Source organism: Reichenbachiella ulvae (assembly GCF_025833875.1).
Classification (GTDB): Bacteria; Bacteroidota; Bacteroidia; order Cytophagales; family Cyclobacteriaceae; genus Reichenbachiella; species Reichenbachiella ulvae.
The window spans coordinates 2,133,846-2,191,516 of sequence record NZ_JAOYOD010000001.1 but is presented as its reverse complement, the minus strand read 5'-3'; the positions used below and the strand labels follow the sequence as shown (position 1 = coordinate 2,191,516).

Genomic DNA, 57,671 nt, shown 5'->3' with positions numbered 1-57,671 from the left:
GCGTACCCACTGGGCTGAAAATTACAATCAGCCCAATTTCAAATCAGAGTTACCCCGTTTGAGCGAAGCTTTTTGTCGATGGTGTGTGCAAAAGAAAATCAACATGCTGGGCGTAGAGCCACTCTCTGTAGCCAATGTAGCCGACCTAAAGGAGGTGACAGAGATACATAAAATCCTGTTAGGAGGAGGGGTCACGATTATCGAGGGGCTTATGGGGTTGGATCAGATTCAATCACCATCGGTTTTCTTGATTGCCTTGCCATTGAAAATACAGAACGGGGACGGTGCGCCTGCCAGGGTCGTGGCATTGGAAGAGAAATAATAAGTACCTCGCGCAGATCGAAGGGTCTATTCTGATGAGAAATGGATCCGCGCTATGATGGTGCAAGTTTTGTTTAGGCGTACATTAACCGTAGCAAAGTACGCCTGTTGTATTACTTTTTTGCCAAAATCAGGGCTTTCCACCTACCTCTGGAATAAGCGGTAATATCGCCCTCAGGTATTTTTTCATTGGTGTGAGAATTGAACGCAATGGCTATTTTGTCCGAAGTTTTCAATTTGACCCGACCAAAGTCTAGTTGAGCATCCTCAAAGCTTTTCGTCGTTGTGGGGTTTTGAGCAGTGGCGATTACTTTGTCGTTGACCAACAGTTTGTAAGTAGATTCCCCGTCATTTTCTGCCATGGTCAAAATAGAAACCAAATACTTGCCGGACTCTCCTTCAAAACGACTCACCGCTAGCGCAAATTGGTTTTTGTATTGTGCGGCATTGATGGCCAAAGCTTCACGCTGGGTGTCTTGGTAGTAGGGGATATAGTTGCTGTCAGTAGTACTGTTAAAATCTTCGATGGCTGATAATTTGATCGTCTCATTCGTCTGAGCATGACAGAATATTATACTCAGTAGCATTGGGATGAATAGTATCGTTCTTTTCATGATATAAGTTTTTTTAATCTGTGCTACGCTATTAACTGATTGAATATCTATTGGTTCTAGTTCTACATTTTTCAATAGGGGTTGTAAATGTAATTAATTTGATTAATTTTGAATTCAAAATACAAAATACATTGATCAATAAGTTTGATGAATGTAAAACTGGAGTAGTCAATCCAATGTTGAAAAATGGGAGAGTCCTATGAATCAGTCTACTCAAATCACAATTGAAATCTTAATCAAAACAAACAATAAGATAAAATGACAAAGTATAAGATAGCCGTAGTGCCAGGAGATGGGATTGGGAAAGAAATTGTTCCTGCAGCGATGGAAGTGCTGCTTGCTGCGGGAGAGAAATTTGGGTTTTCGTTTGATATGGAAAACTTCGACTATGGTGCGGGCTACTACCTAGAGCATGGCAAATTCATGCCTGAAGATGCGTTGGAGAAGCTAAAGGCTTTTGATGCTGTATATTTTGGAGCGGTAGGGTTGCCAGGTGTGGATGATACACTACCAGCCAAGGACTACACATTCAAAGTGCGTACACAGTTTCAGCAATATGTAAACTATAGGCCAGTACGGGTGTATCCTGGGGTCACTAGACCGCTTAGGTCTGAAAAACCTTTTGATTTTGTAGTGGTAAGGGAAAATACTGAAGGCGAGTTTGTGCAGGTCGGCAATCAGTACCTGCCAGACGAAGAAAATGGTATGGGGGTAGATACCAGTATTTTTACCCGAAAGGGGATAGAAAGAGTCGCTCACTATGCATTCCAACTGGCCAGAACAAGAAGAAATAAGGTGACGCATGTGACCAAGTCCAATACGCTGATCAATAGTTTGTCTTACTGGGATAGAGTGATCAAAGAAGTGGCGACTCAGTATCCAGATGTGACGCATGATCAGATGTATATCGATAATGCAAGTGCCTCTTTCGTACTGAAGCCAGAGGTTTTTGATGTGGTTTTGACGACCAATTTGTTTGGGGATATTCTCAGTGATTTGGGAGGAGCGATCATGGGTAGTCTGGGACTTGGTGGTGCAGGTAACATCAATCCAGAGAAAGACTTTCCATCTATGTTTGAGCCTATTCACGGATCAGCACCAGATATCGCAGGCAAAAACATAGCGAACCCCATAGGTCAAATTTGGTCTGGCGTGATGATGCTAGAACATTTGGGTGAAAATGAAGCGGCTAATGCCATACTGGCTGCAGTAGACAAAACAACAGAATCTGGTGTGTTGCCTGTAGATCTAGGTGGATCATCTTCTACGCAGGAAATCTCCAAGGCAGTTATTAGCAATTTGTAGTTGCCGTTCGTAGCATACGAATGAATCAACGTTGAGTGGTGATCTGTCCTAAAATCAGATCGCCGCTTATTTTTCTATTGATTCATTCTTTTGCGGCAGTTTCGAAGCATGAACCTTACCTTGTATAAATTACCATAAAGTGAACCTGATCTCAGCTAATAATATTCCAGAAGAGGATCTTTCTATAAGCCTGGACCAAATCAACCCCTACCGAGGCAATCGTGTGGTAGTTGTTTTGGATGATGATCCTACGGGCACGCAGACCGTACACGGTGTATATATTTTGACTAGCTGGTCTAAGGACGAGCTTCGTTGGGCTTTTTCACAAGGCATATTTTATATCCTGACCAATTCCAGAAGCCTCGGGGAAAAAGAGGCCTTTGATTTGGTTTTTGAGATCTGTCAAAATGTAAAAAGCGTGAGTCAGGAGCTGGACCGACCCTACTTGATCGTGACCAGAGGTGACAGTACACTCCGTGGGCATTTTGAACCAGAAACCTCGGCTGCAAAGCAGGCGATTGGGCAGCAGGATGCACTGACCGTTTTTGCTCCAGCATTTTTCGAGGGCAATCGAATCACGCTCAATAATCAACATTACATCAGTGACGGAGACGAATTGACCCCAGTATCCGGAACTCCTTTTGCCGAGGACAAAACTTTCGGGTTTGCATCCAGTTATCTCTACGAATATGTACAGGAGAAAAGCTCTTATACGTCGCAAGATATTTTTGATCTGAGTCTGGAAGATATACGCTTGCTCTCAGTGGCGCTGCTGGCCGATCGTATCTTTAATGAGCGATCAAAAAAAGTGCTGATTGTCAATGCTTTGGTGCAAGCTGACCTCAATAAGGTAGCTGCTGCCCTGTATATCGCACAGCAGCAAGGGTTGAATGTTTTGGTTCGGTCAGGAGCGAGTATGGTATCGGCATTGGGCGGCATTGGTCCCAATCTGCTGGAATCAAAAGATTTTAAAGTGAGTGCTGCGGGAGGTCTAATAGTGGTAGGGTCCTACGTGCCAAAAACTACCTCTCAGTTCAATGAATTGCGTAAAAACCATACACTCACAGAAATAGAAATAGAGGTAAGTCGGCTGATCGAAAAGGGACAGGAGGTCATCACTGAATCTGCAGAACAGATGAATACCGCCGTAAATTCGGGAAAAGACAGTGTGCTTTTTACGAGTCGTGCGCTAGTCTCGGGAGATAGTCCGGATAGTAGTTTGGCCATTGTCAATCAGGTCTCCAATGGAGTCATTTCTATAATGAACCAACTACAAGAGCCGCCTGCCTTTGTGATCGCCAAAGGGGGGATTACCTCTAGCGATGTGGCTACCAAAGTTTTGGGCATCAAGCGTGGCAAGGTACTGGGGCAGATCCTGCCTGGTGTGCCTGTGTGGGAGCTAGGTGCTGAGACCCAATTTCCAGGGATACCTTTTATCGTTTTTCCTGGAAATGTAGGGAGTGAAACGGCACTCTCAGAAGCTTATGAAAAACTAAAAAGAACAACAAATGAGTAATTTTCCTGTCAGATATAAACTGGTTTTATCCACGTTTTCGCTGACGCTACTATTGTATATAGATCGTGTAGGTATATCAGCGGCCAAAGGCGTGGTGTCTGATGATTTAGGTTTGTCCGATACGCAGATGGGCTGGGTGATGTCTGCCTTTGCTTTGGGCTATGCACTTTTTCAGGTGCCATCAGGGTTGCTCTCCGATAGGTTTGGTCCTAGAAAAGTAATCACCGGTATCGTGTCTATCTGGTCGGTTTTTACGATGGCTACTGGTTTTGCCTGGAACTACTTGTCTATGCTGGTTGTCCGGTTTTTGTTCGGAGCGGGTGAGGCGGGGGCTTTCCCCGGGATCGCCAGGGCCAATTTGACCTGGATTCCGCTTCGTGAACGCGGAGTTGTCACGGGTATCAATTTTTCTGGATCGAGGTTAGGTGCTGCTTTTGCTTTTCCTCTGGTCACCTTTATCATCACCAGTATTGGGTGGCGCTGGAGTTTTTACCTGATGGGAGCTGTGGGGCTGGTTTGGGCTGTTTTTTGGTACAAGTGGTTTCGTGATATGCCCGAGGACCACTCCGGCATGGGCGAGGACGAAAAGCAGATGATCAAGTCCGAAAGGCAGACCATCGCTGCGGTCAAAGCAAAGCCTCTTTCTACCCAAACATTATTAGGGTCTGCCAATATATGGTTGGCTATGCTCCAGTATTTCAGTAGCAATTTTATTTTCTTCTTTTGCCTTACGTGGATGCTGCCGTACCTCGCAGAGCGCTTCGAGGTGAGTGCGATGGAAGCCAGTGTGTATGCCATGTTTCCATTGATTTTCGGAGCAGTGGGCAATTGGTTTTCGGGTGGCCTGATCGATTGGATTTACAAGAGGGCCAGTTGGAAAATGTCCCGATCCCTTCCAGCACTCATCGGTTTTGCGCTAGTAGGTGTTGGTGTGTTGGGGGTCTTGCTTTCGGCTGATATCATGTGGGCCGTGGGGGCACTGTGCGTAGCGGTATTTGGAGCAGACATGACATTGAGTCCCTCTTGGTCGTTTTGTATGGATATCGGCAAGGCCAATTCAGGTGCAGTATCGGGAGCTATGAACATGGCCGGAAACGTGGGCTCATTTATCACAGCAATTCTTTTTCCATATATCGTACAGTGGACGGGGACAGCAGATACCTTCTTTATTATTTCAGAAATTTTTGTTGCCATTGCTATTATAGCCTGGCTTTTTATGAACCCTTCAAAATCCATAGTGCCAGATGAAAAAGTTTAGAGGTGTGGCGGTAGGAGCTGGCTATTTTAGCCAGTTTCAATATGAGGCATGGAATCGAATCCCGGAAGTGGAGATCGTTGCGCTGTGCAATAGAAATGTAGACAGTGGCAAGTCCATTCAGCAGACCTATGGCATAGCACGGCATTATACGGATTATAAGGAAATGATAGATGCCGAGCAGCCCGATTTTATTGACATTATTACACCTCCGGAAACACACCTGGATATCTGTAGCTACGCCGCAGAGAGAGGCATACACATTATATGTCAAAAGCCATTGGCACCTAGCATGGACGAGGCGATAAAGTTGGTAGAGGAAATGAAGGCGAGCGGGGTAAGGTTCATGGTACATGAGAACTGGCGCTTCCAGCCCTGGTACCGACAGATCAAACAACTGCTGGATGAGCAGCTCATCGGGCAAGTCCACACCGTATATTTCAGAAGCAGAATGGGTGATGGATGGGGGGAGAATGCCTACATACCCCGTCAGCCTTATTTTAGAGATTACCCGCGATTATTGATTTATGAAAATGGCATACATTTCATAGACACATTTCGCTACTTGTTCGGGAAGGTTGAACGTGTCAATGCGCACTTGAGAAAACTCAATCAGGTGATCAAAGGAGAAGACTGGGCGCAGGTTCAGTTCGAATTTGACAATGGAATCTTCGCCACCTGGGATGCCAGTCGCTACAATGAGCCAAACTACCCCAACAGTCGATATACCTTCGGAGAGATGCTCATCGACGGTATGAATGGAAGCATTCGCCTGTACCCAGACGGTATGGTCACGGTGCAACAGTTGGGACAGGATGAAGAGACACAAGATTATACTCATCAGAATGTCAATTTTGCGGGTGATTGTGTCTTTATCACACAGCGACACTTTGTCGACGGATTGCTGAGCGGACAGGAGTTCGAAACCAATGGAGTGGACTACCTCAAATCACTGGAGGTACAAGAGGCCATTTATGATTCGGCCCAACGGAAAATCCCAGTGAAGATCAATCAAGATTTAGGACAAATCGATAATTGATGTCAGAACTAAATCTAAATACAAGGACATTATCATAATTCAGTCTGTTGTACTGGATACATGACTTTTTTGGACTTTTATACCAGTTTTCAAGACTATTCTTCTATTGACTATATGCTTATTTGCTATTGCAGGAGGGACAACCTTTGGATGCAATTGAGCTAATGCTCATTACAAACAGTAGAATATTATTTTTTGAAAAGCATGAAGAATTTGGTTTGCTATCTACCAGTATTTGCTTTAATGGTAGGCTGTAGTATGAAGTCAGTAGAAGGAGAAAGTATGTCAGTAATTGATAAGAAGGTGAGTCAATTGATGAGTCAAATGACACTGGAAGACAAGATTGCTGAATTGACTCAGGATGCCCCACCTAACGAAAGATTAGGCATACCAATGATGCAGTATAGTGAATGTCTTCATGGGCTTTGGCTACCTGGTTCAACTGTTTATCCACAGGCAATCGCTCTTGGTTCGACCTGGGATCCAGAGGCAATCCGTGAAATGACAGAGGCAATCGCTAAGGAGGCAAGAGCAGCTAATCTAACACACTGCTATTCTCCTAATCTAGATGTAATATCAGGTGATGCTAGATATGGTAGAGTCGAGGAGTCCTATGGAGAAGATCCATATTTGGTTTCTCGTATGGGCGTTGCCTTTATCGAAGGACTTCAGGGAACGGGTGAGGAGCAGTTCGATGAAAACCACATCCTAGCTACAGCGAAACATTATGTGGCATATCCGGAAAATAGAAGAGGGATCAATGGCGGATTTACGGACATTTCTGAGCGTAGATTATTCGAAGTATTCTTGCCGCCTTTCGAAGCGGCTGTCAAAGAAGCAAAAGTGGGATGTATTATGCCGGGTCATCAGGACCTTAATGGAATCCCTTGTCATATGAATACTTGGTTGTTGCAGGATATTCTCAGAGACGATTGGGGCTTTGATGGTTTTATCGTATCTGACAACAATGATGTTTCAAGATTGAATTTGATGCACTTTATTGCAAAAAACAGAACTGAAGCAGCAGTTATGGGCTTGCAGGCAGGCGTAGATATGGATTTGGTGATTGGCAAAGACCCGGCCAACTCGGCCTACATCATGAAGGTGCTGGGAGATACCCTGAAAAGTAATCCAGAACTGGTGCAATATGTCGACGAAAGTGTGAGTCGTATTTTGAAGATGAAATACAAGTTGGGGTTATTTGATCAGAAAGATACTAACGTGGTAAAGGAAGTAATAAGTACTACGGAGAGTCAGGAGTTGGCCTTAGAGCTTGCTAAAAAATCGGTAGTATTATTGAAAAATGAAGGGGAGTTGCTTCCGCTGAATAAGGACAAAATTAATTCTATTGCCTTAATTGGCCCAAATGCTCACGAAGAAGTACCTGAAGGCGGCCGTTATACATTGATGGGTGGCTATTCTGGAATACCTCCGTACTATACTTCCTTGCTAGAAGGGCTGACAGATAAGGTAGATGGCCAAATCAAAATCAACTATGCTGAGGGTTGTAAACTCAATAGTGATTCGAAGGCTGGTTTTGCGGCAGCCATAGCAGCGGCTAAGAAATCTGATGTAGTAATACTTGCAGTAGGGGGATCGACTCGTACCTGTGGCGAAGGAACCGATCGCGACGATTTAGATTTAGTTGGTGTGCAAAACGAGCTGGTGGAGGAGATACATAAATTGGGCAAACCAGTGATTGTGGTTTTAATAAACGGTCGTCCTTTGACAATCAACTATATCGCAGAAAACATCCCCGCAGTAATCGAGAGTTGGTATTTAGGTATGCGCTCGGGAGATGCATTGGCAGATGTGATATTTGGCGATTACAACCCAGGTGGCAAACTGACAGTGTCTTTTCCAAGGTCTGTTGGTCAAATTCCGGTGACTTATCTTGAGCGACCTGATTTCGTTGGTTCTGGCAAAGGGCTTTACAAGTTTAGCGACAAGTCGCCTCTATTTTCTTTTGGATATGGCTTGAGTTATACCTCGTTTGAATACAGCGAACCTCGATTGAATAAGGGCAAGATAAGAGCCAACGAAGCTGCTGTGGTATCTGTCGATATTACCAATACGGGCAATAGAGTAGGTGATGAAGTGGTTCAGATGTACATACGAGATGAGTTTGCCTCTGTAGGTAGATACAACATGATGCTTAAAGGTTTTGAGAGAGTTTCTCTGGCACCTGGTGAAACCAAGACTGTCGAATTTGAACTCAATGCCGGAAACCTTTTTATCTACGACAAGGACATGAAAAAAGTGGTAGAGCCAGGAGATTTCACCGTTTCGATAGGCGCTTCTAGTCGTATAGAAGATTTGAAGAAGACCAACTTAAGAGTTTACTAATTCAAAGAAGGAATTACTTATTTCTATGGTTTTGATTATGAATGTGATAACTGAATTTATTCGAGATCGATTGTTGAGTGTTCTCGTTTTTTTACTCACATTTTTCCAAATAAATACAGGTTTAGCATCGTCTGGCATTCAAGTATATGATCTCAAAACGGAGTACCGTGAAAATCCAATCGGGATAGATGTAACTACCCCAAGATTGAGTTGGAAAGTGAAAGGGAAGGGATGCGATGTAATGCAATCGGCCTATGAAATCAGAGCGGCTCATTCTATCAAAGGCCTACAAACCGGGCAGCCGATCTGGACGAGCAAGAAAACGGAAAGTGATGAGTCCGTTCATATAGAGTACCAAGGGCCGAAGTTGCAATCAGAGCAAAGGATATATTGGCAAGTGCGAGTGTGGGACGCCAATAAGCAAGTGTCTCAATGGAGTGAGCCTGCCTTCTGGGAAATGGGTCTACTGGAAGTCGACGACTGGGTAGCACAATGGATATCCAAGGATGAGGCGATTCCAGATTCGCCCACACCGAGTCACTTTTATAGAACTGAATTCAAGACTACTAAGCCTGTTGCAAAAGCTAGGGTCTTTGTTACTTCCCTAGGTATTTACGAACTACAGATCAACGGTGAAAAAGTAGGTGATCAGTTGTTTACTCCTGGATTTACCAGCTATAAAAACCGAATTCAATACCAGGTCTATGATGTGACCGGCAAGCTCAAAAAAGACAATGCAATGGGTGCCATTGTCGGGGATGGATGGTACAGAGGCTACCTCGGATGGAGTGGAAATCGTAATTATTATGGAGACCGATTGGGTCTTTTAGCTCAGTTGCATATTACCTACGAGGATGGGAGCAAGGAGATTATCAGTACTGATAAAGATTGGCGTACTAGTTATGGTCCTATCATCGAATCGGATATCTACAATGGCGAAAAATATGATGCCAGAAAAGAATTCGAAAATTGGTCTTCTTACGGTTTTGAGGATGGGCAATGGCTGGATGTTCAGCTTCTAGATCATTCGAAAGATATTCTGGTGGCCTCCAACAGCATTCCCGTAAAGATTGTAAAGGAAATCACTCCAATAAAAAAGCTGACCACTCCCAAGGGAGAAGTTGTATATGATTTGGGGCAGAATATTGTGGGATGGGCGAGGATCAAAGTCTCAGGAAAGAAGGGGGATAAAGTCACACTGCAGTTTGCCGAGGTATTGGATAAAGAAGGGAATTTCTTTACTAAAAACCTGCGTGCAGCAGAGGCCACCGATATTTATACGTTGAAGGGAGGACTGGAGGAAGTGTTTGAGCCACATTTTACTTTTCATGGATTCAGGTTCATAAAGGTTCAAGTAGAGGGTAGTAACCCGGAAATCAAAGAAATTTCAGGTCAGGTGATTCATTCGCAGATGCAGCCCACAGGTCAGTTTTCTTGTTCAGATCCGCTGATTAATCAGTTGCAAAGCAACATTCAATGGGGGCAGAAAGATAACTTTTTGGATATCCCGACAGATTGTCCTCAACGTGATGAACGGGTAGGTTGGACTGGTGACGCGCAGGTGTTTAGTATGACTGCAGCATTCAACTTCGATGTGGCGGCATTTTATACCAAGTGGCTCAAGGATCTCGCCTTGGATCAGCAGCCAAACGGAGAGGTACCAAACATCATTCCAGATATGTGGGACAACAAGCTAGGCGGCACAACCGCTTGGGGCGATGCTGCTGTCATCGTGCCTTGGACCGTATATCGGGCTTATGGTGATAAGCGTGTGCTGGAGCAGCAGTATGAAAGCATGAAGGCCTGGGTTGATTATATGAGACTAAAATCTGGTGATGATTTGTTGTGGAATGAAAAAGGTAAGCACCACTGGGGCGATTGGTTGGCCTTTCATTCTGATAGTCCTGCGTATGCTGGATCCGTGACCGAAAATGACCTGATTGCAACGGCCTATTTCAAGTACAGCACGGAACTGTTGGGAAAGACAGCTCGCATATTAGGAAAGGAGAAGGATGCACAGACCTATTCACGACTATCAGAAGACATCAAAGAGGCATTCATTAATGAATTTGTAACTGCAAATGGTAGGTTGGTGTCGCATACACAAACAGCTTATGCCTTGGCCATCTCATTTGATTTGGTACCGGAGCATTTGAAAGAAAATGCGGCCCAGTATTTTGCTGACAATGTGAAGCGATTCAAACATCTGACCACAGGTTTTGTCGGGACGCCCTTACTATGCTCGACCCTGTCTTCGATCGGTAGAGATGATTTGGCTTTTATGCTTTTGAATCGAAAAGAATATCCTAGCTGGCTGTATCCAGTTACTCAAGGAGCCACTACGATCTGGGAGAGATGGGATACACAAAAACCAGATGGAACGATCATCGATGGGATGAATAGTTTTAATCACTACGCCTATGGCGCTATTGGAGAATGGCTTTACTCTCATGTGGCAGGCCTGAAAATTGATGTTGAAAAACCTGGCTATAAGCACAGTATTTTTTCACCACATCCAGGAGGTGGGCTTACCTCAGCAATGGCGTCTATTGAATCTATATATGGCACGGTTGTGTCGGACTGGAAGATTGAAGAAGGGAAGATGATCTATAGAGTAGTGATTCCGGCTAACACCACCGGGACGGTAAAACTACCTAAAAGTGCAGGTGAAAAAATTCAGGTGACCAGGCCAAGTGGAAAATCTCTTAAATTGGATGAGGATGACTTAAATAAACTAGGTTCTGGTGAGTATTTGATTTCGTATAAGTATGATGACTAGTCTAATTTCAAGTTTTCACATAGGCCTTTTGTTGGCGATGCTTTCATCGCCTTATTTCACTCCGGTTCAATATTCTTCATCGGAGTCTGAGGACTCAGCATCCAGATTAGAATATGAATATGCTAAAAAGCCAAAGTGGCAAAATCTATTGGATGAGGATTATACCAACTACTGGGAAGTTTTTGTAGGCGTTCCTCACGGAACTGTCGAAGGCTTGGAGGGAGTAAATTCAGAGAGTGATGGAAAAAAGGGCATTCCGCTAGGATTGAATAGTGATCCTAAATCGGTTTTTCAGGTGAAAAATGAAGGTGGTCGTAAAGTTCTGCATATATCTGGAGAAATATATGGAGCCTGGAGTAGCAAGGCAGAGTACGAAAATTACCACCTTCAGCTTCAGTTTAAATGGGGAGAGAAGAAGTGGGAACCACGTCTCAATAGACCAAAAGATAGTGGCATTTTGTATCATTGCCAGGGAGCGCATGGCGCTTTTTGGAATGTATGGATGTCCTCCTTAGAATTTCAAGTACAGGAGGGGGATTTAGGTGATTTTTACGCCCTGGTTCAAACAGAAGCAGCTATTGCCACCAAGAAACCTCTGGGAGAAAAGGAATATAGCTTTGATGATCAAGGTGAAAAGCACATATTTTCTGCTTATCAAAACGAACGGCCGTTACACTGCAATAAAGGTGCGAATCATGAAAACGAAATTGGTGAATGGAATACACTTGATCTGATCTGTATTGGAGACCGAGCTTTGTATTTGGTCAACGGAAAGGTTGCCATGGAATTATCAGATTTTAAAATGAAGACAGAAGATGGTGTATTGCCATTGACTAAGGGCAAAATTCAAATTCAATCAGAGGGGGCAGAGGTGTTTTATAGAGGGATCAAAATCAAAGAACTGGGTCAAGGTTCGTCTTTCATGCAATACACAGACAGTCTTGATACAGGAGTTGAGTGAACATGTATGAATGATTGAATATGAAACACTGCTATTTAACAATTTTGTTGTTTACTAGTCTTTTTGCCCAAGCACAAAATCCGATTATTCCTAACCAAGGGATAAATGATCCACATATTCGTGTTTTCAATAATAAGGCCTATTTATCCGCCTCGCATGATACGTCTATAGATAACGATAAGTTTATCATGGAAGATTGGACGCTTTGGTCATCAGATGATTTGAGATCGTGGAAGCTTGAGTCTGTGCTAAAACCTGAAGATACCTATATCGGAAAACCGTTTTCTTCATGCTGGGCTACAGATATCGCGTATCGAAATGGCAAATATTACTGGTATTTTTCGGAAGGAAATCAAAGAGCTGGAGTAGTAGTGGCTGATTCTCCAACTGGTCCTTGGACTGATCCACTGGGCATGCCGTTGCTAATTTCCGAACTAACCCCAACACACGAATATGACATGGGTATCATTGAGACTGGCGGAGAGTACTATTTGGTATTTGGCGTTTGGGATTACTACATCGCAAGATTAAATGAGGATATGATCTCATTAGCTGAAGCCCCTCGAAAAATTGTGGTGAAAGATCCACAAGGCCCTTATGGAATAGGCAAATTGGATGACAAACCCTTCATTCATCAGCGTAATGGATTGTTTTATCTCTCTTGGGGTTGTTTTTATGCCATGTCCAACGATCTCTACGGTCCTTATGAATACAAAGGGACTGTCATTGACAGTACCAGTTTTGTAGGCGGGTTGGAGAGTCCTACCTGGCCACATGGCCCTTTGCAAGGCAGGCATGGTTCTTTCTTCGACTGGCACAATCAAAGCTACTTTGCTTATTGTGATATCAGTCAAACCGGCAACCGGTATTTTAGAGACACCTTTATCAGCTACGTACATTACAAGGAGAACGGCGAGATGGCCGTCATTAGAGTCGATCTTGATGGAGTGGGTCAATACGATGGTAGCAAAGTCATTCAGGCAGAAGACTATTTCGAATCTTATGGCACAACCAAGCAAGAAAACAACCAAGGAGGATTTAGTGTAGGGGCTATTGACAATGGTGATTACCTCATTTATCCTAACATCAAAGGACTCAACGATAAAGTTGAGATTCTAATTGAGTATGAAGCTTTGGAAGATTGTGTTATTGAGGTAAGAGAAAGTCATCCTTCCGGAACCCTATTGGCTGAAATAGCGGTAAAGGCAGATGAATCATTGGCTAAGGCTACTCTTCGAGGGGAAATTGAAGGTGTTTGTTTGAAATTCAGTGATGTGAAAGAAAAAGTAAACATAACAATTGATAGTTTTGCCTTTAGCTCTCATCATTTTAAATGATTCCTTGGTTCGACTCATTTTTCTTGACCTGACAAGAGGCCTATCAGTCATCTTAATCTATATTTTGTAAAGAAACTCCTAATTCTTAGGATCAATTGTCCTCAAGTTTATTCACAGCTTATGGGGCAAGAGGATTGTTAATTATATTTATTATATTCTATATGGAAACTATTGCATTCAAAATGAAGTTGAAAAGTGGTTGTAAGGAGGAATACAAACAGAGGCACAATAATATCTGGCCTGAATTGAAAGAATTGTTGAAAGATTCGGGCGTGGTAGATTATGTTATATTTTTTGATGAGGAGACTGATACACTTTTTGCTTGTCAAAAGGTCAGGGATGGGCAGAACTCTCAGCAATTGGGTGGTGAAAAGATTGTGCAGACTTGGTGGGCCTACATGGCTGATATTATGGAAACCCATGAGGATAATTCTCCCATCTCAATTCAACTAGAAGAGGTGTTTAAATTGAGATGATCTAGGAATTATCTTCTTAGAAGATAACATAAGTATTTGAAGAAAGATTGATTGATGAAAATGAGAATTGCTGTAATATCCAAGTTGAGTTTTTTCATTTATAGCCTAACATTAATTTTTGCTTGCATAGACCTATATGGACAAAGTAAATTTTATGGATTCAAGCACATTTCAACGTCCGATGGATTTTCACTCAACTCAGTAAATGATATAGTCCAAGATAATCACGGGATTTTATGGCTAGGTACTCGAAATGGTCTGATGAAATATGATGGAACGGACCTTAGAGTAGTCTACAGGGCCAAGTCGGGCAATGAACAACAATGGCGGAATGATATTTATAACATTTATTTGGACCGAGGGTTTGTTTGGGTGTGCTCTAAAAATGGTTTGTTGCGCTATGATCCTAAATTGGATTCGATAATAGATTATTCCACTAAGATACCATCTCAATTGTCAACTTCGTCAAGTAGGATATATGATTTGATTAGATATGATGAAGATCATGTATGGGTGGCAACCAGAGGTGGTGTAGATGTGATAAATGAGAATAAAGATATTGTAATATCCAACGCACATGACCCTGAAGATGATCAGAGTTTAAGTTCGAGCATTGTGACTGTTTTTTTTCGATCTAGAGATGGTCAATTTTGGGTAGGAACTAAATCAGGTTTGAATCTACTCATAGCTAGTGAGGGAGGGAAATTGAAATTTAAGAGGTTCTTGCCTGATAAAGCACCTGGGGCTAAGGCCAGCTCGAATAGTATTTTAAGTATTCAAGAAGATCAGTTTGGTAATTTATGGGTTGGTACAGAGAAGGGACTTTATTTATTGGATGTATCTACTGATACTTTTGAGACTTATGGGGCTGATGGTGATCAGATACTCTCCAATCAGGTAATTCAGGATTTAGAATATGACCATAAAAAAAGACTCTGGGTGGGTACATATGATGGCCTTAATGTCATTGATAGCGCTAATCAATTAATTGCAAAAATTAGGCATGACCCAAAAAGAGACAATAGTCTTTCAGGCAATAGTATTAGAGATATTTTTTGTGATCGAGAAGGTGGGATTTGGGTGGCATCTTACTTTGGTGGTATCAACTATTGGGATGATGAGCTTATCAATTTTGAGAAAATTGGTGAGAGAAGTGGTACTCAATTAAGCTATAGCGTAGTTAGTGCTATTGTCGAAGATGATCATGGGAAGATATATTTTGGAACTGAAGGAACAGGGCTAAATATATATGAACCAAATACTGATACCTATATTAAGATTGATGAGTTAGCCTATGGGAATTCGATTGGTACTGTAAAAGCATTGCTATATGAAGGGGATGATAAATTATGGATTGGAACTTTTCATAGAGGACTTATTCATTTGGATTTGAAATCCAAGAAATTCAAAGAGTACAGAAACGAAGGTAGAAGAGGACACTCATTAACCTCGGATCAGGTATTATCAATTGCTAAGGCTAGTGATGGTAAAATTTGGGCCGGTACTTTGAACAAGGGATTGAATTTGTTAGATCCGAAAACGGATGATTTTATGAGTTTTCACCCTAATATGGTTGGTTCGTCTATTTCAAGTTCAAATGTGAGGGCTTTACTACTTGACAAAAGCGGAGCGTTATATGTCGGTACAGGCAGAGGGTTGAATCGTTTGTCTGCGGATGATTACAGGACTGGAACTTATCGTTTTGATTTGATGGAGGTCAATGGAGTGGAAGACGATAATCTTTTCATTCATGATCTTTTTGAGGATAATAATGGGCGCGTTTGGCTAGGAGCACACGGTAGAGGGTTATACTATGTCGATAATGATAGAATTGAAAAAGTGGACATAGAAGGCCTGACATCTGTATTTGGTATCACTCAAGAAAAAGATGGAGATTTATGGATGAGTAGTGAAGAAGGAGTGGTTTCATACAACACTGCCACAGGAGAGTACCAATTCTATAACAAGAAGGATGGTGTGAATCCTAATGAGTTCAATCGGGCTACAAAACTGGCAGCATCCAATGGGATGGTTTACTTTGGGGGGGCTTCTGGAGTTACCGCTTTTTATCCAAATGCATTGGGGGGGGCGGAAGATGATTATGCTCCCAATGTAGTTCTAACCTCCTTTTCTTTATTTGGTAAGCGTATTCATGTCAATGATGGAAGTGAAATTCTCAATCAATCCATTGAATACGTTAAGGAAGTTGAGTTGGATTACGATCAAAATCTTTTTACAATAGATTTCAATATGCCAGTATTTCTCAATCCGGACAAAACAACCTATAGATACCGTTTGATTGGGCTTGATGACAATTGGGTGACCACTGCTAACCCTTCAGTCTCCTTTACGATTCAAAGAGGGGGGACTTATACATTCGAGGTAATTGGTGTTAATGGAGATGGCATACAAACCGAGAAACCTACAACCCTTACAATTATAGTTCACCCGGCACCTTGGTTAACCACCTGGGCTTATTTGTTATATGCAATTATTGTTTTGGTAGCATTATTTGCTTTTATATACTTTTTCAAATCCAGATTGAGACTTCAGCATCAGTTAGAAATGGAAAGTAGAGAGTTCTTACACCAACAAGAAGTTAATAAGCAGAAACTACAATTTTTTACTAATATTTCTCATGAGTTCAGGACACCATTGACCCTGATATCTGGTCCTTTAGAAAGATTGATTGATGACTATAAGGGACCAAGTTATATTTATCGACAGCTTTTGGTGATAAAAAAGAATACAGACCAGCTCTTTAAGCTAATCAACGAATTGATGGATTTTAGAAAACTCGAAAATCAGCAAATGAAGTTACAAGCTGCTGAAGGTAATATTGTGTCTTTTGCCAAAGAGATTTTTCTGTCCTTCGACCAACAGGCCAAGATCAATAAACTTTCTTATTCATTTCATTCTGAAAATGATTCATTATTGGTCTATTTCGATCGCGACAAGTTAGAAAAAGTTCTTTATAATCTTATTTCTAATGCTTTCAAGTTTACTCCGGCTAAAGGTAAGATTAGCGTTTCTGTTATAAATCACGATTCAGCCGTTTCGATCAAAGTCAAAGATAGTGGTGAAGGTATTTCTGCTGACCATTTAGAGAAAATATTCGATCGATTTTATGAAGTGCCAAAGCAAGGCAATAAGGTGAAGTTCAAACAAGGGTCAGGTATAGGTCTTGCCATAGCAAAAAGTGTAATGGATCTGCATCAAGGGGAGTTGAAGGTAGAGAGTACGGAAGGAAAAGGAAGCTCCTTTATTATGGGGTTAAGAGTTGGTAGGGGACATTTAAGTGAGGAAGATATCATCACCTCATTTAAGAATAGTGAGGACATTTCTCAATATATCAGTAGACAGTCCATCGATGAGGATCGTCCAGTTCAAAAAGAAATTGAGCCCGTCGAAAATGAAGAAAAAAGTGACTATAAAATTTTGGTTGTCGAGGACAATGAAGATATCAGCAAGTTTATCTATGGTGTCTTGAACGAATATTATCATGTTACTTTGGCCAATAATGGTGCGAATGGCTACCAAGAAGCTTTGGCATTACAGCCTAACTTGATCATTAGCGATGTAATGATGCCTATTATGGATGGTATTGAATTTTGTGCTAAAATTAAATCTGAAATTAGAACCAGTCATATTCCTTTTATTTTACTCACTGCCAGGACTTCACTGATTTACAAATACGATGGTTTGGAATCGGGAGCTGATGAGTATTTGAGCAAGCCTTTTGATGTGAGAGAGTTGCTACTCAAGAGTAAGAATATGATTGCTGCACAAGAAAGGTTGAAGAGTAAATTCAGTGAGAATGGGGAATTTACTAAACCAGATGCCACTGTATCTTCCATGGATGAAGTTATGATGGGTAAAGCAGTTAAGATCATCAAAGAAAACATTGGTAATGAGTTCTTTAGTATTCAGCTCTTGTGTGATAAATTAGGTATCAGCCGATCACTTTTATTTACCAAATTCAAGGCGTGGACCAACCAAACACCCAACGATTATGTACTAACTGTCAGAATGCAAGAGGCAGCGTCTCTGATAGAGCAGGGGAAAGTGAATATTTCTGAAGTCGGCTATAAGGTGGGCTTTAAAAGTGCAAATTACTTTTCTAAAACTTTCAAGAAATTCTACTCTATGAGCCCAAAAGCTTACTCCCAGAAGTTTAAGGACAGTTTAGGAGTGAAATAATGCCTCTAGTTGGTTAAAAAGGACTTTATCACCATTTATTTGGACAATTTTTCATCAAATCTACTCCTAATTAGCGATTAAACTCAATTGGTTTCGATTGGTTGAAGACTAAATTCAAATAGGTAGGAGTGAAAATTGATCTCTATCATTTGCAACCAATTCTCTGTGTCAATCGGGACATGATGAGTACCAATTATTCTAATTATTAAATAAAGTTGATTATGAAGAAAATTTACAAATTACTAAGGCCTCTGGTAGTGGTTTTGGCAGTGTTTGCTGCTACAGACACCTATGCACAGGGGAACACGATCACAGGTAAGGTGGTCTCCGGAGATGATTTTCAGGGATTACCTGGAGTTACTATTCTCATCAAAGGGACGACCAATGGTACAGTTACCGATTTTGATGGGAATTACAGAATTGCAGCATCTGATAGTGATGTATTGACTTTCAGTTTCCTGGGGTACAAATCTCAAGAAACTACAGTAAATGGAAGAAGTGCGATAGACATTACTCTGGAAGTAGATGCCACTAACCTCGAAGAGGTGGTCGTAGTTGGATATGGCGAGCAGAATCGTCGTGATTTGACTGGAGCTGTATCTTCGGTTAAGGCGGATGAAATCGCTCAGTCCACTCCTGTTTCGCCACTTGACGGTATGAGGGGTAGATTGTCAGGTGTATCCATTACCTCGAACGGCGGGCCTGGAGAAGCTTCTGACATTCAGATTAGAGGTACATCTACCTTGAATGCTGGTACAGGGCCTCTTTATGTAGTAGATGGACAGCAGCTAGATAATATTGATAATATTAATCCCAATGATATTGCCTCAGTCGAGGTGCTAAAGGATGGAGCCTCTGCTGCTATCTATGGTTCTAAATCTGCCAATGGCGTCATCATCATTACTACCAAAAAAGGAAAGTCAGGTGAGACCAAAATAGAGGCGAACTATGTGCGTAGTTACAGTGATTTAGCTACTAAAATTCCAGTTTCGAATACTCGTCAAGCTAGGATTTATGAAATTGGAAGAAGGGGAAATAACATTGCAGAAGCACAAGCTCCAGCCGACTCGCTTTCAACTCTGTTCAATCAGGATTTTGATTACCAAGAAATGATCACTCGAGTAGGAGTTAGAGATCAGGTAGGACTTTCTCTTAGCGGAGGACAGGATGAAGCCAATTTTTACTGGAATACAGGGTTTCTAAATCAAGAAGGTGTTGTTAAAAACTCAGACTATCAAAGACTGAATACCACTCTGAATATTAACTTCAAAGCAGCAGAATGGCTCAAGGCAGGTACAAGAATAATAGGGTCTTACTCAGAGAGAAATGGTCTAGTAGAAGGAAAGGTTTTTGGGCAACTTTCCACTCACTTTCCATATTTGCCCACACAGGATGCAGATGGAACGTATGTGCCACAAACCTCAAGTCAGGAAAATGTAGTAGCGGAGACACTTTTTGCTGTGAGAAGAAGAAGAGACTATGATGGACAGGTATTCAGCTATGCAGAATTGCAGCTACTTCCATCTTTGAAGTTTAAGTCTACTGTTGGTATTCTACTCGAGCTACAAAGGGATAACGATTTTGACCCTACAGTAGTTCAACGATTAAATAGCGCACCCTCAGGTTCTGAAATTACCAGACTTAATTTTAGTCTTCAGCAAGAAAATTACTTCAGTTACAAAAAGAGCTTTGGTAAGCATAATGTGTCCGCGATGGTGGGTATCCAAATCCAAAAGTGGAAAAATGAGTATGCTAGATTCCGCTCCACGGAGTTTAATAATGATATTGTTAGGACTTTTAATAACGTGGTAGAACTGGATGCAGCAAATACTAGAACAACAGCAACATCTCATGCTTTGTCTTCGCAGTTTGGTAGATTCACTTATGATTACAAAGGAAAGTACCTATTGGGCGTTACAGTTAGAAGAGATGGTTCTTCCCGATTTGGTTCAGAAAATCAATTTGGCGTATTCCCCGGTGTATCTGCTGGCTGGAGAGTCAGTGACGAGGCATTCTGGGCCCCTCTTTCTACAGTAGTTTCTGATTTTAAAATAAGAGCAGGTATCTCTCAGAATGGTAACGAACGCATCGGGAACTTTGATAGTAGAACACTCTATTCACCTGGAAATCTATACGATGGACAAAATGGTATAGCTCCGAATCAGTTAGGTAATCCAAACTTGGCGTGGGAAACGACTCAGCAGTCATATATTGGTGTTGATTTAGGTTTCTTCGGTGGCAGATTGAACGCCAATGTAGATTACTACGAAAAGTTAACTTCTGATCTGTTATACAATACGCCTATCCCAGAAGAAACTGGATTTGGATCCATCCGAAACAATATAGGGGAAATTAAGAATAGTGGTATTGAAGTGACTATCAATGGTGAAATCATAAGTCGTCCAGAGTTTCAATGGTATTCTAGTTTTAATATAGCCACTAATGCTAATGAGATTTTGAAATTGGCAGAAGAAGACGGTCAGATCATTCAAGGTCAATATATCATTAAGGAAGGTGGGTCTATTGGAGACTTTTATGGATATACAGCTCAGGGAGTTTTTCCTTATGATGAGTCCAATGCTTTTGATGACAATGGCAACCAGTTGACTCCAGTTTTTGACGAGAATGGTGGTTTCTTGAGACACGAACTCAACGGCCAGGAATATACCGGTACGATTAACCAACTAACCATGAATGGACAGACTATTTTGGGAGGTGAAGTTTTCTGGAAGGATTGGAATGGTGATTTTCAAATAGATGCTGAGATGGATCGTACTGTGATTGGAAATGGTTTGCCGAAACTCTTTGGTGGATTCTACAATGAATTCAAATATAAAGGAGTTAAACTTTCCATCATGTTTGATTACAATTTCGGAAATGATTTGTACAGGCAATATGATCAGACAAGAAATCAGCGAATGGCAAGAACTGTACTACCAGGTCCTGACCGGATTGATGAAGCATGGTATCAGCCAGGAGATGAGGCTACTTATCCTACATTGTCTTCTAGATCTGGGTCTAGAAATAACATCGGGCCTAACACTTTTTGGATTAGTGACGCAGATTTTATCAAATTGAGATCTATAAGAATTGACTATTCACTTCCAAGAAAAGTGATGGAGAAGGTTAGCTTCTTATCAGATGTGTCTCTTTATGCTTCAGGAAACAACTTGTTCACCTGGACCAACTATGAGGGATATAATCCAGAGTTAGGATCTCGAGGCAATGCTCTGCAACCAGGTTTGGACAATTTGAGATACCCGAACTTCCGAGAGTATATACTTGGTATTAATATCAAGTTTTAAGAGAAGATTGTGAAGAATAATTAATGATTGAATTATGAAGATTTTAAATAATATACGATGGGTGTTGTTTTTTTCAGCAGCTATGATGATTTCTCAGGGGTGCGAAAGTATCCTTGATGTAGAGCCAGAAAGCGAAATTGGAGATTCTCAATTTTGGCAAACTGAGGCCGATGCTTATGCAGGTGTTGCGTCAATTTATGATGCCATGCAAAGTGCATACAGTAGGAAATATTTTCTCTGGGGTGAAATGAGGTCAGATAATTTTGATGCATTCGCTAATACGTCAAGTCAAGAAGCTATTGAGTTGACGACTAACAATCTGACAGACCAAACCAGCAGCTATGGTAGCTGGGGAGCGATGTACAATATGATTCTTAGAGCTAATTTGGCGATCAACAACATTCCCAATATCACAGGAGCAAACACCGACGGGGTATTAGGACAAGCTCATGCTTTAAGAGCTTTTGCTTACTTTGATTTGGTGAGAGTTTTTGGAGAGGTGCCATTGTATCTGGATATGGTATCTGGTCTAGACGATGATCTTTTTAGAGAAAAAACTTCAGGTTCGGAGATTATGAATAATATAGTTATTCCTGATATGCTCAAAGCAGAGGATTTGATCAATGCTCCATCGGATCGGTTTAATTTCTCCTTGTCTAGTGTTTATTGTTTGCAAGCAGAGGTATATATGCACTTAGGAGAGCATACCTTGGCTAAAGAAGCTTTAGATAAGCTAGAGGCTTTGGGTGAATTTAGCTTGGTAGACAATCCTAGTGATTATCATGCTTTGTTTAGAAAAGAACCTGAGTCAGCAGGACTGTCTTCTAACGAGCAAGAAACAGGTCCTGAGTTGATTTTCTCTATAGTCTTCAACCAGGAAGAGGAACCAGGAGCTGGTAGTATCTATTCCTTATTTTGGTCAGGTGTACCAGCTTATGTGGTTTCTGATGAATTAGAAAACAAATGGCTCGATGTTTTTCCAACCGATTCGGCTAGTTGGATGGCAAAATATCCAGGTTTTGTACCTCCATATATCAATGCTGCAACTGGCGAACGAATTTATGGAGACATCCATAGATACTTGCAGTTCATAGAAGGTGATAAGGATATCGGGTCAAGAAGGTATGGAAAGTATAACACGACCAACTATCCAGGATCGTTGGACGATGTAGATGTGGTAGTTTACAGATATGCTGGTATGCTGCTATTAAAAGCAGAAGTTGAGGCGAAATTGGGTAACCTTCAGGAAGCCGTAGATCTAGTCAATCGAATTAGAAATGCACGTCAGCTTCCAGAGATTTTGTTAGCCGATTATCCTACAACTGACGATCTATTGGATGCTATACTGGATGAACGTCAGTTCGAACTCTTAGCTGAAGGAAAAAGATGGTGGGACTTGGTTAGAAATGACAAGGTAGTAGAGGTAATGGGTCCAATCAATGGTCAGACTGCCAATAATATCTTTTTTCCAATATGGTTTCAGCATATGGTGGACAATCCAAATCTGACACAAACACCAGGGTACGGCAATTAATTGAGAATAAAAAATCAGAATAAGATGAAAGATATAAATAATAGATTCAGAGAAATATTGACGGTTATCGTCTTTGTTATTCTGGCAACCGGTTGCGATTTGACATTGCAAGAGGAGTGGGAGTATGTAAGAGAGCCATTTGGTAATCGTCCTACTGGTATGACTGCTTACGATTGGATGGTGATGATTAATCAAGATACTACTTACAATGACGATGATGGTGTGCCACAGTTTCAGTACCTGTTGGATGCCATAGAACAAACTGATTTGATTGACTTATACAATGATCCTAATGCAAGTCAAACTTACTTTCTGTTAAGAAACAGTGCTTTCAATGCCAGTGGCCAGTTATTAGCGCACACAACAGGTAGTGCTGATAATCCATTAGATTCACTTAGCAATGATAGGCTTGAACATGTATTGAGATATCATATTCTTGAGGAGGCATTGAGTCAGGAGACTATTCCGAAAAATGATTTTCATCTTTACTATCAGACTTTAGTGCCAGGTGATTCAGGTGTGATGGAAATCAATAAAAGGTTGTTTAACCAACAAATTAGAATCAATACTAGTGTAGCTAGAGTGGGGGGATCAAATATTCCTACCACTATGCCTGATGGGTCTAGAGGACGAGGTGTTGATTTGCACAATTTCATTTTTACCAATGGTATTGGGCATCAAATAAATGGTTATGTGAGATACCAACCATTTTGATTTAGTAGTAATATATAACTCTCTTGGGCTGCCCTTTACTTTTGTTGGGGCAGCCTTTATTCTTATACTTTGCGCGCTTCGCTTCTTGCTGATTGTTTAAGGTTGAATAGCACTGAATCTTCGTCAGACCATAACCTTGTCTTCAAATTTGAATAGTAGTCTGGAGTCCGATGAGCGTCAAAGCATTAGTTCTATTCGCTAACCAGTTTCATGTGACTAAGCAAAACAAGACAGAATGCAACGTTATGCTTAGAATTGGATTCATATTAGAGTCTAACGGGTGTAATACAGATGATTCCGATATGATAAAGCCGGAGTATAAGTGAGTGTTTGATCTCCTTAAGTTCAAACCTGGAATGAGCATAAGAATGTATGTTATACAAGAGGATAGGATTTTGAAATTTGGTTCTTTTTAGAGGACTTATAAAGACATCCGATCCAAAATGGAAGTAAAATAAGTAGTGGGAGTGATCATGGTGGCTAATCCAGATTGGAAGTTCTAGATGATGCTTGAACCTATTGGTCATTGCCAATAAAAATTGGAGATGATAGTACTGAGAATTTGGTTGATTTTAGTGTTGTTTGTTTTGTCACGGTCGGTTTTCGCTCAGATTACCGACTTTGACAAAACTCTTGTTTCGAAAGATTGTTGGTCAGAAAACCCTGTAATAGCCACCGCTACTCAACAAAATGCTATTGCTGTTTATGAGAACTTTGTTTTCATTATCTATTATAATACTTCCCGCAAGCTATGCGTAGCACGCAACAGCAACTTTGGAAAAGAGGGTAACTGGAAAATAATAGAATTGCCCCATATATATGAAAAGAGAAAGGGTAAATACGACAATCACAATACCCCCAATATCGCAATATCACCTGTAGATCAAAGGATTCATCTGTCGTTTGATATGCATGCCAGGACATTCCGTTATATCGTCTCAGAGCCATTGGCAGCTATCGCAGATGATGCTGACTTTGATGCAAGATTGTTTTCTCCCACTCGCAACTATCTCGAAAACACAAAGGTGCCGATAGAGCGAGTCACATATCCAAGGTTTTTCAATGATCAGGAGGGACAACTGTTTTTTATGTATCGTGTAGGAGGAAGCGGGAACGGAGATACGTTTCTAAGTCGCTATAATCAAGATGGATTATGGGACACTCCTCTCAAAATAGTGGATGGAAAAAAAGGTGTCTATGAAGGAGATGAAAACAGATGTGCATATTACAACGACATCTTCTTTGCTGATGGTAGAATGTACCTCAGCTGGGTATGGAGAGAATCGCCTAATGCTGCTACAAACCATGATTTAATGTTTGCATACTCTGAAGATCAAGGCAAAACCTGGATCAACAGCGAAGGACGCCAATTGAATGGCCCTCTACATCTAAACAGCTCAGGGGTCAAAATAGCAGATATCCCCATGTCGAGTGGGTTGTCCAATCACAATGGAGCCACTTTAGATGGAAATGGTAATTTTCATATCGTATTGAAACGGGGAAACACTTATCAGCACTACATTGGTTTTAGCCATGAAGATTCATTTCAGTGGGAGTCTAAAGTTATTTCTATTTCAGGCGATCGTCCAAAAGTGTACTGTGACCCGATTAGTAACGACTTGTACCTGATGGTCAGGCAGGGTAGCAGGCTCAAGATTTACGGCTCTTCTGCTCATGGAGGCGATTGGGATCAATGGAATGAGATATACACCTTGGACGGAGATTTCACCACCTCTACCAATAGCATAGTCAGTCCATCCAAGGACCATCTGATGGGTGTAGCAGTGACGAAGGAAGATCAACTACATCTGTATAGGTGGCCATTAGCTAATCTCGCTAATAGAATAGAAAAATAAGAGAAGCCTACGAAAGCATGCTTGTCCATAGCTTTTGTTTTTATATCGGTATTGATGATCCATGGACAATCAATCACCCTAATATTTGGGTATGCGAATCTGACAGGCAGATCATTTTGGACAAAATAGAGCAGTTTGATTGGGCTAGGAGCCAGATTGATCAATTTGTAGAGCTCCTTCATAGACTATTTTACCCCGAATTTAGATTTATATTAGATCGGTAATTTTCACTTTTGAGATGGGTAAAGACTAAGCTGAATTAATGATAATTTTCTCGGCTAGCAATTGATCTTATTGCTTTAGAAAAATGTTAGCGCCCTCATACTAATATCAGCTGTGAAAATTGAAGGATAATATGACTAGAAAGCTATTTTTTATTTTTTTATTGTGCTATTCAACCGTCGTGGTGGGGCAGTCTATGAAGCATCCGGTAATCTGGGTGACACAGGAGGAGAGAGTGCATATACTCCAATTGATTGAAGAAAACACCTGGGTACAGGAAATTGTAAACAAAGTACATCTTCAAATAGATGAAAAGGTCAAACTACACCAGTCCAATCCTTCTGCCATTCTAGAGGATATCCCTAAGTTAGCTCCTGACGATAACCAATCCGAGTTTGATGCTGTGACCGTGGATCAGCATGCAGACGTACTACGTCTCGCGGCTAATTCTAGTATGCTGTACTACTTGACGCAGTCCGAAGAGTATGCTCAATTTGCGGCAGATATACTATACCATTATGCTCTTGAACTTGCCCCCAGAACACCAGAAACGACTTCCATTTGTGGCAATGCATTTTATGATCCCAGAACATCTTATGCTCAATTTGCACTGGCCTATGATTTTGCGCATCCATATCTGAAAAAACCGAAGAGAAAGGTCTACCAGCTGGATAGCAGAAAAAACGTACGTTATGATGATGCCATCGTACAAAAGGCGATTAAAAACATGGTGGGTAATACTTTGCAAGAATATGGCAAGCCAGATGTACATGGACAGTTTATCTCCAATCATCCTATACTCACTGCACCTGGCGCTTTATTTGGGATACTTTGTGTAGAAGATGATACAGAGCGGGAAAGACTTTTCGATGTGTTTTGGAACAAAGGCACCAATCATCAGAATTCATTCAAAAACACAATACTTCCGATGTTCGGGAATCAAGGTATTTGGCCAGAATCTACCAGCTACAGTTTTATGTCGGCGATTACTCTCGTCTTGAATATTGTGGATAGGGTATATCCTGATATGGACGTCACAGCCGACCATGAGCAAATCCTAAAGGGCAATTTCTTGTTTGACAATCTAAAAATGCCTAATGGCATCTTTGTAAGATATGGAGACTCTAAGAGATTTCATGATGGAACCACAGCCCTGTACCGATATACCTTGAATCTAGCAAACCGCAGAGGGTATGACAGTCTGAAAGCCCAAGCAATTGTTGCGTTGAAGCAATCTTATCAGCAAGATGAAAAAAAGCAAACATCACTTAGTCAAGGCACTTTTGGTAATTATGATATGCTCAAATTGTTTTGGGCAGTGCCTCTACCAGAGGTAGTAGAAGGAAGTATTGATTTCAGAAAACCTACTGTAGTGATTGAACATGCAGGTGTGGTTTTGAAGCGTAATGAAACTGACATTGACAATGAACTATTTGGACTCTGTGGTATCATTGGCGGAGCTCATTATGTGCATTCGCACGTCACAGGGATATCGATGGAGCTGTATGGAGCAGGCTATGCGATGGCGCCCAATGCCGGGTTGCCCCCTACAGTACAGGAGCGCAGAATACCACTGCACGAAAAATATTTTAGACTTTATGCCGGAAATAATACGGTCATAGTCAATGGCACATCGCATGGTAGAGATCAGGGCTCGTGGAAAGGAAAAGCCAATGTTTGGCAAAATACCACTATCAACATAGCCGCCGAACCAGCGCACCTAGAAGATCCATTGAGTGAATCCTTCAGCTTTGCAACCCAACATCTGGATGATGAGGTCAATGATTGTGTGCAGGAAAGAACGCTGGCGACCATTCGTACCAGCCCTACCACAGCCTACTACTTCGATTTGTTTCGTTCAAAATCAAATGGTGAAAACAAATTTCACGACTATATCTATCACAACATAGGTGATCGATCTCACCTCCAAAACTCATCAGGAGAAAGTCTGGAGCTTTCAGCGACAGATCGCTATCAAAATGACATAGGAGATGTAGTGCAATCTCCAGGTTGGAGGTTTTTTGAGGACACAAAGGTAACAAAGCCGATTTCAGAGTCTGTGTATGTTCGATTTGATGTGGATTATGACCAACGTTATATGCATATGTTTTTGCCAGGAGGAGGAGAAAGAGAATATACAAAGGCTCTTGCGCCACCTACACGTGAGGCCATCAATGGATACGTGGCAAAGAAGACGCAAGTGCTAGCTGTGAGGCAAAATGGGGAAGCTTGGGAAAGGCCATTTTTATCAGTATTCGAGCCTGGTACATCTAGTGAATCCAGTCTACAAAGCATCGAAGAAATAAGAGATGGCAATCGTGTAATAGGCGCTAAGGTGGTTTCAAAAATAGCAAATGCGGAAGTTATCGATTATATCCTGTGTATGGATCGTCCGGATGCAATAGGAGATATCAAGACACTGGATTTGAAGTTTGTTGGGCGATTCGGAATGGTTAGAAAAATTCAATTTGAAAACGGAAAAAGCGAAACGACCCTATACATAGGCGAGGGACAAAATTTGCAATTTGGAAATCTCGTCTTGGACGCAGGTCAGTCTAAAAAGGGTATAAGATCAATTACGCAGGAATAAATTATTAAAGAAATAGGTCATTTGATATTTAAACAAAATAGTATGAATGTATTAAAAACAAAAGGGTTGCTTTTGTTGCTTTGCGGAGCAATAGCGTATGGATGTCAATCCACAGAAAAGCAAAATGAAAAGGTAAATGCTGAAGAAGCAGTACTCCCTAATATCGTTTTCATCTTGTCTGATGATCAGGCCTATAATGACTACAGTTTTATGGGGCATGAGCACATCCAGACACCAAATATAGATCAGATGGCGGATCAGGCGATGACCTTCACGAGAGGCTATGTCCCAACCTCTCTTTGTAGTCCTTCTTTGGCCTCTATCATCACCGGAAGGTATCCGAGACATCACAATATACTGGGTAATGATCGTGTCTTTGAGCGCAATAAAGGTGATCGGGCAGCCGATCGCAAAAGTAGAAGTGAGGCCTACGCACCGGTAATCGAGGAGTTCAAGAAACAAGTGACCTTGCCCGAGATGCTGAAGGAAAAAGGGTATCTATCCTTTCAGTCTGGCAAGTGGTGGCATGGTAGCTACGAAGTAGGCGGCTTTGACTATGGCATGACCCATGGCGACCCTAAAAGAGGAGGTAGACACGGAGATTACGGCTTGCAAATTGGACGAAATGGAATGGATACGCTCAATACATTCATAGACTATGCCGTGGAGCAAGAAAAGCCATTTTTTGTATGGTATGCGCCATTTTTGCCGCATCAGCCGCATACTGCACCAGACAGTTTGGTGCAGAAATATATGGATAAAGCACCGTCAGAATTAGTGGCTAAATATTGGGCTATGTGCGAGTGGTTTGATATCACCATCGGTCAGCTCAATGACAAAATAGAGGAGAAAGGCTTGATGGACAACACGCTGTTTGTCTATGTCTGTGACAATGGATGGGTGCAAAATGAGGATAAACCTACCTATGAGAAATTTTCAAAGAGGTCGCCATTCGACTATGGCATGAGAACGCCTATTTTCTACAAGTGGAATGGAAAGATTACACCTAAAATGGATACTATCACACTCTCTAGTTCTATTGATATGGTACCGACGGTATTGAGTCTCTTGGAGATGGATCAACCAGACAATTTACCAGGCATCAGTGTGTTGGATCAAAAGGCTATGGCGGAGCGAGAGGCTATTTTTGGTGAAATATATGCGCATGATTTTACAACTATAGATTCTAGCTTGTTTTATCAAATTGTCTATACCAACCCTTACAAATTGATAGTGCCGAATAAGGTCCGTAAAGCCGATGAGGTCGTTCAGCTGTACAATATTTATGAAGATTCGGAAGAAAAACGGAATTTGGCGGAAGCCAAACCAGAGGTTGTGGCTGACTTGATGCAGAAGCTTGAAGAACATTGGAAAAACTAGCAGGTTTTAAATTTAACATGATTTTCAGGTCAAGTATATTAATACAGATTGCACTTTTATCACTCTTTGGCTGTAATCAGCCAGTGAGTAGAACCGAGCCTGTGGAATCGAACCAGCCAAACGTACTTTTCATCGCTGTAGATGATTTGAATACTTGGCTAGGTTGTATGGGGGGCTATTCCAATACCAAGACCCCCAACATTGACCGCTTGGCTGCAGGTGGAGTACTTTTTACAAATGCCCATTGTCAGGCACCGCTGTGTGGCCCCTCTCGTGCATCGATCATGACAGGGTTGAGGCCTTCTACGACCGGCATTTATGGCATGACACCAGATGATAAGGTCAGGTGGGATGGCAATGAGCAGACGAAGGATATTACCTTCTTGCCAGAGTATTTTAGTCAAAACGGCTACCATACCATGGGCATAGGCAAGCTCTTTCATATTCATTCGCCAGGCGGTGTTTTTGACGAGTCCGGTGGTCGGATAAAGGGATTTGGACCTCTACCAGAAAAGCGAATCGTATGGGAGGGATTCAGTGCCACACGTCGTAAAGACTACGGCCGTACCAGTACGGATTGGGGAGCATTTCCTGCCTATGATTCTCTGATGCCAGATCATCAATCGGTAGATTGGGTCAATGAGCGCTTGGGTCGTATATACGATAAACCATTTTTTATGGCCTTGGGTTTTTTACGACCTCATGTACCGCTCTATGTGCCTCAAAAATGGTTTGATCTGCATCCATTAGATAGTATACAGGTAGCGCCCTACAGGAGCGATGATTTGGATGATTTACCACCTATAGCATTAAAAATCAATGATTTGCCCATGATGCCATCTACCGAATGGGCCAAGGAAAACGGAGAATGGAAAAAGATTATTCAGGCATATTTGGCATGTGTGAGCTTTGTAGATTATGAGATTGGAAGGGTACTGGATGCATTAGAAAATAGTGAATATGCAGACAATACAGTGATTGTCCTTTGGTCGGATCATGGTTATCGATTGGGAGAGAAGGGCACGTTTGCAAAACACGCTTTGTGGGAAGCTGCCACAAAAGCACCCTTGATATTTTCTGCACCCAACCTTTCCAAGGGAAAGGTAGTGTCATCGCCAGCAGAGATGCTGTCATTGTATCCGACCTTGCTGGAGCTTTGTGGACTACCAGCATACGACCGAAATGAAGGAAAGAGCTTGGTGCCGGTTATGCAAGGGGCAGTAGATTCAGAAGCCTTTGCAATTTCCACTTTTGGGTATCAAAACCATACGGTAAAATCAAAAGGTTTTAGATACATAAGATATGAGGATGGTGGCGAGGAGTTTTACAACCATGCCACCGATCCGAATGAGTTTGACAATTTGGCTGGTGGGAATAGATTCCAAACAGAAATGAGCCAGCTAAAATCCCATTTGCCCAATGTGAATGCCAAGTGGGATGAACATTCATTATACAAATTTCAACCATACTTTGTGGAGCAGAAGGCACGAGTGAATGGTAGCAGTGAATAATGACCTTTGGTGCAGATACAAGTAACATAACAAGAAAAAACTTAAAACATTACAATATGATCAAGTGGGGAATAATAGGCGTGGGAGATGTTTGCGAAAAGAAAAGCGCTCCAGCGATGAACCTGATCGAAGGGAGTAAGATACAGGCGGTCATGCGAAGAAATGCCGAAAAAGCGGCCGATTATGCACAGAGACATGGCATTGATATCTGGTACGACGATGCAGATGCCTTGATTGCCGATCCTGAGGTTAATGCCATCTACATTGCCACACCTCCCTATGCGCATAGGGAGTACACGATCAAGGCGGCAGAGGCTGGAAAACCAGTATATGTAGAGAAACCAATGGCCAAGACTTATTCAGAATGTAGGGATATGGTAGAAGCATGTCAAAAACATGGTGTGCCCCTTTTTACAGCCTACTATCGACGTGCTCTACCTAACTACCTGAAGGTCAAAGAACTGGTAGATAGCGGTGCAATTGGCGATGTGAGGATGGTTGAGATTAGAATGGCAAAGCCACTGGTTCCGGATATTGTGACCCTCCAAGAGCAACACTGGCGTGTAAACCCTGAGGTGGCAGGAGGAGGATACTTCCACGATTTGGCCAGTCATCAGCTCGACTTTCTTGATTTTCTGTTGGGACCAGTGACTAAGGCCAAAGGTTATGCACAAAATCAAGCAGGACTATACAAGGCAGAGGATATCGTGGTAGGCAGTTTTGAATTTGAGTCTGGTGTAATGGGCACAGGTAGCTGGTGTTTTTCGACGGGCCAGCAAAGTGATAAAGACATTACAACCATTATTGGTTCCAAGGGGGAGATTTCATACGCCACCTTTGGAGGAAGTGAAGTGACCCTACGTACAGATGAAAATAATGAAGAGATATTCACATTTGAGATACCAGACCATATCCAATACCCGTTGATCCAGCAGATCGTCGATGAGCTTCTGGGCAAAGGAAAATGTGTAAGTACTGGAGAATCTGGAGCTCGAACTAATAAAGTGATGGAATGGCTCACGCAAGGGTAGTCTAATCGGATACTTGCCCCAGAGTTATTCTTTTGCATGGATTAAAAACAACAAGGCTTTAGGTTTATACCTGAAGCCTTGTTGTTTTAAACCTGAATTATGAGCCAAAGGCTTCCCTTCCCCAAAGGAACTCCAACGGAGCGGGGCAATTCAGGGGATATTAGTAATTGGGAAATAAGTTAATAGGCGGATTATCAGGTGTTTATAAAAATAAAAATCAATACTGACAAGTAACTATTGGGGTGACTCAATAAATCGCGGTATTAGCACCCATATGGCTTCCTATTAACTCAATAACTATTTCCCATTAACTTCCGGAAAATGCAATAGCTTTTTCCTGGTTAAACTTCAGGGGTAATCCTCACATGGTTTTGATCATTGATATGCAGTTAGTCAATCTATTTCTTTCACGACATATGGGTATATGATCCAGGTATAAATGATATTACCTTTAATGTAGATTTTATTACATATTTATGGAGCATGTGGATGTTAACCTTGTGTATTCACCACAAAATATAAATATGGAATTTATAAGATTACTAAAAAACAAAAGTTGGATAGTGTTATTGCTGATCCTGATTTGTAATGCATGTTCGAATGAGGACGACTCAGCACCAGGGGAAGCTGCGATTGAAGATCCCGTATTATCCACCCCTATTCCCTTGGTTAATGAAATTAATCTAGACTGGACTGACTACCAGGGGGCAGTGGCCTATGAGGTAGATGTAGCTAGCGATATCGACTTTGATCAGATGCTCGACGATTATAATTCGTTAAGAGTAAGCCAGTCCATTTTGCAAATTGAAAATTTGGAACCTGCTACGACCTATTTTATTCGAATTCGAGCGGTTTTGTCTGAAGAAATCATATCAGCAAATTCCAATGTGCAGTCTGTAACTACATTGCCAGATGGCGCCTGCTCAGACCCAGTACAATACCTTTTTGTAGAAAAGGATGGTATTGTGAAAGTAGAGTTTGAAAACGCTGAATTTGGAAATAGCTGGAAATTGGTGGCTGATAGCGAAAGTTCAGGACGAGGCTACATGCTTTGGACAGGAACCGACAATTTTTCAAAGCCGAGCGCTGATTTGACCTCTTTCGATATTCTGATTAGTACGCCAGGTACGTATCACTTCGTATGGAGGAGTGCCTACACCATAGGAGACAAAGGTACCGAGCACAACGATACCTGGCTAAGGTTTCCTGATGCAAGCGACTACTATGCGCAAAAGTCAGGAGGGCCAAAGGTATATCCTAAAGGGGTAGGCAAAACGCCAAACCCAGAGGGTGCATCGTCCGATGGCTGGTTTAAAAATTATCGAAGTGGAAATGATAAGGGGTTTAAATGGCAGTCTAGAACTAACGACTTTGATCCGTATCAAATCTATGTCGCTTTCAATGAAGCCAAGTCTTATACCATGGAGGTTTCTGGTAGATCAAATGGTCATGCAGTTGATCAGTTTGTATTACATCTGGAATCCGTTGAAGAATCTAATGCTATTAGCGCAGAGTTTAGCGAGATTATATGCCAATAAAGGCAACTAGCAATTTGCACTTATCAATACCACCGGATTATCTCTGGTGGTTTTTTTCTTTCATGATCGGTCATTTGATCTTGTTCAAGGTTGCTTCTCTATCTAATAAATTTTGATGTTTAGGTATTTTGAGATTGGACTATTCTACCCTTTTTTAAGAATATAATTTATTGATAAAGTGGCAATTTGGTTTTTATGAAACTAAGAAATGCGCCAATGAAAAAAGACTAAGGATGAATCTAACTGGTTCTAAAGTTTGTACTAGGTGCAGCTGAATAGAACTCATTTAACTAAACTGAATTACTTAATTATATTAATACTTATGAAAGACTATTTACAAACTAGATTAGTTTATCTATCTAAATTACTTATGTCAGGACTTTTTGTTCTGGTGAGCTTTCTGGCAAATGCTAGTGAAGGCAATTTGTATCAAGCAGAAGTTTCTGTTTCGGGATTGGTTACATCAGGAGAAGACGGGTCTGAATTACCAGGAGTGACCGTCCTTGAGAAAGGAACTACTAACGGTACCATCACAGATATGAATGGTAAGTATACTTTGCAAGTATCCGAAGGGGCAACTCTTGTATTTACATCTATTGGATTTTTGGAACAAGAACAGACTGTGGGTAGCCAATCAGTAATCGATGTACAAATGCAGACTGATGTGAAGGAACTCGAAACGGTAGTGGTAATTGGGTATGGTACTTCCAAGAAATCCGACCTAACCGGGTCTGTCGCTTCTATAGACAATGAAGCCTTACAAAAAATCCCTAGTTCTCGTGTAGATCAGGTGTTACAAGGTAGAGCGGCGGGGGTACAAATCACGTCAGTAAGTGGTGCACCCGGGGCAGGAACTGTGATTCGTGTGAGAGGCGGAAACTCTATCGAAGGAAGTAATCAACCGTTATGGGTAATAGATGGTATCATAGTGGGCCAAGATTTCAACCTTAATAATTTGAATACGAATGATATCCGCTCAATTGAGGTGTTAAAAGATGCATCATCGATTGCCATCTATGGTTCGAGAGGCGCAAATGGTGTCGTACTCGTCACTACCAAAAGCGGAATGGCTACTGGTGGTAAACCTCAAGTGAGTGTGGGACTTTATACCAGTACCCAATTGGTACCTGAAAGACCGGCGTTTTTGAATAAAGAAGAACAGATCGAATACACGAATGAAGATGCTGCATATAGAGGGGTGGCTCTACCTTTTCCTGACGATCCTTCTACCTACGAAGACAATGATTATTTCAATATGCTTTTGGACCCATCACCGATCTATAATGCAGATGTATCTATTAGTGGATCTTCAGAGAATGGTAATGTGAATTACTATAATTCATTAAATTATTTCAATCAAGATGGTTTGATCAAGAATTCTGGAATTGAAAAATTCATTTTTCGATCTAATCTTGACATCAAATTGACAGATAGATGGAAGACTGGTTTTAGGATGAACTTTTCCAGAATCAAACAAGATAATGGAACAGTTGGGTATGGTGGTTTGTTGAACATCCTTCCTACTCAGCCTGTTTACAACGACGATGGAACTTACAATGGTTGGAATGAAGTGATTGGAGCCCCTTTCTCCAATCCAGTTGCAAATGCAGAGCTGAATACAAATGAAACACAAATCAACAATGTATTGGCCACTGCTTATTTGGAGTTTAAACCTACACCCAAATGGATGATCAGATCTACTTTCAGTCCAGAAATAGATAATACTAAGAGAAACAGATTCAATTCGAGTCAAAGTCCAGATCGATTGGTCGTAAATCAGGGCGGAGATGCTGAAGTAAGAGCTACTACTAGTATTGGATGGAATAATGAAAACACTATACAATACTCAACAGAGTTTGGTGATCATAGTATCACTGGCTTGGTTGGAGCATCTTTCCAACATTTTCAGGCAGAAAGTGTGAGTGCAGAAGCATATGGTTTTACTTCTGATGCAGTTGGATATAACAGCTTAGGGTTAGGCAGTGATCCCACTCGCAATATTGTAAATAGTTCATTTGATGAATTTTCAATTGTTTCCTTTTTTGGAAGACTGAATTACTCTTTTAGAGATAAGTATCTGTTGACCTTGGTGGCAAGAACCGATGGGTCTTCTCGTTTTGCTGAAGGAAACAAATATGAGTTGTATCCATCTGTGGCGGGTGCATGGAAAGTATCCAATGAGCCCTTTATGCAGGATGTTACTTTTATCAACAATTTGAAATTGAGAGCCAGTTATGGTAGATCGGGTAGTCAGGGTATTGAATCTTACAGAACCTTGGCACTCTTGACCGAGGCTAGTACTACCTATGGAGGTGTGCAGAACCCTGGTCTTACACTAGGTCGTCCAGCTAATCCTGCTTTGCAGTGGGAAACTACTGATCAACTGGATTTGGCGGTTGAAACTTCCATGTTCAACAACCGTGTTTTTGCTGAATTCGGATTTTATCGTAAAGAAACGAACGATCTTCTTTTAGAAGTAGTAGTACCACGCCAAACGGGTTTCTCTAGTCAATTGCAAAACATTGGGTCCCTAGAAAACAAAGGATGGGAGTTTTTGCTCAAGACTACAAATGTTTCTCATGGAGATTTTGATTGGGGGTCAACTTTGACTTTGTCTTCAAACAAAAACAAAGTCCTGGATTTGGGTGGTCAGGAGTTTATTGATGTTGTGATAGATGAGATTTTAGGATCGGGCAATACACGAATCATCGTCGGGGAGCCAGTACCTGTGTTTACCGGAGTAAAATATCTTGGTACATACAAGACTCAAGAGGAAATTGATAACTCAGGTATGAATGTAATTCCTGAATTAGGCTCCTCCAAATTTCAAGACTTGAATGGTGATGGCAATATTACCAATGAAGATAACATCGTGTTGGGAAGTCCTCAGCCTGATTTGGTTTTTGGATTGGAGAATTCGATCACGTATAAGAATTTCAATTTGTCTTTCTTTTTTCAAGGAACTTATGGCAATGAGGTTTATAATCTGAGAATGAGGCCTAATTATTTCACAAGAGGGGAGAATCCTAAATTCGCTGAGATTGCAGATCGATGGACACCTCAAAATCCAACATCAGATATTCCACGTGCAGGAGCCGCATCTGAATCCACTAATAGCAATTCAGAAATGGTTGAAGACGGTTCACATATCAGGCTAAAGACGTTGAGACTTACTTACAATCTACCAACTAATCAATGGGGCTGGAATAATATTGATAGAATGTCTGTTTACTTCTCAGGGACAAACCTTTGGTTGCTATCTGATTTCAGATTGATAGATCCCGAAACCAGTAATTTCGGAAACAGTGGATTAGGAAACATTGCACAGGGTTATTCAAGTGGTGAATATCCAAATGCAAAAGTCTTGACATTAGGTTTAAACCTTACATTCTAAAATCTAAATCGCGAACAAATGAAAAAAATTAATATAATAATCATAGCGTTGGTACTTTCTGTAACTTTCAGTTGTCAAGAGTTTTTGCAGGAAAATCCAAGAGATATTATCGCGCCAGAGAATTTCTTTTCGTCAGAGTCCGATGCGAGACAGGCTGTGACAGGCTTATATGCCATACTCAAAAACAATTCCATCTATGGTCAGGTTGGACTTGATCATTTTTATGACAATGGGGCTGATATCATAGAGCCTAATCGGAATGCGAATTTTGTAGAGCCCATTGGGAACTATACTCTTGACGAAGGATTGGCTGATGTGTCGGTTCAGAAGATGAGCGTATCAGATACATGGAAGGATTTTTACAAAATCATTTTGAATTCTAACATTATTTTGGATAGAGTAGAAGGGAACAATGCTATTCCAGATGCTGCTCAGGTCGATATTATCGCAGACGTCACCTTTATCCGTTCATTAGCCTATTGGCACATAACCAATTTATGGGGAGATGCCCCTTATTATAGAGAAGCTTTGGATTTAGATCAGATTAAGGTTTTGGGCAGGACTGATAAGGATATCATTATTCAAGATATTCTCGAAGATTTGCAGTTTGCTCAGGACAATTTGCCACGAGCTGATGAAATTCCTGATAATCAGCTAGGACGTGCTTCCAAGTGGTGTGCGGCGTTGATTATGGCCAAAATATATATGGCTGAACAAGATTGGCAAAATGGGTTGAATAAATGTTTGGAGATTATTAATCAATCCTCCCACGAACTTCAGCCGACCTATGCAGAAGTTTTTGATCCTAGCAATGAGTACAATGCAGAGATTATTTGGTCTCTTGACTTTGCTAAAGATATCAGAGGTCAATTCGAAGAAGGTGTGGTCAGACCAGATGGTTCATTACCGGCAGTTTTTGGTAATGGTAATTGGAGACCAAGTATGTTTAATCCGAGATTGAGAGATGAACCTGCCAATACTGATGAGAGAGGTGCTTTGGCGGATGCTTTGGCAGCTAGGGGGGAACAGTTTAATGGCACAGGCCTTCAAATAGCTACTATAGGATTTGCAAATAGTTTTCCAACCAATGATCTGAGAAGAGAGTTGAATATTATGGATAGCTATTTGGGTTTTGATTTGGCATTTACCTACATCCCCAAATTTATGAATCTCAATGTAGACACATCTCCAAGGTTCAATCATGAGGACAACCGAATGGTTTTCCGTTTAGCGGATATTTATCTGATGGCCGCAGAGTGTGAAAATGAATTGAATGGACCGGCCAATGCTTATCAGTACATTCATGCTGTACGCGAACGAGCCTATGCGACTCAGGCTGAATGGGAGTTAGTTGGTTTAACACAGCAGCAATTCAGGGAGGCGATTTATGATGAGCGTAAATGGGAGCTCGCTGGCGAAGCATGGAGAAGATATGATTTGATCAGATGGGGCATTTTGTTCGATGTAGTGCAGTCTGAAGAATACAGAACCTACACACCTGGAGCAAATATAAAACCTTATCATGTACTCTTGCCAATTCCCTTGCAGGAGCTACAAACCAATCCGAAACTTTTGGAGTCAGATCCAACCAATAATGGTTATAGGTAATACAATTAGTCTTAAACCAGCAGATTTTTCTGCTGGTTTTTTTCGGTTCTGATTTCTTCATAATTCTCACTTGTATATACAGAAAAGTGTTGGCAATAATCTGAACATCACACTAATATAGTGTCTTCTGTTATTGATTAAACAAGAGTACCCTTATGTTGGATTATTTGACTCTGTTCGAAAAGCTCGTCATACTAATTTTAAGCTTTATGATATGAAAGAATGAAAGTAAGATTATTGAAACGTTTAAAAGTTTTAGTCACTTCAGTAAGTACTATAATATGGTTCCTGTCTTGTACAGGAGAAGGGAACTTAGGAAAGGAAATTCTTCAGGAAGATAAAGAGGATGAAATTCCGGCTGATCAATTGATCTCCATCAATACAAAGGATAAAGTTGGACTTATGTACAACTTTTGGTCTACACGACCGATGATTAATCAAACTCAATTTGAGAGTGCAAGTTTTCGAAGCAGCCTCGAAGAATCAAAGTCTTACGTGAAAAGCTATAATCTAGTAAGGATGCTAGGTGGTAGAATCGATAATAAGAATATCTACTACAAAGGGGTGGATGAAAATGGAAATATCATTGTAGATTTTTCGGGCCTGTTGACTAGCATGAGAGGATTTATGCAGACTGGTTTCAAACCCAGAATAGTATTGGACAATGTCCCCTGGGAAATGAGTTTACCAAGAATAGAAGACACTTATGGTAATACAAAAGCACCAACTGATTATGAGATTTGGAGACAATATATTCGTGCCTTTCTACAAACACTCATCGATGAATTTGGGAAGGAAGAAGTGAGCACTTGGCGTTTCAGAGTTTCTACGGAACCAAACTATACTCCAGATCATTGGAGAGGTAGTATGGAGGCGTATTTCAAACACTACGATATCACCGTAGATGAGGTGGGAAAAATCTTGCCAGAAGCCCAGATTGGACCAGGCAACATGCTCACCGAAGGAGTGGCCACCTTTACCACGGAGCTGATCGACCACTGCGCCGTTGGTACCAATTATGCCACAGGCGAAATAGGTACGCGGATGGATTTCTTTAGCCTTTCCTATTATGAGAAAATTGATCAGAATACTGTCAGATTTGAGGAAAAAGTAGTCCCCTATCGAGATAAATTAGATAGCTATTCTCAATTCCAGGGTATTCCATTAGATATTCAAGAGTTTGGAATATTGAGAGATGAATTTGGAAACAGAGGCCTCAGTTTGAGTGATGCTACTGAGTTTGGAGCTAGCTGGTATGCTACCATTGCTGATCTCTCTTACCATTATCGTGTGAATGAAATATATGATTGGGGTCAATATACCACAGGTGGATTGGCTAGCGGGCGAAGAAATGTAACCTCTATGTTGTTGAAAATGGAAGGAGGAAGTAGACTTTCAGCTTCTAGGGGGAGCAGTGGTTTTTCAGGTATAATCCCTGTTGTTAAAGAGGGTAGAGTTTTTTTGCTTTTGTATAACCATAATACCACCCTCACCAGTATGAATCGTCAAATTTTGTACCCGGAAATTAAGGGGGAGCTAGTAAAAGCTAGTAGTTCCTTTTACATGAACGAGTGGACAATAGATAGAAATCATGGCATATTTATGCATGAACTCTATAAAGATGTCAAATCTGCTGGTATAGCTATCAAATCTGGTAAAAGTGCAAGAATCTATGGCAATAGACCGGGTGACTATTTTCAAGAAGGTTGGAAAGCCGTCTATGATGCCAATTTGAATAAATATGAAAAGCTGGCTCAATTGCCACAGACTGTGACAGATTCCACCATATTCAAAACCAAAGATGGGAGTATCATACTTAAAATGGAAATGGAACCCCACAGTGTAAAACTGATAGAATTGATTCCAAAATAAGCTAATCTGATAGAGTTGGATTTAAGGATTAAACAAAAAAATATGAACAAGTTATCGATACGTGTGTTGTTATTCTCTATGATGATTTTTCTGGTTATGGCATGCATACCGATAGAGAACAAGCCGGATACGCTGCTAAAAGTAGTGAAGCTTAAGACTGACATGATAAATAACCCAATAGGGATAGATGGATCCAAACCAAAGCTGTCATGGCAAACTCAGTCTGATGAAAAGTCGAAATCACAGTCTGCCTATCAAGTTTTGGTGGCATCATCACCGGATATTTTGAATGAGTTGGACGCAGATATGTGGGATTCCGAGAAAGTAAACTCTGATCAATCTTCACAAGTCTCGTATTCTGGTAAGGGATTGCAATCCTCTCATATTTACTACTGGAAAGTTAGGATTTGGGACGAGAATGGAGTTGTCTCAGAATGGTCCGATATCAATACGTTTGAAGTAGGTCTTTTGATTCAAGAAGACTGGGGTGCGGCCCAATGGATTGGTGTGAAGACCGATACGCGTACTTCAGCGCATCGATTCAAAGAATATAAGACCGGAAAAATGAAGTCGCCGGCGAAGGTAACTAGTCTCCCTGTGGGTTACTTCAGAAGTGAACTGGATGCAAAGGGCGCGATCGAAAGTGCGAGAGCTTACATCTGTGGACTGGGTTACTATGAGTTATATATCAATGGATCTAAAACAGGGGATCATGTATTGGATCCAGCACCATCGAATTACGATAAACAGGCCTATTATGTGACTTACGATGTTACTGAACAACTGAATGAAGGCAATAATGCATTGGGTATCATTTTGGGGAATGGGTTTTATGGACAAAATATTTCATGGAAAAATGACCCTGAATCCGAGAGGGATTTGTCTTATGGTACCCCAGCTGTAAAACTTTTGTTAAAGGTGAACTATCAGGATGGTTCAAGTCAAGAATTAATTACTAATGAAGATTGGAAGGTTAATACTGGACCAACAGTCTTCGATAATATTTATGGAGGCGATGTTTACGACGCTCGCTTCGAATTGGGGGAATGGAATACCACAGGATTCGATGATTCAGACTGGTCGGAGGTAGCCCTCTTGAGCCCTAAAATTGATAAGGTCAATGCCCAAATGATTCCTCCTATCAGAGAGCTAAAAGAGCTCAAGGCACAATCGGTTTTTAAGGTATCTACTGGCGAATGGATAGTAGATTTTGGTCAAAATATCGCAGGTTGGGTAGAAATTAGTGTGCAAGAAAAAGAAGGTCAGTTGATAGATATGATCATGACCGAAGCGCTCACCAAGGATAGTTTGGATGTATTCCTGGGATCAACTGGTGGAGGGGCTAATGGTCTCAAACAAAATCTGAAATACATCTGCAAAGGTGAAGGAATAGAAACATGGGCTCCAAAATTCTGTTATCACGGATTCAGATACGCAAAAATCAGTGGACTATCTAGGAAACCGGACGCTTCTACAATTAAGGCAGTTTTGGTAGCTACAGATATTGACGAGCTAGGGAGTTTTGAAAGCTCTGAGCCTTTGTTCAACAAGATGCATAATATTAGCAAGTGGACGATAGTTGATAATATTCATGGCATTCCTGAAGATTGCCCACATAGAGAAAAATGTGGCTGGCTCGGAGATGCGCATGCCTTTTGTGAATATGCCCTATATAACTATGAGATGGGTAATTTCTATCAAAAGTACATGGAGGATATTCGTACCCAGATGAGATTGGTAAAGGGTAACGACCAAAATGAGACAAAATATAGAGTCCCTACAATGATTGCACCTGGCAAGAGGACTTCATCCATTGCTAAATTAGATTGGGGCATTGCTACCATGTATTTGCCCTGGTACAACTTCAGGTACTATGGTGACAGTTCTATAGTCAAGGAATACTATGAAGATATGAAGGAACTGACACGCTATTACCTCTCTTTCAAAAATGAGGAAGGAATAATCGACAATGGTATGGGAGACTGGTGTCCACCTCGCTGGGACCGAAGATTGAATCCTTCGGCTATGGAGTGTCATCCAGTAGTGTCTGCCAATGCTTATTTTTATGATGTTCTCAATGTGATGGAGTATTTTGCTCGATTAAAAGGTGATGCAATTTTTGAATCCGAATTGGCTAATGAGAAAGTGGAATTGGTAGCTGCTTTTAACAAAGCCTATTTGATACCTATCAAAGGAACTGACTTTGCTTGGTATGGTAGTCAAACAGCAACCGTGATGGCGTTGCAATTTGGAATGGTGTCAGAAGATAAAATTGAACAAGTGCTGAATGGTTTGGAATATGATATCGTGGAAATAAAAGGAGGACATCATTCCACCGGTATTCATGGCAATCGATACATATACACCGTACTGAGTAAAAATGGTAAAGCCGATTTGGCTTATGAAATACTCACCGTTCCTACGTTTCCGAGCCAGACCTATGTTATGAATTACGGATTCACTACCTGGCCCGAAAGACAGTTTGAATGGGGAACAATGGAAGGTTTGACCAACTCATTGAATCACCCTATGCATAGTGGTTTTGCCGCTTATTTTTATGAATGTATAGGGGGGGTCAAATCAAGTATCGAACAGCCTGGGTATAAGCTGTTCACCGTTGATCCCACATTCCCTAGCCAATTGACCCATGCATCGGTGACCATTCCGACTCGCGAAGGACAAATTAAGAATAGCTGGGAAATGAGAGATGGCCTTCTGACCATGAAGTTGGATATTCCGTTTAACACTAATGCGAAGTTGATTTTGAGCCAAAGTGAAAGAGCTACTCTAAAAATTGATGGTCAAATAGAGGCCAACGATGAGAAAATATCTAGTGATGTGAAGTTAGGGTCCGGGATATATGAGGTCAGTTATATTAAGGAAAAAGATTAGTTGGTTAATAGTTTGTGTTTTTATTGGGTCATGATTTTTGGTTTTGACCCTTTTTTTTGCATTTGGCGAGTTATGCATCAATCTCCTTGAAAACTAATTTGGGTTATTTCACCCTTTGTTTGGACTTTTTTTGTGTGTGAATATTAAATATTTGATTGTTAGAAAGTTTTGTGATTTACTAATCCTTTTTTAATGAAGCGCTAAATAGTAGTGATTTCTGAAAAAACCACCCGTCCATGTTCGTAACCAGCCGATTACTATTAATGAATCAACTATGATTATGAAAAAGATGATGAAGACGGTAGAAATTGTATTGGGTCCTGCGCCTTGGTATGACTGTAGAAACAGCATCATGATCAATTATCATTTCGATTAATTTCATCTAGTTTTTATCATTTTATTCCAAAAACCCAGTATGATTACGATAAAATTATGCGAGGGATTAGTATATCTAGTCCTCATACAAATACTATTCTTAGACAATGCTGAGGCTAGCCCAGAGCATGATGTGTTTCAAAGACTGGGTACTGAACATGGTCTGTCACAGAGCTCAGTTATTTGCTCCTTGCAGGATAGCCACGGTTTCATGTGGTTTGGTACCAGAACCGGTGGGCTCAACCGCTACGATGGTCATGAATTCAAACGATATGTTCATGACGATTCTGACCCTTATTCGCTTAGCGGAAATGGCATATCTTGCCTACTGGAAGATAGGAGTGGTAATATTTGGATCGGGACAAGCAATGACGGTTTGAGTCGCTTTGATTATCAGAAAGGCAGGTTTGATCAATACTATGAAAATCAATCGGATAGCTCGGCTCTAAACAGCAATGTGATTCTTGATTTGTACGAAGATTCGGATGGTCGAATTTGGGTTGTGACCGATCAGTCGCTTATAATTTATGATCCAAAACTTGATACCTTTTCAGTTCCTGTCTTCGAAGAATTTAGAAATGGGATAAGAAACTCTAGAGTAATTTGCCAGGGCAGAGAAAATCAAATCTTCATCACATCTGGCAGAGAAGTATTATCAATAGATACCAAATCCATGGCCATAGTTTCTAAGGAAGAAGTCTGGAATGAGAAATCTTCACCGGGGTTGTTGGCTTCCATGGCTTATGATGGTCAATCTCACTTGTGGATAGGATTCTCTAGGGTTGGTTTGGTTCGAGTAGCTCTTTCTGGTAGCAATACAGGTAAATTGACTGTGATGCAGTCCATGAGCACACAGATTAGAGATTTATCTTTTGACTCAGAGGGTGATTTGTGGGTAGCCTCCAGAGATGGTGTCTATGTCATAGATCGAGAAGAGCAATTAAAAACTAATCCCAAGTATACACATTTTGAAAACGTAGAAAATGACAAAACTACCTTGAGTGTCAATTCTACTTTTTCGGTTTATCACGACAGAAATGGAGATGCCTGGATAGGTACTTATAGTTCTGGTGTCAATTACTATTACAGTGGGGATATGAAATTCAAATCTTACCGACAAATCGATGGGTTAGATCATTCGTTGACGGACAATCGTGTCAATTCATTTGCTGAAACCAAGGAAGGGATATGGGTTGGAACTGTAGACGGACTTAATCTTTTTGATGTCTCAACAGGTCGTTTTCAAAATTTTCAACATGACGAAAACGATCCCTCATCTATAGTCAGGAGTCATATGAAGGCTCTATACACAGATTCTGATGAAACATTATGGGTAGGGACTTTTAGGGAATTATTGGTATATGATGCTGATTCTAGAAAATTTAAAGTTCATCGACCCGAAATAGGAATTGTCAATGATATATTGGAAGTCGATCAATCTACATTGTGGGTCGGGACGAGTAATGGAGTGAGGGTCATTGATAAAGCAGATAGTAGCAAATTCAAATCTTATAAAGCAGGACAAGGTGGAATCAGTCACCGATTCGCTAGCTGTATAATGAAACGTAAAGATGGTAGTATCTGGGTAGGTACTGCCAATGGCCTCAATAAGTTTAACCCGAGTAAAGGAGAGTTTGTAACATACTATCATGATAGAAAGGATAATTTGACGCTTAGCAATTCATACATTACCACCATGTTAGAAGATGCAATGGGGGATTTTTGGATTGGTACAAGAGATGGTTTGAACCGAATGAATCCTGATGATACTACTTTTACTCGATTTGGTAGACTGTCTGGACTGCCTGATAACAACATCACCAACATTGTCATGGCTCCATCTGGTATATTGTGGATTACTTCCAATGCTGGTCTGTCAAAGGCCAAGTATGATAAAGAGAATAATCAACTTCAGGTAATAGAGAATTTTGATTCTGGAGATGGCTTACAAAATAACGAATTTTTTGAAAACGCACATCTTCTCAGCAATTCTGGAAAGCTGTATTTGGGGGGAGTCAATGGATTCAATGTTTTTGACCCAGAATACATGCCTAGAAATCAAGTGATTCCTGACGTAGTTATCACAGGCCTCAAATTGTTCAATGAGTCCGTAACCGTAGAAGACGGATCAGGAATTTTGGGTCAACAGATGTCGGCTACCAATTCCATTACTCTCAACCATAATCAGTCTGTCATCGCTTTTCGTTTTAATGCGATAAGCTATTATGGAGCAGAGCACAATCAACATGCTTATATCATGCAAGGTTTCGATGATGAATGGAACTACGTCGGGTCTTCAAGAGAAGCGCACTATACCAACTTGCCAGCCGGTGAATATATTTTTAGAGTAAAAGGATCAAATAATGACGGACTATGGAACGAAGAAGGTAGCCAAATCAAAGTCACTATCCTGCCAGCTTGGTGGCATACATGGTGGTTTAGAGGAGTTGTAGTGTTATTGATTTTTAGCGTAGGCTTCGTGTTCATTCGCCAAAAAGCAAATCGGGTTAAAGCGCAGAAATTACTCCTTAGTAATAAAGTAAAGGAAGCTACAGATAGGATGGAATTGCAAAAGAAAGAACTCGAAGAACAAAATTCAAGTCTTACGCTTGTGGTTGACGAGATTGGACAGATGGTCAATCATGCTGTTAACTCTGGCAATTTTAATGCAAAATTAAACTTGGAAGGAAAGTCGGGAAAATGGCTTGATTTGGCCAATGCCATGAATCACTTATTCGAGTCGGTTCTCAGACCATTCAATGAAATTAATAGAATAGTAGACCACATGGCTCAAGGTGATCTGACCCAAAGATATGAACATGAAGCAAAAGGAGACATCTACCGACTATCACAAAATCTAAATGCTGCTTTAAATAATTTGAGCCAATTGCTCAGCCAAATAAGAGGCAAGGTGACAATCATTGGAGAATCTTCGGATTACATGCTAAGTAACTCAAAGGAGATCAATACTAGTACTTCCGAAATTGCCACAACTGTATCTCAAATGAGTGAAGGAGCCCAAAAACAAGTACTGAAAGTTGAAGACTCATCCAATCTATTGGAAGGAATTAGTAGTTCTTCCGAAACGATCAATGTTCAGGCAAAGGATATTAAAGAGACTGCCACCCAAGGCGTTAGTAAATGTCAATCTAGCTTGTCTCAATTTAATGTGCTACGTAACAAAATGGAAGAAATTGTAACTTATTCAGATCAGACAAATGGATCAATTGAATCTTTATCTAAACGATCTCAGGAGATTTTTGGAATTCTTAAAATCATAAAGGATATAGCTGCTCAAACGAACTTGTTAGCCTTGAATGCGGCAATAGAAGCAGCTCAGGCTGGAGATGCAGGTAGGGGGTTTGCCGTAGTTGCTGACGAGATTAGAAAATTGGCCGAAGGATCGAAAAAATCAGTAGCTGATATTGAATCTCTGGTTGAAGGGGTACGCTCTGAGACTTATGCAACTGCTGGTCTCGTGAGTCAGTTGACTTCAACAATTCAAGAAGGTGGAGAGGCTACAAAGGATTCCTTGCAATTATTTGAAACGATTCTGCAGAGTTTCGAAGATACTTTCAAACAGTCATCAGATATCGTTGGAGCCACATCAAATCAAAGAGACGATATATCTCATGTAGTTAAGCTAATGGGGGATATTGTAGTAATTGCCGAACAAACCGCTGCAGGTACTGAGGAGGCAGCTACTTCCTCATCCGAACTGGCTACAGGGATGAATGAATACACCAACAAAAGTCAAGAGGTTTTGCAAATCACTCAGAATTTGGTAGAAGAAGTCAACAGATTCAAGCTGAACCATACTGATAATATGACTGATCATTTATTAGTGGACGAGAATGTTGAATGTGCATAGTTAGGTTCTGAAAATGCACGAACTAGATTTAAGGCCTACTATATTTAAAATGGTAAGTAGGGAGGAGGGTAATACTCTAAATTACTATTAATCTGGATTAATTTACCAGTCAGAATCAGACTGTAGGTCTATTTTTGAATCGGTTATGAAAGATTATATGAATCCTAATTTAGCCTTTCTGGCTAATAAAACTTAAGGCAACCAAGACTTCTTCTGTTTTAGTCTAGCAGTAATAAAGCAACCGGTTGTCAGAGCTAGTCAATTCAAGAATATCTTCTAAACCACAACAAGGGAAAACTTCGATCCATGGGCTTGCCAGCCCGAGGATTGATTTAATATTTAAATATTTACATATCAAATATAATGATGAAGAAAATTTTACTCACTGTTCTATTGATTGGAGCCATGAAATCGGTCAATGCTCAGTCTCCTCAAAAGGATGAAGTTTTAGATGCGATGAAGCGTGTTGCAGATTGGCAAATACTTCACTTCAGAGATGATTATACTGGCCGAGGGGCGCATCATCCGTTGCATTGGGTCAACGGGGCGTTTTATGTGGGTTTGGCAAAGTATGCCGAAATCGCCGGCACGGATGATTACTACAATTGGCTGAAAAATATAGGCACCGAACATGAATGGATGCTTCATAAGCGAAAATACCATGCTGATGACCATGCGGTAGGTCGGATGTATTTTGCACTATACGAAAAGTACGGTGATAAAAGTATGATCGAACCTACCATAGAGCAGTTCAAGTACATGACCTATCATCCTGCTACTACGAGCCTAGATTGGCCTTCGCCTTACCATCATGATCGGTGGAGCTGGTGTGATGCCCTGTTTATGTCTCCTCCGGTATGGGTGAAAGTTTATAATGAAACAGGAGATCAGCGCTACTTGGATTTCTTGATGAAAGAATTTAAGGCAACTACAGATTTTCTTTTTGACGAAGATGAGTCACTCTACTATCGCGACCAGAGCTATATGGACAAAGAGGATAATGGGACTAAGATTTTTTGGGGTAGAGGCAATGGATGGGTATTTGCTGGCTTAGCACAAATTCTGAGTGACCTAGATCCGAAATCAGAAGAATATGCCTATTTCTTGGCTATTTATAAGAAAATGGCTGCCAGACTACTTGAACTTCAAACAGAAAAAGGTCACTGGGCAATGAGCCTGCTAGGGGCAGAATTTTACCCCACACCAGAAACGAGTGGTTCTTCCTTTTTTACCTATGGGTTGGCGTGGGGTGTCAATAATGGCATCTTAAAAGGCAAGAAGTATGAAAAGGCAGTAATTAAAGCTTGGAATGCAATGGCGAGCTATATCACTGAGGAGGGTATGCTAGGATATGTGCAGCCTATCGGTGCAGCGCCTGGTCAGGCATTTCCAGACAAAACTCAACTTTATGGTGCAGGAGCATTTTTGAGCGCTGGATATGAAGTTTATAAGCTAGTAGGAGATAAATAGATCGGATAAGAATCAACACGCTGAAAAAAAATGAAAAGTACAATTCTTAATTTTCTCATAATTTCATTATTTCTAATTTCCTGTGCATCAGAAAAAAGTGATTTTAAAGATCTTTTTAATGGCAAAGACCTGGATGGCTGGGAGGTGAAAAATGGAACAGCACCTTTTACAGTTCAAAATGGTGAAATAGTAGGTACGTATGTGGGAAATACACCCAATACCTTCCTTTGTACAAAGGAGTCATATTCCGATTTTATATTAACATTTGAAGGGTACATGGGAGAAGGTACTAATTCCGGTGTGATGTTCAGAGCCCAAAGTACGCCAGAATATATGGAAGGAAGAGTACATGGGTATCAAATGGAGATGGATCCGTCTAAACGAAAATGGACAGGCGGTATCTTCGATGAAGCCAGGAGGAAATGGTTGTACACTCTAGAGCGAAACCCTGAAGTAAAAACAGCTTTTAAACTCAATGAATGGAATCAATTTAGAATTGAAGCAATAGGAAATAACCTGAGAATTTGGGTAAATGGTGTGCAAACCGCTGATCTAGTTGATGACATGGACGACTCAGGGTTTATCGGTTTGCAGGTGCATTCTATAGGAAAGAAAAAAGAGATAGAGGGCCGGCAGGTTAGGTTTAGAAATATCAAGATTTGCACAGCTAATCTTGAGCAAAATAGAATGTCGATAGAAAATACTATCGTCCAAAAAAGCTTCTTGACCAATCAGCTAACGCCAAGAGAAAAAGCGGAAGGTTGGGAATTGCTTTGGGATGGAAATACTACCGACGGATGGCGAGGCGCCAAATTGGATAAGTTTCCTGAAGAAGGCTGGTCTATTGAAGATGGAATGCTAATCGTAGCTGATGCCGGAGGGGAAGAATCTGAAAATGGAGGGGATATAGTTACCATCAAGGAATACTCCAATTTTGAATTGGAAGTGGACTTTAGATTTACTGAAGGAGCCAACAGCGGCATCAAGTACTTTGTTGATACAGAATTGAATCAAGGCAAGGGATCTTCGATTGGCTGTGAGTTTCAAATCTTAGACGACAAGATACACCCAGATGCTAAAATGGGTAAAGAAGGGAATCGGACATTGGCCTCACTCTATGATTTGATTCCTGCAGAAGCCAAGAAGTACAATTCTGATCTGCCCTATGCGAAGAAGATGGCTTATCCCTACGCATGGAACCGCGCAAGAATTGTAGTTAACGGTGCAGAGGTTCAACATTGGCTCAATGGTGTATTGGTGGTAGAATATAATCGCAGTGGAGAGCAGTGGAGAGATCAAGTGGCCGCTAGTAAGTACAAAGACTGGCCAAACTTCGGAGAGGCAGAACGAGGCAATATCCTACTACAGGATCATGGAGACCAGGTGTTCTATCGAAATATTAAAATAAAAGAGCTGTAAGATGGATGATATACGAAGAAGAGAATTTATAAAGAAAGCAGCACTAGGCTCTACAGGCCTAATGCTGAGTGCTTCTGGCTTGTCAGCCAAAAGTTATAGAAGAATTTTGGGATCCAACGATCGTATTGGCGTTGCTATAGCAGGCTTGGGTCGTAGAGTGCAAGCATTCTATCCAGCCTTTTATGATAAGAAAAATAACCTTGATCTCATCTACCTATGTGATGTAATGGAACATCAATGCAGTAGGGCGGCAGGGAAAGTAGCAGAGAATCTTGATTACAAGCCTAAGTTGGCTGTAGATATTCGTAAAGTACTTGCCAACAAAAAAGTAGATGCATTGATCAATGCTACCCCAGATCACTGGCATACACCGGGTACCGTCATGGCCTTAAAGGAAGGCAAGCACGTCTACGTAGAAAAACCATGTAGCCACAACATGGAAGAAAACGAATTGATTGTAGCCGCACAGAAAAAATATGATAAGGTTGTTCAGATGGGAAATCAGCAGCGTTCATCTCCGATTTCCATTGAAATCATCAAGGACATCCAGAATGGTGCAATAGGTAATCCGTATAAGGCGATTGCATTTTTTAACAACAAAAGAGGTGCGGTACCTCACCAGATGGCTGCTCCGGTTCCAGAGGGATTAAATTGGGAATTGTTTCAGGGACCGGCCGTAAGAAGAGATTATACATCCGAAACCTGGAATTACAATTGGCACTGGTATGGGTGGAACTATGGGACTGCCGAATTGGGCAACAATGGTACCCACGAACTAGACATTGCTCGCTGGGCACTGGGAGTGGACTTGCCAGAAGAGGTACAGGTAGATGCTGCAAAAACTGCATTTGTCGATGATGGCTGGGAGATGTATGATACGATGGAGGCAACCTACCGTTTCCCTGGCGACAAGGTGATCAAATGGGATGGAAAAAGTAGAAATGGCTACAAGCCATATGGTGCAGGTAGAGGAACGATCATCTACGGAAGCGAAGGAAGTGTCTTTGTCGATAGAGGAAAATATATTTTACATGACCGGAGTGGAAAAGTGATCAAAGAGTCGGCTTCCAAATCAAATGAGGAGGGGATGGCCCTTGGAGGGGGAGGTGATACTTCTACTGCGCATGTCATGAACTTTTTCAATGCCATCAGAGGAAAAGAGAAGCTCCAAGCCCCGATTGATGATGCGAGCATTTCTATGGCCATGGTGCATTATGGCAATGTGGCTTACCGAATCAAGAAAGGATTTAAAGTAGATCCTGAAACGGGTAAGATGCTGGATAATGATGCAATGAAATTGTGGGGTCGTGAGTATGCAGAAGGTTGGAAGCCGGCCATTTAATCGTTTTAGAACATGAAGTCTTCAAGAAGAAAATTTTTAAGGTTAACGGCAACTTCTGCTGCAGCTGTAAGCATAGGCATACACGCCTGTAGTTCTAAAAAGGAATTTACCCTGGAAGAAGTAGCAGACAGCGAAAGACTAAAAGTGGGTGTGATCGGAACAGGGATTCGGGGCAAAAACATCATTCAGGTACTTAACTATGTTCCAGAAATGAAGGTGGTTGCCATTTGTGATACTCTTGATTTTAGACTCAAAGAGGCGAGCGATCTTATCAAACATAAGGTGGTCAATTACACTGATTACCAAAAATTGTTGGCACATGATGGCTTGGATGCTGTGATTATTGCTTCGCCGCTACATGAACATTATCGCATGGTAATGTCTGCCCTTGATGCCAACCTCCATATTCTATGCGAGAAGGCATTGGCATATTCCATAGAGCAGTGTCGAGAAATCAAAATCCGAGGAGACCAATACGATAAGGTTTTTCAGGTGTCCTACCAGTATCAGCTCAATCCGGTATTTGAGGCGATCAAAAATCTGGTGGATAAAGGGTATCTGGGGAAAATCACCAAGGTAGAGGCATCCTGGGATCGGCATGGAGACTGGAGGAGAAAGGTGCCTAGTTCTGAATTGGAGAGGCAGATCAATTGGCGCATGTATCGGGAGTATTCAGGCGGACTGATGGCAGAACTTGGCTCTCATCAACTCAATATGGTAGACAGCCTACTTGGTGCTCATCCGATTAGAGTAGTAGGAACCGGAGGGATTGATTATTGGAAAGACGGGCGTACTACATTTGATAATGTACATGCATTGTTTGATTATCCTGAAGGTGTGAAGGTGGGGTTTCATTCCGGAACGACCAATAAGTATGAAGGGTACCAGATGAAATTTTACGGTGACAAGGCCACAGTGGTAAGTCATGGAATGAACACAGCAGAGATATTTCCGGAAGGAGATAGAATAGAAGAAGAATGGTCGAGTACCGTCGATGGAGTTTCCGGCGCCTCTATTAAAATCATCGGTGATACCAACAAAAGGAAGGTAGAACCTATAGGGGATGATGGAGTAGTATATCCGAGCAAAAATGATAATTTCAATATGACCTGGAAGCTCTACAAAAATTTTGCGGCAGCTATTAGGGGGAAAGAAAAACTATTACTTGGATTAAAGGATGCCTACCAAAGTGCTATTTCAGTCCATATGGCTAATGATGCTATTAGAAATGGAAAAGTTGTCGACTGGAGGCCTGAATTTGATATTTAAATGATTTGATAACATCAAAAATGAAGAATACGACAAAATAGATCTTCATTAAAAGAACGATGAACTTGAATAAACTACCGATATTTCTATTTTTTTTATTCCTATTGCTGCGCACCGAAAGTGGAGTTGCACAACGGACTCAGGTAAGCTTAAACAGCGATTGGAAGTTTAGTCTTTCGGATAATCCTCAATATGCTGAAAAGGGCTTCAATGATCGGGATTGGCAAATTAAACAAGTACCGCACGATTGGGCTTTTGAAAATGGTGTAAGCGAGAATGGAGCTCAAAGTCAAGGAGGTGGCTACCACGATGGAGGAATAGCCTGGTATCGCAAAACCATAGAAGTATCGAAAGAGAGCTTGGATCATGTGGTTTACCTAGAGTTTGAAGGGGTCTACATGAATAGTGAGGTTTGGGTCAATGGGAATCACCTTGGCAAGCGACCATACGGATACATCAGCTTTAGATATGATATTTCAGAATACCTTGTTGAAGGAGACAATACTATCGCAGTGAGAGTTGATAATTCCCTAGAGCCTTCGGCCAGATGGTATCACCCATGCGGGATTTATGCTTCGGTTAATCTCATTGAGGTAAATCCTGTTCACATCGAGCCGAATGGGGTTTTCGTCACCACGCCAATTATTAACTCACAATCGGCTAAAGTTGTAGCGGATGTACGTGTATCGGCAGATGATAAGTCAAAATTGAAGGTGAAATATCAGGTGCTGTCTGCCCAAGGGGAGGTGCTGAAAGAGACGACCAATAAGTTGGCCGCTTCCGAGGCTGTAAAGGGTGTTTTGGAAGTTCCCAATCCAAAATTATGGAGCATTGACGAGCCTACCCTTTATACCCTAGTCGCAGAAGTAATTCAAGGAAAGAAAGTTGTGGATCGTGTCGAAACCAAGTTTGGTTTCCGAACAGCAGAGTGGAAAACTGAAACAGGGTTTTGGTTGAATGGTGAAAATATAAAGATCAAAGGTGTCTGTGAGCACTGGGAAGGAGGACCTGTAGCAGGAGCCTGGACCAAACCATTGTTGCGCTGGAAGCTACAGCTGATCAAAGACATGGGAAACAATGCCATACGTCCATCTCACAATCCCTTTCCTCCAATGTTTTATGATCTATGCGATGAAATGGGGCTGCTCGTGATGGATGAACTGTTTGACGGTTGGTCTAGAAAAGCACCACACGATTATGGTGCGCAGGCCTTCGATGAGTGGTGGGAGCGAGACATGACCGAATGGATAGAACGAGATCGTAATCATCCGAGTATCATCATTTGGAGTCTGGGTAATGAAACTCATGGAGAGATTGCCAAGGACATGGTGGAGTTTGGAACTGGCCTTGATTCTACCCGATTATTTACTTCTGGTGCCAGCAATCCAGACGATATGCAAGTAATCGGAATCAATGGTGGATCAGAAAGCAAAACGTTCCTCGAAAATCGAACATTCGACAAGCCATTTGTGTCAACTGAGGCGCCACATACCTGGCAGACAAGAGGCTACTATCGTACGCAAACCTGGTGGAGAGACAACGAACTCAATGGCACTTATCCTCTACCGAATCTTACGGATAAAGAAATCTTCTTTTATGAGTGGACCGATCCAAAGAATTGGAGAAATAGAAAACAGAGCTTGAATTCATCCTACGACAATGCAACGGTTAGAATAAGCGCTAGAAAAAATTGGGAGGTGGTGAGAGACCTAGCCTGGCACAGTGGAAACTTTCGTTGGACAGGGTTTGATTACTATGGTGAGTCAGGATTGCCGCACGGAGGTTGGCCTTTCAACTTGTTTATGGGAGGTCCGATAGATGTTGCCGGATTTGAAAAGGATCTGTTTTATTTCTATCAAAGCCAATGGACTGATGAGCCTATGGTACATCTTTTACCACATTGGACACATCCTCGAATGGAAAAAGGAACTGAAATCCCAGTATGGGCATACTCTAATGCAGATGAAGTAGAGTTGTTCTTAAATGGTAAGTCAATGGGCAAAGACATACCAGGTACGAAGTGGGATGAGATGCAATGTGAATGGATGGTGCCATATGAGGAGGGTATCATTGAGGCTGTGGCATATATCGGTGGCAAAGAAGTCGCCAGAACCTTTCATCAAACGGCTGGCGGCCCAGTCACACTTGTGAATACAGTTACTACTATTCCGGCTGAAGATCAATTTCAGAGTTGTATAATTCTAAGCTCAGAAGCACAAGACAACCGAGGCAATTTTTATCCATACGCTTCCAATGCCGTGTACTTTACCCTAAATGGAGATGTTAGAAAAATATCACTAGAAAATGGTGACCCAGTAGACCAAACTAGTCGAGCCAATTCGAACTATCGAGCAATGTTTATGGGAAAAACCAGGGCTTTTTTAGAAATGAAGGAAGGAGCTAAAAATGGAAGTGTCTTGATCTCTTCGATCGTTGGGGATAAATCACTCTTTCTCTCTAATAAAATAACCATCGTGGCTGAGGACAAAGCGTTGTTCGGAACGCAGCCCGCCTCAGACTATATTATCAAGTTTACTACAAATGGAGCCGACCCTACTTCAGAAGGATTGATATACAATTCGCCTTTTGAAGTACAACATGGAACTACGGTAAAGGCTATTGTGATGAATGAAAATAAGGAAGTATTAATCACAATGGAAGAAACCTTTGGTGAAGGAGAAGGACTTTTCTGGGGAGACGAAACCAGTGATGATATCTGGGAAGGAAGAGGAGTCAATATTGGGGCTGAGACCGCAGAGTTGACGGGTAGCGCTAGGGCAAGCAGTGAAGGAAGAAGGTATAAACACAGCGGTTATGTGACGTTCGATGATCAGGAGGGAGCGATCAAGTGGTATCAGGAAAATGATGGCGACACTCGAAAATTAAATATTCGTATTCGCTATTCTCACCTGAGTAAAAATGGAGAAAGGCCAATGGAATTGGTCGTAAATGATGAGCAGGTTGCAGTATTTCAATTCGGCGATGTGGGAGATCTAGGGTCAAGATGGAAGTTCGAAGGAACTACTGTCGAGTTACAGAAGGGAGCCAATTATATAGAATTAAAAACCATGGGGAAAAGTGGACCCTATATTGACGAACTATTTATCGATTAAGGAAATGATATCCTCCTAAACTTATACAATATGAAAAAAATGCTATTAAATAAAGCAATCCTTCTGGCCGCTGTTTGCGGGATTTGTTTTTCCTGTGTCACCGAACCTCAGATATCAGGAGAGCCAAAGAAGTGGCACAAAATCACTTTGACTTTCGACGGCCCAGAAAGTGACGAGATGGCTGACATCAACCCCTTTGCGGATTATCGTCTTGACGTTACTTTTTCACTTGGAGATAAAAGTTTGATAGTACCAGGATATTTTGCCGCAGACGGGCAGGCTGCTTACACTTCTGCCAAGTCAGGCAACAAGTGGCGCGTGCACTTTAGCCCTAATGCTACCGGCGAATGGAAGTACGAGGTTTCGTTCAGAAAAGGTAAAGACATTGCCATTAGCGATGAGGAAGGCGAAGGCGCTGGTTACATGGATGGCCAAACGGGAGTTTTGTTGGTGGGTAAATCTGATAAATCGGCTCCAGACCTTCGTGCAAAAGGTCGATTGACGTACGTAGGCGAGCATTATTTGCAATTTGCCGAATCAGGTGACTACTTCGTGAAAATGGGGGCTGACGCTCCAGAAAACATGTTGGCATACGACGAGATTGATGACACGCCAAATGTAGGAGACCGACTAAAAAAATGGACGGATCATGCACAAGACTATAATTCAGACGCTGATTCGTTTTTATGGGGGCCAAACAAAGAAAAAGGCAAGAATCTCCTAGGAGGCATCAATTATCTTCACGAAAAAGGGATGAATGTTTTTTCATTTCTAACATTCAACATAGATGGGGATGATCGTAATGTTTTTCCTCATTTGCTCAAGGTGGGCCTAGATGAATACGAAGAGTTTGCCAATGTAAAGAAGAATCCTAAATCATGGGAAACGAATGTCCTCCAAGATCGCTTTGATGTGTCCAAAATGGATCAGTGGGAGCAGATATTCTCTTATGGCGAAATGAAAGGCATGTACCTTCATTTCAAAACACAGGAAAATGAAAATGATCAAAAAATGGATGGCGGAGATCTCGGACGCACCAGAAAGCTTTATTATCGCCAGCTGATTGCCAGATATGCCCATCATCTCGCTCTCAATTGGAATATAGGCGAGGAGGAGACCAAAACCGTGGCACAGGTGAAAGAGCAAGCGACTTATTTTGCTCAAAATGATCCATATCAGAGCATTGCAGTAGTTCATACCTTCCCCAACGAGCACG

32 protein-coding genes and 1 pseudogene (2 of these 33 cut by a window edge) are annotated in these 57,671 nt (G+C 41.3%); 32 read left to right on the top strand and 1 reads right to left on the bottom strand.

The window, feature by feature from the left end; all coding sequences use genetic code 11:
• Positions 1 to 322, top strand: the 3' end of a protein-coding gene (locus N7U62_RS08540) for a cyclase family protein (protein WP_264137530.1). 329 nt of this gene lie to the left of the window's left edge; the window shows 322 of its 651 coding nt (coding positions 330–651); its start codon lies beyond the left edge, outside the window; the stop codon is at positions 320 to 322.
• A 112-nt stretch (positions 323 to 434) separates the two neighbouring features.
• Here the strand turns inward: N7U62_RS08540 and N7U62_RS08535 are convergent, their stop codons facing one another.
• Positions 435 to 935, bottom strand: coding sequence for a hypothetical protein (locus tag N7U62_RS08535; RefSeq protein WP_264137529.1), 501 nt, complete (start codon positions 933 to 935; stop codon positions 435 to 437).
• A 258-nt stretch (positions 936 to 1,193) separates the two neighbouring features.
• Between N7U62_RS08535 and N7U62_RS08530 the strand changes: the two genes are divergently transcribed.
• From N7U62_RS08530 to N7U62_RS08385, 31 genes and pseudogenes are all read left to right on the top strand, one after another.
• The gene (locus N7U62_RS08530) at positions 1,194 to 2,240 is read left to right on the top strand and encodes a tartrate dehydrogenase (protein WP_264137527.1); all 1,047 of its coding nucleotides are present in this window, start codon (positions 1,194 to 1,196) and stop codon (positions 2,238 to 2,240) included.
• Between the two features lie 139 nt (positions 2,241 to 2,379).
• On the top strand, positions 2,380 to 3,756 hold the full coding sequence (locus tag N7U62_RS08525; RefSeq protein WP_264137526.1) for a four-carbon acid sugar kinase family protein: 1,377 nt from the start codon (positions 2,380 to 2,382) through the stop codon (positions 3,754 to 3,756).
• The gene (locus tag N7U62_RS08520) at positions 3,749 to 5,014 is read left to right on the top strand and encodes an MFS transporter (RefSeq protein WP_264137525.1); all 1,266 of its coding nucleotides are present in this window, start codon (positions 3,749 to 3,751) and stop codon (positions 5,012 to 5,014) included. Before N7U62_RS08525 ends, N7U62_RS08520 begins: the two co-directional genes overlap by 8 nt.
• Positions 5,001 to 6,050, top strand: a complete 1,050-nt coding sequence (locus N7U62_RS08515) for a Gfo/Idh/MocA family protein (RefSeq protein WP_264137523.1) — start codon at positions 5,001 to 5,003, stop codon at positions 6,048 to 6,050. Before N7U62_RS08520 ends, N7U62_RS08515 begins: the two co-directional genes overlap by 14 nt.
• 204 nt (positions 6,051 to 6,254) lie before the next feature.
• On the top strand, positions 6,255 to 8,396 hold the full coding sequence (locus N7U62_RS08510; protein ID WP_318840661.1) for a beta-xylosidase: 2,142 nt from the start codon (positions 6,255 to 6,257) through the stop codon (positions 8,394 to 8,396).
• A 37-nt stretch (positions 8,397 to 8,433) separates the two neighbouring features.
• Positions 8,434 to 11,175 carry a glycoside hydrolase family 78 protein gene (locus tag N7U62_RS08505; RefSeq protein WP_264137520.1) on the top strand — a complete coding sequence of 914 codons (2,742 nt, stop codon included), beginning with the start codon at positions 8,434 to 8,436 and terminating at the stop codon, positions 11,173 to 11,175.
• Positions 11,165 to 12,136: a 3-keto-disaccharide hydrolase gene (locus N7U62_RS08500; protein ID WP_264137518.1), complete on the top strand. Its 972-nt coding sequence runs from the start codon at positions 11,165 to 11,167 to the stop codon at positions 12,134 to 12,136. The genes N7U62_RS08505 and N7U62_RS08500 overlap by 11 nt, the downstream gene beginning before the upstream one ends.
• A gap of 20 nt (positions 12,137 to 12,156) precedes the next feature.
• The gene (locus tag N7U62_RS08495) at positions 12,157 to 13,473 is read left to right on the top strand and encodes a family 43 glycosylhydrolase (RefSeq protein ID WP_264137517.1); all 1,317 of its coding nucleotides are present in this window, start codon (positions 12,157 to 12,159) and stop codon (positions 13,471 to 13,473) included.
• Positions 13,474 to 13,634: 161 nt separating this feature from the next.
• Complete coding sequence (gene rhaM / locus N7U62_RS08490; RefSeq protein WP_264137516.1) at positions 13,635 to 13,949, top strand: L-rhamnose mutarotase; 315 nt, start codon at positions 13,635 to 13,637, stop codon at positions 13,947 to 13,949.
• A gap of 54 nt (positions 13,950 to 14,003) precedes the next feature.
• Positions 14,004 to 14,198, top strand: a pseudogene (locus N7U62_RS23225) (two-component regulator propeller domain-containing protein); the annotation flags it as partial.
• Positions 14,199 to 14,210: 12 nt separating this feature from the next.
• Entirely contained in the window at positions 14,211 to 18,149 is a 3,939-nt protein-coding gene (locus tag N7U62_RS08485; protein WP_264137515.1) for a hybrid sensor histidine kinase/response regulator transcription factor, read from the top strand.
• 221 nt (positions 18,150 to 18,370) lie between these two features.
• Positions 18,371 to 21,454, top strand: coding sequence for a SusC/RagA family TonB-linked outer membrane protein (locus tag N7U62_RS08480; protein ID WP_264137514.1), 3,084 nt, complete (start codon positions 18,371 to 18,373; stop codon positions 21,452 to 21,454).
• Between the two features lie 34 nt (positions 21,455 to 21,488).
• Positions 21,489 to 22,988, top strand: a complete 1,500-nt coding sequence (locus N7U62_RS08475; protein WP_264137513.1) for a RagB/SusD family nutrient uptake outer membrane protein — start codon at positions 21,489 to 21,491, stop codon at positions 22,986 to 22,988.
• Positions 22,989 to 23,012: 24 nt separating this feature from the next.
• Positions 23,013 to 23,702, top strand: a complete 690-nt coding sequence (locus N7U62_RS08470) for a fasciclin domain-containing protein (protein ID WP_264137512.1) — start codon at positions 23,013 to 23,015, stop codon at positions 23,700 to 23,702.
• Between the two features lie 545 nt (positions 23,703 to 24,247).
• Positions 24,248 to 25,558, top strand: coding sequence for a BNR repeat-containing protein (locus tag N7U62_RS08465; RefSeq protein ID WP_264137511.1), 1,311 nt, complete (start codon positions 24,248 to 24,250; stop codon positions 25,556 to 25,558).
• 418 nt (positions 25,559 to 25,976) lie between these two features.
• Positions 25,977 to 28,370, top strand: coding sequence for an endo-acting ulvan lysase-like protein (locus tag N7U62_RS08460; protein ID WP_264137510.1), 2,394 nt, complete (start codon positions 25,977 to 25,979; stop codon positions 28,368 to 28,370).
• Between the two features lie 42 nt (positions 28,371 to 28,412).
• On the top strand, positions 28,413 to 29,750 hold the full coding sequence (locus tag N7U62_RS08455; RefSeq protein WP_264137509.1) for a sulfatase-like hydrolase/transferase: 1,338 nt from the start codon (positions 28,413 to 28,415) through the stop codon (positions 29,748 to 29,750).
• Between the two features lie 83 nt (positions 29,751 to 29,833).
• Positions 29,834 to 31,261: a sulfatase gene (locus N7U62_RS08450; RefSeq protein WP_264137508.1), complete on the top strand. Its 1,428-nt coding sequence runs from the start codon at positions 29,834 to 29,836 to the stop codon at positions 31,259 to 31,261.
• A gap of 56 nt (positions 31,262 to 31,317) precedes the next feature.
• A complete protein-coding gene (locus N7U62_RS08445; protein WP_264137506.1) occupies positions 31,318 to 32,292 on the top strand; it encodes a Gfo/Idh/MocA family protein in 975 nt (324 codons plus the stop codon).
• 524 nt (positions 32,293 to 32,816) lie between these two features.
• On the top strand, positions 32,817 to 33,830 hold the full coding sequence (locus N7U62_RS08440; RefSeq protein ID WP_264137505.1) for a hypothetical protein: 1,014 nt from the start codon (positions 32,817 to 32,819) through the stop codon (positions 33,828 to 33,830).
• 370 nt (positions 33,831 to 34,200) lie between these two features.
• On the top strand, positions 34,201 to 37,224 hold the full coding sequence (locus tag N7U62_RS08435) for a SusC/RagA family TonB-linked outer membrane protein (RefSeq protein WP_264137504.1): 3,024 nt from the start codon (positions 34,201 to 34,203) through the stop codon (positions 37,222 to 37,224).
• Between the two features lie 18 nt (positions 37,225 to 37,242).
• On the top strand, positions 37,243 to 38,832 hold the full coding sequence (locus N7U62_RS08430; protein ID WP_264137502.1) for a RagB/SusD family nutrient uptake outer membrane protein: 1,590 nt from the start codon (positions 37,243 to 37,245) through the stop codon (positions 38,830 to 38,832).
• Between the two features lie 222 nt (positions 38,833 to 39,054).
• Positions 39,055 to 40,704, top strand: a complete 1,650-nt coding sequence (locus N7U62_RS08425) for a GH39 family glycosyl hydrolase (RefSeq protein ID WP_264137501.1) — start codon at positions 39,055 to 39,057, stop codon at positions 40,702 to 40,704.
• Between the two features lie 42 nt (positions 40,705 to 40,746).
• A complete protein-coding gene (locus N7U62_RS08420; protein ID WP_264137500.1) occupies positions 40,747 to 43,596 on the top strand; it encodes a family 78 glycoside hydrolase catalytic domain in 2,850 nt (949 codons plus the stop codon).
• 415 nt (positions 43,597 to 44,011) lie between these two features.
• Positions 44,012 to 47,842, top strand: a complete 3,831-nt coding sequence (locus N7U62_RS08415) for a two-component regulator propeller domain-containing protein (protein WP_264137499.1) — start codon at positions 44,012 to 44,014, stop codon at positions 47,840 to 47,842.
• A gap of 363 nt (positions 47,843 to 48,205) precedes the next feature.
• A complete protein-coding gene (locus N7U62_RS08410; protein WP_264137498.1) occupies positions 48,206 to 49,312 on the top strand; it encodes a glycoside hydrolase family 88/105 protein in 1,107 nt (368 codons plus the stop codon).
• A gap of 30 nt (positions 49,313 to 49,342) precedes the next feature.
• Positions 49,343 to 50,731 carry a 3-keto-disaccharide hydrolase gene (locus N7U62_RS08405; protein ID WP_264137497.1) on the top strand — a complete coding sequence of 463 codons (1,389 nt, stop codon included), beginning with the start codon at positions 49,343 to 49,345 and terminating at the stop codon, positions 50,729 to 50,731.
• A 1-nt stretch (position 50,732) separates the two neighbouring features.
• Positions 50,733 to 52,073 carry a Gfo/Idh/MocA family protein gene (locus N7U62_RS08400; RefSeq protein WP_264137496.1) on the top strand — a complete coding sequence of 447 codons (1,341 nt, stop codon included), beginning with the start codon at positions 50,733 to 50,735 and terminating at the stop codon, positions 52,071 to 52,073.
• Between the two features lie 12 nt (positions 52,074 to 52,085).
• Positions 52,086 to 53,342 (top strand): Gfo/Idh/MocA family protein, encoded by a 1,257-nt coding sequence (locus N7U62_RS08395; protein ID WP_264137495.1) that lies wholly within the window; start codon positions 52,086 to 52,088, stop codon positions 53,340 to 53,342.
• A 59-nt stretch (positions 53,343 to 53,401) separates the two neighbouring features.
• Entirely contained in the window at positions 53,402 to 56,455 is a 3,054-nt protein-coding gene (locus N7U62_RS08390) for a glycoside hydrolase family 2 TIM barrel-domain containing protein (protein ID WP_264137494.1), read from the top strand.
• A 30-nt stretch (positions 56,456 to 56,485) separates the two neighbouring features.
• A protein-coding gene (locus tag N7U62_RS08385) for a DUF5060 domain-containing protein (protein ID WP_264137493.1) crosses the window boundary here: on the top strand, positions 56,486 to 57,671 show its 5' portion. The gene runs 647 nt beyond the window's last position; only the first 1,186 of its 1,833 coding nucleotides appear in the window; the start codon lies at positions 56,486 to 56,488; its stop codon lies off the right edge, out of view.

Bases quoted from the DNA above. Each gene is read 5' to 3' on its own strand.
- N7U62_RS08430 (WP_264137502.1), top strand. From the start codon at position 37,243: ATGAAAAAAATTAATATAATAATCATAGCGTTGGTACTTTCTGTAACT.
- N7U62_RS08480 (WP_264137514.1), top strand. From the start codon at position 18,371: ATGAAGAAAATTTACAAATTACTAAGGCCTCTGGTAGTGGTTTTGGCA.
- N7U62_RS08520 (WP_264137525.1), top strand. From the start codon at position 3,749: ATGAGTAATTTTCCTGTCAGATATAAACTGGTTTTATCCACGTTTTCG.
- N7U62_RS08500 (WP_264137518.1), top strand. From the start codon at position 11,165: ATGATGACTAGTCTAATTTCAAGTTTTCACATAGGCCTTTTGTTGGCG.
- N7U62_RS08485 (WP_264137515.1), top strand. From the start codon at position 14,211: ATGAAATATGATGGAACGGACCTTAGAGTAGTCTACAGGGCCAAGTCG.
- N7U62_RS08495 (WP_264137517.1), top strand. From the start codon at position 12,157: ATGAAACACTGCTATTTAACAATTTTGTTGTTTACTAGTCTTTTTGCC.
- N7U62_RS08445 (WP_264137506.1), top strand. From the start codon at position 31,318: ATGATCAAGTGGGGAATAATAGGCGTGGGAGATGTTTGCGAAAAGAAA.
- N7U62_RS08455 (WP_264137509.1), top strand. From the start codon at position 28,413: ATGAATGTATTAAAAACAAAAGGGTTGCTTTTGTTGCTTTGCGGAGCA.
- N7U62_RS08440 (WP_264137505.1), top strand. From the start codon at position 32,817: ATGGAATTTATAAGATTACTAAAAAACAAAAGTTGGATAGTGTTATTG.
- N7U62_RS08470 (WP_264137512.1), top strand. From the start codon at position 23,013: ATGAAAGATATAAATAATAGATTCAGAGAAATATTGACGGTTATCGTC.
- N7U62_RS08530 (WP_264137527.1), top strand. From the start codon at position 1,194: ATGACAAAGTATAAGATAGCCGTAGTGCCAGGAGATGGGATTGGGAAA.
- N7U62_RS08425 (WP_264137501.1), top strand. From the start codon at position 39,055: ATGAAAGTAAGATTATTGAAACGTTTAAAAGTTTTAGTCACTTCAGTA.
- N7U62_RS08400 (WP_264137496.1), top strand. From the start codon at position 50,733: ATGGATGATATACGAAGAAGAGAATTTATAAAGAAAGCAGCACTAGGC.
- N7U62_RS08465 (WP_264137511.1), top strand. From the start codon at position 24,248: ATGATAGTACTGAGAATTTGGTTGATTTTAGTGTTGTTTGTTTTGTCA.
- N7U62_RS08460 (WP_264137510.1), top strand. From the start codon at position 25,977: ATGAAGCATCCGGTAATCTGGGTGACACAGGAGGAGAGAGTGCATATA.
- N7U62_RS08535 (WP_264137529.1), bottom strand. From the start codon at position 935: ATGAAAAGAACGATACTATTCATCCCAATGCTACTGAGTATAATATTC.
- N7U62_RS08435 (WP_264137504.1), top strand. From the start codon at position 34,201: ATGTCAGGACTTTTTGTTCTGGTGAGCTTTCTGGCAAATGCTAGTGAA.
- N7U62_RS08390 (WP_264137494.1), top strand. From the start codon at position 53,402: ATGAACTTGAATAAACTACCGATATTTCTATTTTTTTTATTCCTATTG.
- N7U62_RS08415 (WP_264137499.1), top strand. From the start codon at position 44,012: ATGATTACGATAAAATTATGCGAGGGATTAGTATATCTAGTCCTCATA.
- N7U62_RS08515 (WP_264137523.1), top strand. From the start codon at position 5,001: ATGAAAAAGTTTAGAGGTGTGGCGGTAGGAGCTGGCTATTTTAGCCAG.
- N7U62_RS08420 (WP_264137500.1), top strand. From the start codon at position 40,747: ATGAACAAGTTATCGATACGTGTGTTGTTATTCTCTATGATGATTTTT.
- N7U62_RS08410 (WP_264137498.1), top strand. From the start codon at position 48,206: ATGATGAAGAAAATTTTACTCACTGTTCTATTGATTGGAGCCATGAAA.
- N7U62_RS08395 (WP_264137495.1), top strand. From the start codon at position 52,086: ATGAAGTCTTCAAGAAGAAAATTTTTAAGGTTAACGGCAACTTCTGCT.
- N7U62_RS08505 (WP_264137520.1), top strand. From the start codon at position 8,434: ATGAATGTGATAACTGAATTTATTCGAGATCGATTGTTGAGTGTTCTC.
- N7U62_RS08475 (WP_264137513.1), top strand. From the start codon at position 21,489: ATGAAGATTTTAAATAATATACGATGGGTGTTGTTTTTTTCAGCAGCT.
- N7U62_RS08510 (WP_318840661.1), top strand. From the start codon at position 6,255: ATGAAGAATTTGGTTTGCTATCTACCAGTATTTGCTTTAATGGTAGGC.
- N7U62_RS08405 (WP_264137497.1), top strand. From the start codon at position 49,343: ATGAAAAGTACAATTCTTAATTTTCTCATAATTTCATTATTTCTAATT.
- rhaM (WP_264137516.1), top strand. From the start codon at position 13,635: ATGGAAACTATTGCATTCAAAATGAAGTTGAAAAGTGGTTGTAAGGAG.